General features: G+C 71.5%; 47 protein-coding genes, 2 tRNA genes and 1 riboswitch (1 of these 50 running past the window's edge). Of the genes, 29 read left to right on the top strand and 20 right to left on the bottom strand.

Annotated features, from left to right (window positions below):
• The 4 genes from ACIREE_RS17860 to ACIREE_RS17845 form a co-directional block, all read left to right on the top strand.
• A protein-coding gene (locus ACIREE_RS17860; protein WP_404152459.1) for a DEAD/DEAH box helicase crosses the window boundary here: on the top strand, positions 1 to 2,199 show its 3' portion. The gene continues 132 nt to the left of window position 1, outside the view; only the last 2,199 of its 2,331 coding nucleotides appear in the window; its start codon lies off the left edge, out of view; its stop codon occupies positions 2,197 to 2,199.
• Positions 2,200 to 2,408: 209 nt separating this feature from the next.
• Entirely contained in the window at positions 2,409 to 5,465 is a 3,057-nt protein-coding gene (locus ACIREE_RS17855; RefSeq protein ID WP_404152456.1) for an FG-GAP-like repeat-containing protein, read from the top strand.
• 47 nt (positions 5,466 to 5,512) lie between these two features.
• Positions 5,513 to 6,982 (top strand): amino acid permease, encoded by a 1,470-nt coding sequence (locus tag ACIREE_RS17850; RefSeq protein WP_404152453.1) that lies wholly within the window; start codon positions 5,513 to 5,515, stop codon positions 6,980 to 6,982.
• A 78-nt stretch (positions 6,983 to 7,060) separates the two neighbouring features.
• Positions 7,061 to 7,133, top strand: a tRNA-Lys gene (locus ACIREE_RS17845).
• Positions 7,134 to 7,199: 66 nt separating this feature from the next.
• Here ACIREE_RS17845 and ACIREE_RS17840 read toward each other — a convergent pair.
• On the bottom strand, positions 7,200 to 7,451 hold the full coding sequence (locus tag ACIREE_RS17840) for a chaplin (protein WP_404152451.1): 252 nt from the start codon (positions 7,449 to 7,451) through the stop codon (positions 7,200 to 7,202).
• 101 nt (positions 7,452 to 7,552) lie between these two features.
• Entirely contained in the window at positions 7,553 to 8,749 is a 1,197-nt protein-coding gene (locus ACIREE_RS17835) for an FAD-dependent monooxygenase (RefSeq protein ID WP_404152448.1), read from the bottom strand.
• Between the two features lie 163 nt (positions 8,750 to 8,912).
• Between ACIREE_RS17835 and ACIREE_RS17830 the strand changes: the two genes are divergently transcribed.
• Both ACIREE_RS17830 and ACIREE_RS17825 read left to right on the top strand, forming a co-directional pair.
• On the top strand, positions 8,913 to 9,263 hold the full coding sequence (locus ACIREE_RS17830) for a hypothetical protein (protein ID WP_404152446.1): 351 nt from the start codon (positions 8,913 to 8,915) through the stop codon (positions 9,261 to 9,263).
• A gap of 136 nt (positions 9,264 to 9,399) precedes the next feature.
• Entirely contained in the window at positions 9,400 to 9,702 is a 303-nt protein-coding gene (locus ACIREE_RS17825; protein WP_404152443.1) for a chaplin, read from the top strand.
• 73 nt (positions 9,703 to 9,775) lie between these two features.
• On the opposite strand, the gene ACIREE_RS17820 is transcribed toward ACIREE_RS17825, so the two are convergent.
• The 6 genes from ACIREE_RS17820 to ACIREE_RS17795 form a co-directional block, all read right to left on the bottom strand.
• Positions 9,776 to 10,645, bottom strand: a complete 870-nt coding sequence (locus ACIREE_RS17820) for a tyrosinase family protein (RefSeq protein ID WP_404152441.1) — start codon at positions 10,643 to 10,645, stop codon at positions 9,776 to 9,778.
• 6 nt (positions 10,646 to 10,651) lie between these two features.
• On the bottom strand, positions 10,652 to 11,086 hold the full coding sequence (locus ACIREE_RS17815) for a tyrosinase family oxidase copper chaperone (protein WP_404152438.1): 435 nt from the start codon (positions 11,084 to 11,086) through the stop codon (positions 10,652 to 10,654).
• 12 nt (positions 11,087 to 11,098) lie between these two features.
• Positions 11,099 to 11,671, bottom strand: a complete 573-nt coding sequence (locus ACIREE_RS17810) for a vitamin K epoxide reductase family protein (RefSeq protein WP_404153290.1) — start codon at positions 11,669 to 11,671, stop codon at positions 11,099 to 11,101.
• Positions 11,672 to 11,812: 141 nt separating this feature from the next.
• Positions 11,813 to 12,313 (bottom strand): DUF5949 family protein, encoded by a 501-nt coding sequence (locus tag ACIREE_RS17805; RefSeq protein ID WP_404152436.1) that lies wholly within the window; start codon positions 12,311 to 12,313, stop codon positions 11,813 to 11,815.
• 151 nt (positions 12,314 to 12,464) lie between these two features.
• Positions 12,465 to 12,758 carry a hypothetical protein gene (locus tag ACIREE_RS17800; RefSeq protein WP_404152434.1) on the bottom strand — a complete coding sequence of 98 codons (294 nt, stop codon included), beginning with the start codon at positions 12,756 to 12,758 and terminating at the stop codon, positions 12,465 to 12,467.
• 308 nt (positions 12,759 to 13,066) lie between these two features.
• Entirely contained in the window at positions 13,067 to 13,306 is a 240-nt protein-coding gene (locus ACIREE_RS17795; protein WP_404152431.1) for a chaplin, read from the bottom strand.
• Between the two features lie 331 nt (positions 13,307 to 13,637).
• Between ACIREE_RS17795 and ACIREE_RS17790 the strand changes: the two genes are divergently transcribed.
• From ACIREE_RS17790 to ACIREE_RS17750, 9 genes are all read left to right on the top strand, one after another.
• Positions 13,638 to 14,735 (top strand): DUF3344 domain-containing protein, encoded by a 1,098-nt coding sequence (locus ACIREE_RS17790; protein ID WP_404152428.1) that lies wholly within the window; start codon positions 13,638 to 13,640, stop codon positions 14,733 to 14,735.
• A gap of 44 nt (positions 14,736 to 14,779) precedes the next feature.
• Entirely contained in the window at positions 14,780 to 15,928 is a 1,149-nt protein-coding gene (locus ACIREE_RS17785) for a glycosyltransferase family 4 protein (protein ID WP_404152425.1), read from the top strand.
• Positions 15,925 to 17,397 carry a sugar transferase gene (locus tag ACIREE_RS17780; protein ID WP_404152423.1) on the top strand — a complete coding sequence of 491 codons (1,473 nt, stop codon included), beginning with the start codon at positions 15,925 to 15,927 and terminating at the stop codon, positions 17,395 to 17,397. The genes ACIREE_RS17785 and ACIREE_RS17780 overlap by 4 nt, the downstream gene beginning before the upstream one ends.
• A gap of 4 nt (positions 17,398 to 17,401) precedes the next feature.
• Positions 17,402 to 18,760 (top strand): O-antigen ligase family protein, encoded by a 1,359-nt coding sequence (locus tag ACIREE_RS17775; protein ID WP_404152420.1) that lies wholly within the window; start codon positions 17,402 to 17,404, stop codon positions 18,758 to 18,760.
• Positions 18,757 to 20,439, top strand: a complete 1,683-nt coding sequence (gene murJ, locus ACIREE_RS17770) for a murein biosynthesis integral membrane protein MurJ (protein ID WP_404152417.1) — start codon at positions 18,757 to 18,759, stop codon at positions 20,437 to 20,439. Before ACIREE_RS17775 ends, murJ begins: the two co-directional genes overlap by 4 nt.
• 70 nt (positions 20,440 to 20,509) lie before the next feature.
• Positions 20,510 to 21,211: a polysaccharide deacetylase family protein gene (locus ACIREE_RS17765; RefSeq protein WP_404153288.1), complete on the top strand. Its 702-nt coding sequence runs from the start codon at positions 20,510 to 20,512 to the stop codon at positions 21,209 to 21,211.
• Positions 21,208 to 22,347: a glycosyltransferase gene (locus ACIREE_RS17760; RefSeq protein WP_404152414.1), complete on the top strand. Its 1,140-nt coding sequence runs from the start codon at positions 21,208 to 21,210 to the stop codon at positions 22,345 to 22,347. The genes ACIREE_RS17765 and ACIREE_RS17760 overlap by 4 nt, the downstream gene beginning before the upstream one ends.
• Positions 22,344 to 23,009, top strand: coding sequence for a lipopolysaccharide biosynthesis protein (locus ACIREE_RS17755; RefSeq protein ID WP_404152411.1), 666 nt, complete (start codon positions 22,344 to 22,346; stop codon positions 23,007 to 23,009). Before ACIREE_RS17760 ends, ACIREE_RS17755 begins: the two co-directional genes overlap by 4 nt.
• Positions 23,009 to 24,142 (top strand): GNAT family N-acetyltransferase, encoded by a 1,134-nt coding sequence (locus ACIREE_RS17750; protein WP_404152409.1) that lies wholly within the window; start codon positions 23,009 to 23,011, stop codon positions 24,140 to 24,142. Before ACIREE_RS17755 ends, ACIREE_RS17750 begins: the two co-directional genes overlap by 1 nt.
• A gap of 37 nt (positions 24,143 to 24,179) precedes the next feature.
• Here the strand turns inward: ACIREE_RS17750 and ACIREE_RS17745 are convergent, their stop codons facing one another.
• The gene (locus tag ACIREE_RS17745; RefSeq protein ID WP_404152407.1) at positions 24,180 to 25,406 is read right to left on the bottom strand and encodes a glycoside hydrolase family 26 protein; all 1,227 of its coding nucleotides are present in this window, start codon (positions 25,404 to 25,406) and stop codon (positions 24,180 to 24,182) included.
• A 133-nt stretch (positions 25,407 to 25,539) separates the two neighbouring features.
• Between ACIREE_RS17745 and ACIREE_RS17740 the strand changes: the two genes are divergently transcribed.
• Complete coding sequence (locus ACIREE_RS17740; protein WP_404152405.1) at positions 25,540 to 26,841, top strand: ATP-grasp domain-containing protein; 1,302 nt, start codon at positions 25,540 to 25,542, stop codon at positions 26,839 to 26,841.
• Positions 26,841 to 28,112 (top strand): NAD(P)-binding domain-containing protein, encoded by a 1,272-nt coding sequence (locus tag ACIREE_RS17735; protein ID WP_404152401.1) that lies wholly within the window; start codon positions 26,841 to 26,843, stop codon positions 28,110 to 28,112. The genes ACIREE_RS17740 and ACIREE_RS17735 overlap by 1 nt, the downstream gene beginning before the upstream one ends.
• 237 nt (positions 28,113 to 28,349) lie before the next feature.
• Here ACIREE_RS17735 and ACIREE_RS17730 read toward each other — a convergent pair whose 3' ends face one another.
• The 3 genes from ACIREE_RS17730 to ACIREE_RS17720 form a co-directional block, all read right to left on the bottom strand.
• Positions 28,350 to 29,189, bottom strand: a complete 840-nt coding sequence (locus ACIREE_RS17730; RefSeq protein ID WP_404152398.1) for a chaplin — start codon at positions 29,187 to 29,189, stop codon at positions 28,350 to 28,352.
• Positions 29,190 to 29,279: 90 nt separating this feature from the next.
• Positions 29,280 to 29,471 carry a chaplin gene (locus ACIREE_RS17725; protein WP_404153285.1) on the bottom strand — a complete coding sequence of 64 codons (192 nt, stop codon included), beginning with the start codon at positions 29,469 to 29,471 and terminating at the stop codon, positions 29,280 to 29,282.
• Positions 29,472 to 29,614: 143 nt separating this feature from the next.
• Positions 29,615 to 30,025 carry a rodlin gene (locus ACIREE_RS17720; protein WP_404152395.1) on the bottom strand — a complete coding sequence of 137 codons (411 nt, stop codon included), beginning with the start codon at positions 30,023 to 30,025 and terminating at the stop codon, positions 29,615 to 29,617.
• Between the two features lie 206 nt (positions 30,026 to 30,231).
• Here ACIREE_RS17720 and ACIREE_RS17715 point away from each other — a divergent pair, with 206 nt between their 5' ends.
• Together ACIREE_RS17715 and ACIREE_RS17710 are read left to right on the top strand one after the other, a co-directional pair.
• Positions 30,232 to 30,642, top strand: a complete 411-nt coding sequence (locus tag ACIREE_RS17715) for a rodlin (protein WP_404152392.1) — start codon at positions 30,232 to 30,234, stop codon at positions 30,640 to 30,642.
• A 173-nt stretch (positions 30,643 to 30,815) separates the two neighbouring features.
• Positions 30,816 to 31,223: a rodlin gene (locus ACIREE_RS17710; RefSeq protein ID WP_404153282.1), complete on the top strand. Its 408-nt coding sequence runs from the start codon at positions 30,816 to 30,818 to the stop codon at positions 31,221 to 31,223.
• Between the two features lie 59 nt (positions 31,224 to 31,282).
• On the opposite strand, the gene ACIREE_RS17705 is transcribed toward ACIREE_RS17710, so the two are convergent.
• Positions 31,283 to 31,570 (bottom strand): hypothetical protein, encoded by a 288-nt coding sequence (locus ACIREE_RS17705; protein WP_404152389.1) that lies wholly within the window; start codon positions 31,568 to 31,570, stop codon positions 31,283 to 31,285.
• Positions 31,571 to 31,781: 211 nt separating this feature from the next.
• Here ACIREE_RS17705 and ACIREE_RS17700 point away from each other — a divergent pair, with 211 nt between their 5' ends.
• From ACIREE_RS17700 to ACIREE_RS17680, 5 genes are all read left to right on the top strand, one after another.
• The gene (locus tag ACIREE_RS17700; RefSeq protein WP_404152386.1) at positions 31,782 to 33,008 is read left to right on the top strand and encodes an alginate lyase family protein; all 1,227 of its coding nucleotides are present in this window, start codon (positions 31,782 to 31,784) and stop codon (positions 33,006 to 33,008) included.
• 71 nt (positions 33,009 to 33,079) lie between these two features.
• Positions 33,080 to 33,153, top strand: a tRNA-Met gene (locus tag ACIREE_RS17695).
• A 168-nt stretch (positions 33,154 to 33,321) separates the two neighbouring features.
• Positions 33,322 to 34,422, top strand: coding sequence for a PP2C family protein-serine/threonine phosphatase (locus tag ACIREE_RS17690; RefSeq protein ID WP_404152383.1), 1,101 nt, complete (start codon positions 33,322 to 33,324; stop codon positions 34,420 to 34,422).
• A gap of 244 nt (positions 34,423 to 34,666) precedes the next feature.
• A riboswitch (cyclic di-AMP (ydaO/yuaA leader) is annotated at positions 34,667 to 34,824 on the top strand.
• An 11-nt stretch (positions 34,825 to 34,835) separates the two neighbouring features.
• On the top strand, positions 34,836 to 35,876 hold the full coding sequence (locus ACIREE_RS17685) for a M23 family metallopeptidase (protein WP_404152381.1): 1,041 nt from the start codon (positions 34,836 to 34,838) through the stop codon (positions 35,874 to 35,876).
• 93 nt (positions 35,877 to 35,969) lie between these two features.
• Positions 35,970 to 36,926, top strand: coding sequence for an aldo/keto reductase (locus ACIREE_RS17680; RefSeq protein ID WP_404152379.1), 957 nt, complete (start codon positions 35,970 to 35,972; stop codon positions 36,924 to 36,926).
• A 15-nt stretch (positions 36,927 to 36,941) separates the two neighbouring features.
• Here ACIREE_RS17680 and ACIREE_RS17675 read toward each other — a convergent pair whose 3' ends face one another.
• The 4 genes from ACIREE_RS17675 to ACIREE_RS17660 form a co-directional block, all read right to left on the bottom strand.
• Positions 36,942 to 38,246 (bottom strand): PrsW family intramembrane metalloprotease, encoded by a 1,305-nt coding sequence (locus ACIREE_RS17675; protein WP_404152377.1) that lies wholly within the window; start codon positions 38,244 to 38,246, stop codon positions 36,942 to 36,944.
• Between the two features lie 56 nt (positions 38,247 to 38,302).
• Positions 38,303 to 39,076: a tRNA (guanosine(46)-N7)-methyltransferase TrmB gene (gene trmB / locus ACIREE_RS17670; RefSeq protein WP_404152375.1), complete on the bottom strand. Its 774-nt coding sequence runs from the start codon at positions 39,074 to 39,076 to the stop codon at positions 38,303 to 38,305.
• Between the two features lie 71 nt (positions 39,077 to 39,147).
• Positions 39,148 to 40,356 carry an L-2-hydroxyglutarate oxidase gene (gene lhgO / locus ACIREE_RS17665; RefSeq protein WP_404152372.1) on the bottom strand — a complete coding sequence of 403 codons (1,209 nt, stop codon included), beginning with the start codon at positions 40,354 to 40,356 and terminating at the stop codon, positions 39,148 to 39,150.
• Positions 40,357 to 40,473: 117 nt separating this feature from the next.
• Positions 40,474 to 41,895 carry an MFS transporter gene (locus ACIREE_RS17660; protein WP_404152369.1) on the bottom strand — a complete coding sequence of 474 codons (1,422 nt, stop codon included), beginning with the start codon at positions 41,893 to 41,895 and terminating at the stop codon, positions 40,474 to 40,476.
• Between the two features lie 607 nt (positions 41,896 to 42,502).
• Here ACIREE_RS17660 and ACIREE_RS17655 point away from each other — a divergent pair.
• Both ACIREE_RS17655 and ACIREE_RS17650 read left to right on the top strand, forming a co-directional pair.
• The gene (locus tag ACIREE_RS17655) at positions 42,503 to 44,599 is read left to right on the top strand and encodes an asparagine synthase-related protein (protein ID WP_404152367.1); all 2,097 of its coding nucleotides are present in this window, start codon (positions 42,503 to 42,505) and stop codon (positions 44,597 to 44,599) included.
• 609 nt (positions 44,600 to 45,208) lie between these two features.
• Complete coding sequence (locus ACIREE_RS17650) at positions 45,209 to 48,535, top strand: AfsR/SARP family transcriptional regulator (protein WP_404152365.1); 3,327 nt, start codon at positions 45,209 to 45,211, stop codon at positions 48,533 to 48,535.
• Between the two features lie 96 nt (positions 48,536 to 48,631).
• Here ACIREE_RS17650 and ACIREE_RS17645 read toward each other — a convergent pair whose 3' ends face one another.
• Both ACIREE_RS17645 and ACIREE_RS17640 read right to left on the bottom strand, forming a co-directional pair.
• Positions 48,632 to 50,590, bottom strand: a complete 1,959-nt coding sequence (locus ACIREE_RS17645; protein WP_404152362.1) for a sigma-70 family RNA polymerase sigma factor — start codon at positions 50,588 to 50,590, stop codon at positions 48,632 to 48,634.
• A gap of 236 nt (positions 50,591 to 50,826) precedes the next feature.
• Entirely contained in the window at positions 50,827 to 51,591 is a 765-nt protein-coding gene (locus tag ACIREE_RS17640; protein WP_404152359.1) for a TetR/AcrR family transcriptional regulator, read from the bottom strand.
• Between the two features lie 363 nt (positions 51,592 to 51,954).
• Here ACIREE_RS17640 and ACIREE_RS17635 point away from each other — a divergent pair, with 363 nt between their 5' ends.
• The gene (locus tag ACIREE_RS17635) at positions 51,955 to 53,349 is read left to right on the top strand and encodes an NAD(P)/FAD-dependent oxidoreductase (RefSeq protein ID WP_404152356.1); all 1,395 of its coding nucleotides are present in this window, start codon (positions 51,955 to 51,957) and stop codon (positions 53,347 to 53,349) included.
• Positions 53,350 to 53,535: 186 nt separating this feature from the next.
• Positions 53,536 to 55,248, top strand: coding sequence for a SpoIIE family protein phosphatase (locus ACIREE_RS17630; protein ID WP_404152353.1), 1,713 nt, complete (start codon positions 53,536 to 53,538; stop codon positions 55,246 to 55,248).
• Between the two features lie 16 nt (positions 55,249 to 55,264).
• Here ACIREE_RS17630 and ACIREE_RS17625 read toward each other — a convergent pair whose 3' ends face one another.
• Positions 55,265 to 56,536 (bottom strand): MFS transporter, encoded by a 1,272-nt coding sequence (locus ACIREE_RS17625; protein ID WP_404153279.1) that lies wholly within the window; start codon positions 56,534 to 56,536, stop codon positions 55,265 to 55,267.
• A gap of 118 nt (positions 56,537 to 56,654) precedes the next feature.
• Between ACIREE_RS17625 and ACIREE_RS17620 the strand changes: the two genes are divergently transcribed.
• Entirely contained in the window at positions 56,655 to 57,209 is a 555-nt protein-coding gene (locus ACIREE_RS17620) for a MarR family winged helix-turn-helix transcriptional regulator (RefSeq protein WP_404152351.1), read from the top strand.
• Positions 57,210 to 57,671: the final 462 nt, after the last annotated feature.

Below are 57,671 nucleotides of genomic sequence, written 5' to 3'. Positions count from 1 at the left end.
ACCGCTGACACAGCTGACACCGCTGACACCGCCGACGAGGCCACCGAGCCCGCCGAGCCCACCCTCACCTTCGCGGACCTCGGCCTGCCCGAGCCCGTCGTGCGCAAGCTCGCGCAGAACGGTGTGTCGACCCCCTTCCCGATCCAGGCCGCGACCATTCCGGACGCCCTGGCCGGCAAGGACATCCTCGGCCGTGGCCGCACCGGCTCCGGCAAGACCCTCTCGTTCGGTCTGCCGATGCTCTCCCGCCTGGCCGGCGGCCGCTCCGAGAAGCACAAGCCGCGCGCCATCATCCTCACGCCGACCCGTGAGCTCGCGATGCAGGTCGCGGACGCCCTGCAGCCCTACGGCGACCAGGTCGGCCTGAAGATGAAGGTCGTCTGCGGCGGTACGTCGATGAGCAACCAGATCTACGCCCTGGAGCGCGGCGTCGACATCCTCGTCGCCACCCCGGGCCGACTGCGCGACCTCATCAACCGTGGCGCCTGCAACCTCGGCAACATCGAGGTCGCCGTCCTCGACGAGGCCGACCAGATGTCCGACCTGGGCTTCCTGCCCGAGGTCACCGAGCTGCTCGACCAGGTCCCGGCCGGCGGCCAGCGGATGCTGTTCTCCGCCACGATGGAGAACGAGATCAAGACCCTCGTCTCCCGCTACCTGAACAACCCGGTCAGCCACGAGGTCGACAGCGCCCAGGGCAACGTCACGACGATGTCGCACCACATCCTCATCGTGAAGCCCAAGGACAAGGCGCCGGTCACCGCGGCCATCGCCTCCCGCAAGGGCCGCACGATCATCTTCGTCCGTACCCAGCTGGGTGCCGACCGCATCGCCGAGCAGCTGCGCGAGTCCGGCGTGAAGGCCGACGCGCTGCACGGCGGCATGACGCAGGGCGCGCGTACCCGCACCCTCGCCGACTTCAAGGATGGCTACGTCAACGCGCTCGTCGCGACCGACGTCGCCGCCCGAGGCATCCACGTCGACGGCATCGACCTGGTCCTGAACGTGGACCCGGCCGGCGACCACAAGGACTACCTGCACCGCGCGGGCCGCACGGCGCGAGCCGGCCGCACGGGTACGGTCGTCTCCCTCTCCCTGCCGCACCAGCGCCGCCAGATCTTCCGGCTGATGGAGGACGCGGGCGTCGACGCCGGGCGTCACATCATCCAGGGCGGTGCCGCCTTCGACCCCGAGGTCGCGGAGATCACCGGTGCCCGGTCCATGACCGAGGTGCAGGCCGAGTCCGCGGGCAGCGCGGCGCAGCAGGCCGAGCGTGAAGTCACGCAGCTGACCAAGCAGTTGGAGCGTGCGGGCCGCCGCGCGGCCGAGCTGCGCGAGGAGGCCGACCGCCTCACCGCCCGTGCCGCCCGTGAGCGCGGCGAGGACGAGGAGGGCGTGGCCGCGGCCGTCGCCGCCGCCGCGGAGGCCGCCGCCGAGCAGGTCGCCGAGGCCGTCGCCGCCGAGGTGCCGCAGCAGTCCCAGAACTCGTCGGGGTACGAGCAGTCGCGTCAGCGCCGTGACGACCGGGGCAACTTCGAGCGTCGTGACCGTCGTGACAACGACCGTGGCGGCAACCGTGGTGGCTTCGAGCGTCGCGACAACGGCGGTGACCGCGGTGGCTTCCGCCGGGACAACGACCGTGGTGGCCGTTCCTTCGAGCGTCGTGACGACAACCGCGGTGGCGGCTTCAACCGTGACGACCGTGGTGGCAGCCGCTCCGGTGGCTTCAACCGTGACGACCGTGGTGGCAACCGCTCCGGTGGCTTCAACCGTGACGACCGTGGTGGCAGCCGCTCGGGTGGCTTCAACCGCGATGACCGTGGTGGCAGCCGTGACAACCGTGGCGGCGGCTTCGAGCGTCGTGACGACAACCGCGGTGGCGGCTTCAACCGTGATGACCGTGGTGGCAACCGCTCGGGTGGTTTCAACCGCGACGACCGTGGTGGCAGCCGTGACAACCGTGGCGGCGGCTTCAACCGTGACGACCGTGGCGGCTTCCGCCGTGACGACCGCCCGTCCGGCGGTCACCGGGGCAGCGACCGCCCGTTCAACCGTGACCGTCAGGGCGACCGCCCGTCGGCCGGTGGCGGCCACCGTCCCCACAGCCGTCGTGACGACTACCGTGGCGCCGGCTCGGGCTCCGGCTCGTCGTCCTTCGGACGCCGTGACGAGAAGCCGCGCTGGAAGCGCAACGGCTGACACCGGTCTCCAGGCATCGAAGCGGGCCCATCCCCTTGCGGGGGTGGGCCCGCTTCGCTGTCACCCGCATCCCGGCCCCGCCCCGCCCCGCTGTTAGGCTCCGGGAGCCCTGTGTAGAGGGCATGAAGTTTCTGTGAGGGGCCCCACACCCTCCGATGCGTCCTGCGCGCGCCGCCGATCTGCCGCGCGCCGTTTCGGGGAGGGGACCCATGGGGGTCAAACACAGACGTTCCACCGTCGTCGCGGCGGGGGCCGTGCTCGCGCTGGCCGGCACACTGCTGCCCGCGGTTGTCCCGGCGAGCGCCGCGGACCAGCCGGCCGAGAGCGTGATCGCCGCGTCGAACCGGTTCCTGCCGCGCTCCGAGGCGCTGTCCACCGCGGGGGACTCGGGCTACCTGCATACGCAGGAGGGCACGAGCGGCCTCCGGTGGACCGACGCGGCCACCGGGGAGAGCCGGCCGCAGACGAAGGTCCTGAGCTTCCTCAACACCGGTCTCGGCACCACGGGCAACGGGACGGCCGGCGGCACGGTCACGGTGACGGACCTCGGGACGACCGCCGCCACCACGTTCACCCTCCCGGCCGGGCAGCGCTGGGCGCAGGCGTACAACGAGTCCGTCCTGGTCAGCGTCGAGGTGAGCGGCGACCGCGCTCTCGGCGCCCTGCACCTGCTCTCCGCCGACGGCACCGACCGGGCCGCGGGCGAGCTGCCCGCCGGGCTCAAGCTGCGGCGAATGATGGTTCAGGACCGCGACGGCGCCGTGTTCCAGTTCGCCGACGCGGAAGGACAGCTGCACCTGATCGCGCTGGACTACGCCACCGGCGCCGTCAGCGAGGTCTTCGCCGGTCTCGACCGCGCCGAACTGCCCACCTCCTTCGCCCTGTCGAAGGACAAGGTGCTCGGCTACCGGCCTTCCTCGGGCACCGCGTTCACCACCGGGCGCGGCCGCACGGACGCGCCCGTCACCCGCACCTCGGTGCCGGGCCCGAGCAACTCCACCACGACGCCCAACGCGCAGATGGCGCTCGCGGGCGACCGCATCCTCGTCGTCCACCGCGAGGCGATGCCCGCCTACTCGGCCGGCCAGAAGCTCTACTCCGTGGCGATCGGCGGCGGCACCACGGAGCTGCTCGCGCACGCCGATTACCGGCTGGCCACCGCCCCCGACGGCAGCGTCCTCGCGGTGGGCGGCGCCGACGCCGGTGACTGGGCGGTGCGCCGCTTCACGCCGGACGGCGGCCGGTCCGTGGTCCGCGCGGTGCCGCCGATGGCCGCGGCAGTCGACGGTCTGTCGATCGCGTCCGGCCGGGTCTCCACGGTGGCCCTCGGCGACGGATCCGACCTGCGGGGCCTGTACACGTACGACCTGGACGCGGCGGGCCGCCCCGGCGAGAAGACCCTTCGGTACCGGCTCGCCGACACGTACAAGAAGTGCACGACGGGCTCGTCGTGCGTGGAACTGTTCGGCACCGGCACCGGCCTCACCGGATACTCGTCGGGCAGCTCCGTGCACCTCCCGATCAGCAAGAACAGCCTGTACATACTCGGCTCCGGCGGCGTCTCCGACGTCCGGGTCCTCGACACGTCCGGCCGCTACGTGCTGTTCGAGTCGGCGTCCGCCGGAAAGCTCTACGTCGGCGACACCGAGGAGCACAGCGCGGACGACGTCATCCACACCCGCTCCCGCAGCGCCGCCGCGCTGTGGGGCACGAAGCTGTGGAAGCCCGCGACGACGACGGGCAGCGTCAACGCGTACGACCTGAAGACCAAGAAGACGTCCGCGGACGTGAAGCTCGGCTCGGGGTGCGTGCCCCAGGAACTGCAGACCCTGGGGCGCTGGCTCTACTGGAACTGCGGCCCGACCGGCAAGGCCGGCGTGTGGGACTCCACCGCCGGCAAGAACATCACCGTGCCCTCCGGCGGCGAGGCGCTGCTCGGCGACGGCTTCCTCGTGCGGCACGAGCGCGACGGCGCGGGCAAGCTCGTGCTCACGGACTTCCACGGCGGCGCGGGCACCTCCGTGACCACCGGCGACCTCGCCGAACTGCCCGCGGGGAACAAGCCGACGCAGCGCCACGTCACCTGGGACGTCGACCGGTACACGGGCACCGTCGTGTACGCGGACACCGCGCAGCGCATCCACATCAGACCGACCGGGGTGCCGCGCACCCGCGTCACGAACATCGACTCGACCGTCGACGACTACATCAACCTGGGCTGGATCAACGACGCCGAGCAGAACGTCTGGCACGGCTCCTTCCAGCTCAACCGCCCCGCCACCGCCTGGAAGCTGACCTTCAAGGACATCGCGGGCCGCGCCGTGCGCACCGTGACCACGGGCGACGTCCAGGGCGCGCGCCTGAGCCTGACCTGGGACGGGAAGCGGACCGACGGCAGCGTGGTGGACGGCGGCCGGTACACCTGGTCCCTGGACGCGGACGCCGGCGACGGCTTCCGCACGGTGAAGTCGGGCACCACGGACGTCGAGGGCGCGAAGACCACGCACCGCGACTACAACGGCAACGGCTTCGGGGAGCTCCTCGGCTTCAGCTCCAAGGGCACCCTGCACGCGGACGAGTTCCACGGTTCGGACGGCATGTGGTCCTCCAGCAGCTCCGGCTGGCCGACCGGCAACCGCTTCTTCCCGTTCGGCGACCTGACCGGCGACCGCTGCAACGACGTCCTGGTGCGCACCTCGTCCGGCACGCTCTACCGCTACGACGGGGACTGCTCCGGCGCGGTCGAGAAGACCAGCCCGCACGTGTCGCTCGGCACGGGCTGGTCCGCGTACAACTACCTGACCTGGGCCGGTGACCTGAACCGTGACGGCCGCCCCGACCTGATCGCCCGCAAGGCGTCCACCGGGGACATGTACGTCTTCGCCGGCACCTCCGCGGGGAAGCTGGCCGCGGGGAAGAAGATCCGCTCGGCCTGGAACACGTACACCCAGATCCTGGGAGCGGGCGACCTCACCGGCGACGGCATCGGCGACCTCGTCGTGCGCCGCAAGGACGGTGCGCTGTTCCGCTACGACGGGGCGGGGGACGGCACGTTCAAGGACCGCAAGGCGGTCTTCACGAACTGGGGGAACTCGTACCGCAAGGTCGTCGGCATCGGCGACCTGAACTACGACGGGAAGAACGACCTGCTGGCGTTCGACACGTCCGGCCGCATGTGGCGGTACCTGGGGAACGGCAAGGGGTCCTTCGCGGCCCGCACGCAGGTCTGGGAGGGCTACACGAACTACGCGGGCGGCCTCTCGTAGCTTGATCGAAAGCATGTCGAGCCCCCGGCGAGGGAATCGCTGGGGGCATGACAAATGAAGCGGAAGGCGCCGCTCGCTCGGACGAGGAGCGGCTCGCCGAACTCGGCTACACCCAGGTCCTCGCCCGCCGCATGTCGGCGTTCTCCAACTACGCCGTCTCCTTCACGATCATCTCGGTCCTCTCCGGCTGCCTGACGATGTACCTGTTCGGCATGAACACCGGCGGCCCGGTCCTCATCACCTGGGGCTGGGTCGCGGTGGGGCTCATGACCCTCTTCGTGGGCCTTGCCATGGCCGAGATCTGTTCGGCGTACCCGACGTCGGCGGGCCTGTACTTCTGGGCGCACCGCCTCGCGCCGGAGCGGTCGGCGGCGGCCTGGGCCTGGTTCACCGGCTGGTTCAACGTGCTCGGGCAGGTCGCCGTGACCGCCGGCATCGACTTCGGCGCGGCGTCCTTCCTCGGCGCGTACCTGAACCTCCAGTTCGACTTCGAGGTGACGCCCGGCCGCACGATCCTCCTCTTCGCCGGGATCCTGATCCTGCACGGCCTCCTCAACACCTTCGGCGTGCGCATCGTCGCCGTCCTCAACAGCGTCAGCGTGTGGTGGCACGTGCTCGGCGTCGCCGTCATCGTCGGCGCCCTGGCCTTCGTCCCCGACCACCACCAGTCGGCGTCCTTCGTCTTCACCGAGTTCGTGAACAACACGGGCTGGGGCAGCGGCGCGTACGTCGTCCTCATCGGCCTGCTCATGGCGCAGTACACCTTCACCGGCTACGACGCCTCGGCCCATATGACCGAGGAGACGCACGACGCCTCGACGGCGGGCCCCAAGGGCATCGTCCGCTCGATCTGGACGTCGTGGATCGCGGGCTTCGTCCTCCTCCTGGGCTTCACGTTCGCGATCCAGTCGTACGACGGCGCGCTCGACTCGGCGACGGGCGCGCCCCCGGCGCAGATCCTTCTGGACGCCCTGGGCGCGACCGCGGGCAAGCTGCTCCTGCTGGTCGTCATCGGCGCCCAGCTCTTCTGCGGCATGGCGTCCGTCACCGCCAACAGCCGCATGATCTACGCCTTTTCGCGCGACGGCGCCCTGCCGTTCTCCCGCGTGTGGCACACGGTCAGCCCGCGGACGCGGACACCCGTCGCGGCGGTCTGGCTGGCGGCCGCGGCCGCGCTGGTGCTCGGCCTGCCGTACCTGATCAACGTCACGGCGTACACGGCGGTGACCTCGATCGCGGTGATCGGCCTCTACATCGCGTACGTCATCCCGACGTTGCTGCGGCTGCGCAAGGGTGATTCCTTCGAGCGGGGCCCGTGGCACCTGGGCCGCTGGTCGAAGGCGGTGGGCGTGGTGGCGGTGGGCTGGGTGGCCGTGATCACGGTCCTCTTCATGCTGCCGCAGGTCTCCCCCGTCACCTGGGAAACCTTCAACTACGCCCCCGTCGCGGTGCTCGTCGTCCTCGGCTTCGCGGGGGTGTGGTGGCTGGCGTCGGCCCGCCGCTGGTTCCTGCGCTGACCCGGGATGCCGATACCCGATCGGCGTTCGCGCGTCGTCGGGCTATGCTCAGGGGTGCGTCGGCCGAGGTCGGCGTGTGGACCCTTAGCTCAATTGGCAGAGCAGTGGACTTTTAATCCATTGGTTGTGGGTTCGAGTCCCACAGGGTCTACCGAGCAAGAAGCGCCCCCACCTGCGGAGTCCGCGGGTGGGGGCGCTTCGTGTACCGACTACGCAATCAGTCGTTGGCGCACTGGTTGCCGAACGCCGGGTTGAGCAGACCGATCACGTCGATCGAGTTGCCGCAGACGTTGACCGGCACGTGGACCGGAACCTGGACGTTGTTCCCGGACAGCACGCCCGGGCTGTTCTGGGCGTTGCCGACGGCGGTGGCTCCGTCGGGGCCGTCGTCCGCCGAGGCCAGGCCGGCGGAGCCCACGATGACGGTGCCCGCAAGAACCGCGGCGGCTGCGAATGCGCGAATACGCATCGAATCTCCCTGAGAGATGGGGGAAGGGGATGACTCGACTATCACACCGCTGCGCAGGGCCTGGCTCGGCGAATTGGGCCATTGGAGGGCATGTTCTGCCGTCAGTTGTTCTGGAGGACGCGCGCGATACGAGGCCCGAGCCAGCGCTTCAGCGAGCGCAGCGACTGGTTCCGGCCGATCGCCCGGTCGACCCGGTAGTACAGCTGGGGCGGGATGTAGGGGAGCAGCGGCGAGTGGCGCTGGCCGAGCAGCGCGAACATCTGGTGGGGCTCCAGATCGACGTAGCGTGGCAGGTTCTCGTACCAGCCGGCACTGTGCCGCGCCGCGCTCTGCAGCGGGAGCAGCGCGCGCTTGCGTACGCGTTCGTACTCGTCGAGGGCTGTCCCCAGCGTGGCCGGGCTCCGCAGGGACGCGGCCAGGGCCATGGCGTCCTGCATCGCCAGGGTGGTGCCGGCGCCGATGGAGTAGTGCGTGGTGTGGGCGGCGTCGCCGATCAGGACCAGGTTGCCGTGGGACCAGACGCGGTTGGTGACGGTGGGGAATGTCTGCCACTGCGCGGGTCCGGCGACATCGGTCCGGCCGATCAGCGGGTGGCCCTCCAGCGGCTCGGCCAGCAGGCCCTCCAGCAGCCGCAGGGCGTCCGACCGCTCCATGGTGTCGAGGCCGAGCCCCGACCAGGTGCCCGGCGCGCACTCGACGATGCAGGTGCTGTGTTCGCCGTCGAAGCCGTAGGCGTAGCACCAGAGCCAGCCGTGGCCGGTCTCCACGAAGGCGAAGGTGAAGGACCGGAAGACCTTCGTGGTGCCGAGCCAGACGAACCGGTTGCGCCCCGCTGTCACCTGCGTACCGAAGTGCTCGGCGTGCTGGTCGCGCAGCACGCTGCGGGCCCCGTCGCCCGCCACGATCAGGTCGGCGTCCAGCACCGGGTCCTGAGCCGAGACCGCACGGCCGAAATGCGTGCGCACGCCCAGCGAGGCCGCGCGGTCGGCCAGGATCCGCAGCAACCGGTGGCGGCCGATGGCGAAGCCCTCGTCACCGTGGTGGACCGTGACCCGGTCGCGGACGTGGGCCACGCCGTCGCTCCAGCGCACCGAATGGTCCCTGATGCTCTGTGCGGACGGCTCGTCGTGGGCCATGAGGGTGTCGAGCATGTCGGGCCAGTAGGTGACGCCCCATCCGTACGTCGAGCCCGCGGCGTTCTTCTCGTAGACGCTGATGTCGTGAGAGCGGTCCCGCAATTTCAAGAGGATGGCCAGGTACAGGGTCGCGGGCCCTCCGCCCACGCAGAGCACCTTCATAGGGTTCCTCTCCCTTACGGCCCGTTCGGGTATTACTCGGAGAACGACGCGACGTTCCGGTGGTTCTTCAATGAGAGGCGTGCCAAGGATGTTCTCCACGCGATGCGGGGCCGCCCTGTTCGGTGCCGTGGTTGTTCTCGCCTGTTTTCCTTCCGTGCGGGCGATGGCCGATACGCGGGACCCGTCCGCGCTGTTGACCGTGCAGGAATGCCGGGCACAGGGCGGCACGCCCGAGTTCCGTATGTACGGAGGCGGTGACGCCTATCGGTGCGTCAAGGCGGCCCATGGCGCGGGACCCACCTCCGGCGGACCGGATCCGGGTTTCGCCTATGTGCGGCGCCCGCATTTCGCCCTGGACTATCTCGCGCCCGCCGAGTGCCAGGCGGGTGGCGGTGTCATGCGCTGGGAGGACGGCGCGGACGCGGGCGGCGGGACGCAGGTGTGCCAGGGCGGCGTCTACGACGGGAGGACGGTGGCTCCTGCTTTTCAGGAGCGGGCCGGCGGGCGGGGCTGAACCCGGAGGGGGCCGGATTACTAACGTTTTCAGGATGTATCCCCGTATCAGCCGTTACTGCCGGTGGGGCCGTGCCGTTGAACAGGCCGACGGCTGCGACCACGCGGCCGCACCTGCCAAGCAAAAGGAGAACGTGATGTCTCGCATCGCGAAGGCCGCCGCTGTCGCTGTCGGCACGGGTGCCGTGGTGCTCAGCGGAGCCGGTCTGGCCATGGCCGACGCGGGTGCCCAGGGCGCAGCCACCAACTCGCCGGGCGTCCTGTCGGGCAACCTGCTCCAGGTCCCCGTGCACATCCCGGTCAACGCCTGCGGCAACACCGTGGACGTCATCGGCCTGCTCAACCCGGCGTTCGGCAACCAGTGCGCCGGTGACGTGGACGGCGACCACGACCACGACCACGACGACAACGGCAACGGCGACGGCGGCTACGGCAGCTGACCCCCCGGGGCGCGAGCCCTCATGACGGCCCTCGGCACGGCGGTGCCGGGGGCTTTCGCGCGTGCGGGCGCGCTCACTCGTACCGGTAGAGGGACGTGTGATCGAGCATGTCGGCGATCGGGGTGTCCCACGGCGGCATGGTGTCGCCCGCGGCGAGGACGCGGTGGTGCCCCTCCTGCCCGCGTCCGGGCTGCTCGGCGGGGAGGTAGGGGGCCGCCTCGGGATGGCGTTGCCGCCACCGCGACCAGCACAGGTCGACGAAGGCGTGATGGAGCCAGAAGACGGGGTCGTTCACCGATCCGGCGCCCAGCATGTGCCCGCTGACCCAGCGGTGGACGCGGTTGTGGTTGTACCAGGTGCGATCGCCCCGGCGGCTGGGCCAGCCCTCGAGCTTGTTGCGGAACCCGGCGGGGGCCAGCGAGTTCCAGGGGTCCTCGTCGTAGGCGGACTCGTCCATCGCCGCGGCGAGTTCGGTCTTGCTCGGCAGCGCGATCGGGTCCTTCGGCCGGCCGAAGTCCCGCATGAGGAAGTCGCCGTCCGTCACGGCCTCCGTGATGATCCAGTCGCCGTGCGCCCGCGCGAACGGGCCGGTGGTCACCCGGTGGTCGGAGCGGCGCCCGTTTCCCCCCAGGAAGTCCTCGCCCCACAGAGAGGCGGCCGGAGTACGGGCCACGGTCCAGTCCCAGTACGGGACGGTGACCCCGGGATCGGTCTGTTGCAGAGCCTTCTCGAACTCCAGCAGGAACTTGCGGTGCCAGGGGAAGAACGACGGGGCCATGTGCGCCACGCGTAGGCCGCCGTCGCCGTCGCCCGTATAGAACTCGATGTGCGTCCGCACGAAATCGTCATAGCGGCCGGTGCGCTTGAGGGCGAGCACGGCAGTGACGAAGCGCCTCTTCTGCGCCTTGCTGAGCGTGCTCTGGTTCTGGCGGGTGTGGACCACCGGTCGTCACACCTTTCGGTCTCGGGTGGTCCCCGGCCGGTGCTCGGGGGACCGCGGTGCCTGGGCCCGCAGCTCCTGGCTGCCGAGCTCCGCCACGGCCCCCCGCGCCGCGGCCAGCGGGCCGGCGTACGACTCGTAGTGGTCGACCATGCTCAGGTACGAACCGTCGGCCCGGCGCATCAGGTGCAGCGGCCGCCCGTCGACGGTGACCTGCCATGAACCGGCCTCTCCTGTCTCCGGGTCGGGCAGTCGGACGCCGGAGATGCGCCGACCGAGGTACGTCTCGTCGAACGCCTCGGGTTCAGGCCCCGGTCCGGGCTCCGGCGCGTCGGCCGGGCGGATCTGCAGGACGGCCGTGGTGGTGGAGGCGGCGCCCAGCAGGATCAGGGCCGCGCTGCGACGGGTGAGGGCCGGTCCGCCGCGGAACACATCGGGGTGCACGTACGTCTTCTCTCAGCTCGTCCAGAAGTCCCACCAGCGGGTCAGGACCAGCATTCCCACAGCTCCGACGTGCAGTGCGGGCAGCACCCAGGGGAACTCGGTGAGGAACGAGCGGACCCCGGCAGGAGCCGGAAGGAACCCGCTGCGGGCGTTGAATGCGGTCAGGCACCAGAACATGACGATGGTCGCCGCCCAGGCCAGACAGCACCACAGGCACAGCGAGTTGATCCGGTACAGGGACTGGAACTGGAGCCAGGTCACGAACCCGACCCCGAACAGGCAGCCCGCGTCGAGGGTCAGCCAGTACCAGCGGGGAAACCGTGCGCCGGCCAGCAGACTCGCCCCGACGCAGAGCACGATCCCGTAGGCGACGAGCCCCAGCATGGGGTTGGGGAACCCGAAGACGGCGGCCTGCGCGCTCTTCATGATGTTGCCGCACGAGACCACCGGATTCAGGCTGCACCCGGGGTGGAAGTTCGGGTCTTCCAGCAACTTGAACTTGTCGAGGGTGATGACCCAGGACGCGAGCACGCCGGCGGCCCCGGTGATGACCAGGACGAGCGCGAGGGCCGGATTCCGGTCCACGTGCGGCGGTGCGCTGTCCTCGCCGCCGACAGGGCGGTCGGCGGGGTCGGCGCGGTCGGCCTGCGGTGGAACAGGTGTGAGAACCCGCTGATGATCCGTAGTACTCACTCGGCCTCCCTGGTAGGTAGGTGTGCGGGGCGGTCAGCTGCGGATCTTCCTGACGGGCAGAAGGCAGTGCGCAGCGGCCGTCAGGGTCTCCTCGTCACCCACGAAGCTCTGCAGGTCTTCCTCGGTGACAGGGCGGCCGGGGGTCGCGGTGGGCCAGGGACGCGTGGTGAAAAGGAAATAGGCGTTGCCCCGTGCCTCCGCGGCCGCGAGCCATTCGGGCGGCACCGGGCACTGCGCGTTCACCGGATGCATGGAAACGACGGCCTGGCCCGCCTCGACGAGCAGGGAAACCGGGAAACTCGGGTTCCGTACGCCGTCGTGGACGGCACCGACGGCGAGACCGTGATTGCGCAGAAGGGCCCGAATGGCCGCTTCTCCGGCCTCGGGGCCCGCGGGGGAATCCCCGAGGGAGTAGGCGAGAAGGAAAGGCATGTCGCCTTTCTCGCCCGGGTGGTCCCCACTCCAGGCGATGACGGCCAGAGTGCCCAGCTCGGCGGCCTTGAACGGGGTTTCAACGCTCGACGTAGAAGTCACCGAAGAAGCCTAGCGATTCATGGTCCGGGCTCGGCCGCGATGTCACTCGATCGGCCGAACCGGGGCCACTCGTTCGAGAAAGCAGTAAGACAAGTCAGACAAGGAAGCAGTCGGACAGGAATGCGGTCGGACGAGAATGCGGGGTGCGGGACTACTTGCCGAGCGGAAGTCCGCCGAGCATGCCGAGGGGAGCCGCGGCACCGCCGGGGTGGAGACCCTTCGCTGCCCCCGCGACCGTGCCGAGCAGACCCTTTTCGTGCTTCGGGTCGAGCAGGTTGGTGTCGATCGGCGAGGCGAGCGGCTGGTTGGTGACCTGGGTCAGGGCGTCGTTGACCCCGCCGTTCAGGCTCATGGGAGGGAGGTCCGATGAGGCAAAGGCGGGGGCGGCGGCACCGGCGATCGCCATGGAACCGGCCACCACAGCGGCGATCTTCAAAGCCTTCATCATATTTCCTTTCTTCGATGACTTTCCGTCACCGGCGCGGACATTCGCCATTCGTGGTGCTCAACGAGCGTCCTGGCCGACGGAAACCCCGGCGCGCCGCACGAATTTTGGGGTGGACATGAGGAGAACCCGTCGGTGGGTGCCGGGTGGCACGTTCCGACGGGTTCTCCGCGCCTGCTTCGCCACGGGCGCGTGCATCACCGTGAGACATCGCGTCATGTGCCGCAACCGAACGGCCCCGGTGCCGGAACAGGAAACAGCCGCCCCCCTGGAAGAGGGGCGGCTGCGGAAGAGCCGGACTGAGCTGGTCAGTCGTTGGCGCAGGTGTTGCCGAAGGCCGGGTTCAGCAGGCCGATGACGTCGACGGTGTTGCCGCAGACGTTGACCGGGATGTGGATCGGAACCTGGACGGCGTTGCCCGAGATGACGCCGGGCGAGCCGGTGGCCGCACCCTGCGCGCCGCTGTCGGCGGCAGCGATGCCGGCGCTGCCGGCCATGGCGGCGGCGGCCACAGCGGAGAAGACGACTGCCTTGGCGGTACGCGACATGAACATGCTCCTTGGGGGTCGATCCGTTCGGCCGGAACAGGTGCCCGGCTTGTGGTGCAACGGAGCGGCCTTCCTCCGGGTTGCGGCTCCGAACGGGTGAATAGCCGTTAGGGCATTGAAGTGCGTTACGGAGAGTCGCCGCGATGAGGGCGATAATTTCACAAGTCCGTCACACATCGTGTATCAAGTGAAACCCGCTTTCCGGTCGCTACTGTTGGCTGCTCCCGGTTCGGGGCGATATGCACCCAGGGAGTCGGCAGATAAGTGTGACTTTCTTATTTGTTGCTCTGCGCTGCAGAGAAACTGCTCATTCCTGAAAGGGAAGTCGGCCGTGCGAAATGTCAAAGGCTGTTTCCTGCGTCGCGTGACAGTGGGCCTGTTGTCCCTGGCGGCCGTGTCCCTGACCTGTCAGGCGACCGCGACCCCGGCGGCGCCGGTCGCCGAGAAACCCCGTATCCCGTTCGCCACGCGGTACGACTCCGTGCTCCACGGCGGGTTCGTCCGCGCGGCCAACGCGTCGATCACGTGCAGGGGCGCCGCCTCGACCAAGAAGGTGGGGTGCTCCGCGGCGCGTTCGGGCGCGACGGCGAGCAACGGCGATTTCGACATGTTCTACACGGACGTCGACCGCGATCCCAACACCTACAACTCGACCCGCGCCGAGGTCCGCCTGCCCGCCGGAGCGCGTCTCGCCTACGCCCGTCTGTACTGGGGCGGGAACCTCCGCGTCGGCGAGCAGAAGCCGCCGCGCGACAACGGCCGCGTCCTCGTGGCGGAGCCGGGCGGCGCGTACAAGCAGGTGCTGGCCGACAGCGCGGTCGGGCACCGGGTGGCAGGCGGCGCGGACGCGTTCCAGGCCTCGGCGGACGTCACCGACCTGGTGCGGGCCGGCGGCTCGGGCCTGTACACCGTGGCGCAGGTGAACGTCGCGATGGGGCGTACGGCCGCCGGTGCCTGGGGCGGCTGGACGCTCGTCGCCGCCTACGAGAAGAAGTCCGAGCCGTTGCGGCACCTGTTCCTTCAGGACGGGTTCGACATGTTCGGCAAGCAGCATGCGAGCCAGGCCTCCCACATCAAAACGGCGCCCGCCGTGGGCGCGAAGGGCTACGTGGGGCTGGTCGCCTACAACGGTGACCGCGGCCGCACCGGTGACTCCCTGACGGCCTGGACCGGCCGGAACAAGCCGGTGGCGCTCTCCGACCGGGCCAACCCCACCCGGGACGTCCTCAACTCGACCATCAGCGAACCCGGCACGCGGCCGTCGAAGCGCGTGCCCGCTCATGGCAACACCCTGGGTTACGACTCCGACGTGTTCCCGCTGGGCCGGGCCGTCGGCCGGGGAGACACGGCGCTGGATCTGCGGCTGGTCTCCCCCGGGAACGCGGCCTGGATCGGCGTGCTCTTCGGCGCCGTCGACATCCGCTCCTAGCCGATCCCCCCTTTCTCCAGCCAAGCAGCTCCAAGGAAAAGGCGATGCATGTGACGTCTGCACCCGTGCCGCCGCATGTCCTTCATGTGACGCAACCGGTCGACGGCGGAGTCGCGCGCGTGGTGGCCGACCTCGTGCGCAGGCAACTCGCCGCCGGGATGAGGGTCTCGGTGGCCTGTCCCGCCTCCGGCGCCCTGCCCCGTCTCCTGGCCTCCTCGGGATGTGACGTCCTGGAGTGGCAGGCGTCGCGATCCCCCGGAAAGGGCCTGATCCAGGAAGGACTGCGGCTGGCCGACGTGGTGGCCAGGACCAGGCCGGATCTCATCCACGCCCACAGCGCCAAGGCGGGCCTGATCACCCGGCTCGTCGTCCGGGGCCGCGTCCCCACCGTCTTCCAGCCGCACGCCTGGTCCTTCGAGGCCGTCCGCGGGGTCAACGCGCGGATGGCCCTGAGCTGGGAACGCCTCGGCGCGCGCTGGGCCTCCCGGCTCGTCTGCGTCAGCCGGGCCGAGCAGAGCACCGGCAGCAGCCAGGGGATCGACGCGGAGTGGCGGCTCGTCCCCAACGGCGTGGACCTGGAGCGCTTCCGTCCGGCGGAGCCCCGCGGCACGGCACGCGGCGGATCCGGCGACGGCCCGCTTGCCGTGTGCGTGGGCCGCCTGTGCCGGCAGAAGGGTCAGGACATCCTCGTAGAGGCGTGGAAGGACGTGCTCCGCGAACTGCCCCGGGCGCGCCTGGTGCTGGTGGGCGACGGGCCGGAGACGGCTCGGCTGCGGGCCGCCGCACCGCGCTCGGTCTCCTTCGTCGGGGCGGTCGATGATCCGATTCCCTGGTACCGGGCGGCGGACCTGGTCGTCATGCCCTCGCGGTGGGAGGGCATAGCGCTCGCTCCGCTGGAGGCCATGGCCTGCGGGAGCCCGGTCCTCGTCACCGACGTGGACGGGGCCCGCGAGAGTCTGCCGCCTCGCCTGGCGCCATCGTGTGTGGTCCCGCCGGAGGACGCCGCGGCTCTGGCCCGCGCCCTCATCGGCCTGCTGCGCGACACCGAAGCGCTTCGCTCCCTGGGCCGTGACGCCTACCGCCATGTGCACGCCCACCACGACGTACGGCACACTGCCGCGGCGGTCGCGGCGGTGTACGGCGAGCTTCTGGGTCCGGAGACCACCGAACACAGAGAGCCGATCACGACGTGACCCCGGAACGAACCGTCGCCCCCGCGGCCGGCCAGCCGCTCACCGTGGACGAGGCAGGCGCCTCCGCCACGGTCGTCGCCCAGCGGACCGCCGACGGCAACGAACTGACCCTGATCGGTGGCCCCGCCCGGGACCACTCCTCCCGCGCGCTCCTGCTCGCGGCGGACGGCACGGCGGCGCTGCTCGGCACCTTCGCCCTCACTCCGCCGCAGCGGCACCCGCTTCTGGTGGCCGGTTTCGTCGTCCTCGTGCTCGCCCTGCTGCGGTCCGCGGGGCTGTACCGGCGGATCGAGTCGCGCCACATCCTCGATGACTGCCCTGCCGTCGTCGGACGCCTGATGCTCGCGTGGTGCGTGCTGACAGCGGCCTCGGTGACCCTGCCGCTCCTGACGCGGATTCCGCCGGAGGCCCTGCTCACGGGGTGCGCCGCGCACGGCGTGCTCACCGTGGCGGCCCGTGCCCTTGTCTACTGGCGGCGCCGGGCGGCCCTGATCCGCAGGCCCCGCGCGACCCTCCTGGTCGGGCCGGAACCGGTGGCGGCACGGGTCGCCGCGGCCCTCCAGCGCGGCCGCCCGAGCGGGATCCGCCTCGTGGGCATCGTCAGTGGCGAGACGCAGGACCCGCGAGGGGAGGGCGAGGAAGCGCCGCTGCCGGTGCTGACGAGCCTGGACGACGTGCGGCGCGCGGTGATCCAGAACGGGGTGCGGCGCGCGATCCTCCTCGGCGGCGCGGGCGACCCGGAACACCGGCCCTGGCTGCGTAGCCTCGCCGAACTCCGCTGTGAGTTCTGGGAGTTGGACCCAAACCCGGCGTTGTACGTGCCCGATCAGCGGGAGGCGGACGGCTATCTGGCCGGGTTCCGCTACCGCCCGCTGAGCGGCGCCGCACACCGGGTGCACCTCGGCAAACGCGCCCTGGACCTGGCCGTCTCCTCGGTCCTGCTGATGCTGGCCGCTCCGGTGCTCCTGGTGTGCGCGCTCTGGCTGCGGATCGGTGAGGGGCCCGGCGTGGTGTTCCGGCAGGAGCGCGTCGGCAAGGACGGCCGCCCGTTCACGCTGCTGAAGTTCCGCACCCACCGCCCGGCGGACCCGATGGAGTCCGCGACGCGCTGGAGCGTCGCCAACGAGCACCACATGCCGTGGTTCTGCCGGTTCCTGCGCCGGACCTCGCTGGACGAGCTGCTGCAGCTGTGGAACGTCTTCCGCGGCGACATGAGCCTGGTCGGCCCGCGCCCGGAACGCCCGTACTTCGTCATGAAGTTCGGCGAGACCTACCCCGGCTACAGCGAGCGGCACCGCATGCCGACCGGCATCACCGGCCTCGCCCAGATCAACGGGCTGCGCGGCGACACCTCCATCGAGGACCGCTGCCGGTTCGACAACGCCTACATCGACAGCTGGTCGCTGTGGCGGGACGTCTGCATCCTGATCCGCACGGCGACCGAATTCTTCCGCCCCACGGGAAGTTGACGAAGTGACAGCCGTCCCCGCCTACACCGATGTACGCGCCAGTCCCGCGGCCGCATGGTTACGGACCGTGCGCCGCGCGGGGCCCGTGCTCCCCGTCCTGCTCCTGATCAGCCTGCTGGCGCTGCCGCTGGGGGCGGGGGGCCGCGAGGGCAGCGGGCAGACCCCGGCCGACGCGGTCTCCGGACTCGTGGTGCTCTTCTGCGTCGTCCGCGCCGTGCGCGGTGGGCTGCGCCCGCTGACCCGTACGGCCTACGTCGTCCTCGGCCTGCCCGTGATCGCTGTCGCGGTGGCCGCCCTCGGTGCGGGATCGGTGGCCAACTCCCTTGAAGGGCTGGTGCGTTACTACCAGATCTTCGTGCTCGTGCCCGCCGCCGTGCTGCTGCTCGTACGCGACCGCGGCGACTTCCGGCTCGTCGGCTGGGCGCTGGTCGCGCTGGGCCTGTGGCAGGGGTCGATCGGCGTCTACCAGTACCTGAGCGGCACGGGCGCCTCGTACGCGGGGGAGGACATCCGGGCCGTCGGCACGTTCGGCGCCTCGGATGTGATGGGCATGTCCACCGTGGTCGCGTACGGGCTGATCTGCGCCGTGGGTCTCGCGCTCGGCGGCGGCACCCCGCGCGTGCGGCTCACCGCCCTGGCCTGCGCGCTGGGGCTCCTGGTGCCGCTGGCGCTCTCCTTCAGCCGTGGCGCGTGGATCGCGACGGCCGTGGTCTGTGTCCTGCAGATCGTGCTCGCCGGAGTGCGGCGTGCGGCCCGGCTCGTCCTCGTGGGAGCCGCCGCGGCGGTCGTCCTCGTCGGCGGGTTCGGTGTGGGGACGTCGATGCTCCAGCAACGCCTGAGCAGCATCACGCAGGTCGCGGCCACCCCTGACCAGTCCGTGACGGACCGGTACACCATGTGGGCGGCGGCGATCGACATGTGGGAGGAGCACCCCGCGACCGGGGTCGGGCTCAAGAACTTCCCCGCCTACCGCGACAGCCACGCGTCGATCGCGCTGTCCGCCGGCAGTGACGTGGCCGGCGCGGGGGCCGCCTTCCACCGGCAGCCCCTGCTGTCGCCGCACAACATGTACCTGCTGGTCCTCAGCGAGCAGGGCCTGTTGGGGCTGTGCGCCATCGTGGGGAGCTGGGCCGCGCTGCTGGTGTGCGGCGCCCGGCGGCTCGTCACGGCCCACCGCCGGGCCCGCGGCCTGGACTGCGCGCTCATCGCCTGCGGGCTGCTCGGCTGGCAGCTGATCGACTTCGCGTACGCGGACATCGGCGGGCCGTCCACGGTGCTCACCGCGGTGGTGTTCGGGGTGGTCGCCTGGTGGGCGCTGGCGCCGGCCGCCCTCGCCGGGTCCGGGACGGGGGCCGGGCGATGAAACCGACCCTTCCGCTCGACGGAGAAGAGACCGTGCGGTCCTCCGCCATGCCGTCGCAGGCGACAGCCGAGCCGCCCGCGCCACCCGTCGCCGGGAAGCGCCCCGACGTACCTGGCACGTCGGGCACCTTCCTGGCGCGGGCCGCGCTGCTGACGGCCGTGCTCTCCGCCGCCGGGTCGCTGCTCGGCCTGGTCCGGGACCAGACGCTGGCCCATATCTTCGGAGCGGGCAGCGCGACGGACGCCTTCCTGGTGGCGTGGACCGTGCCCGAGGTGGCGACGACCCTGCTGATCGAGGACGGGCTCGCGTTCATGCTCGTCCCCGCGTTCAGCGCCGCGATCGCCGCGCGGGCCACCTCGCTGCCGACGGAGCAGGACCCCGTACGGGCCCTGGTGGCGGGCTCGCTGCCCCGGCTCGCCCTGGCCTTCCTGGCCTCCGCCGTGCTCCTGATGATCGGGGCACCGCAACTCGTCGAGCTGCTCGCGCCGGGGCTGCCCGATCCCCAACTGGCCGTGGACTGTACGAGGTTGACCGCGACCTGTCTCTTCACCTTCGGGCTCACCGGGTACTGCAGCGCCGCCCTGCGGGCCCACAGCAGTTACCTCGCCCCGGCCGCCATCTACGTCGCGTACAACACAGGCATCATCATCACGCTGCTCGTGCTGGCCGACCGCTGGGGTGTCCGTGCCGCCGCCGCGGGCGTGGCGGTGGGCGGCTGTCTGATGGTGCTCGTCCAGGCGCCGGTGCTGTGCCGACGGCTGCGGAGTGCGGCCCGTGGGGCGGCAGGCCGGGCCGTGGACACGAAGGCGTCGAAGAAACAGGCCATGGATCTGGCGCTGATCGCGACCGTCCTGCTCTTCGCGCTGTGCCGCCAGTCGCAGGTCTTCATCGAGCGCTTCCTCGCATCCTCCCTGCCGTCCGGCGCCATCTCGCACCTCAACTACGCGCAGAAAGTCGCGCAGTTGCCGATGGTGCTCTCCCTGATGCTGTGCACCGTCACCTTCCCCGTCGTGGCCAACGCCCTGGCCCGGGGCGACATCGAACGGGCCAGGGACCGGGTGGAGCGCGACATCGCGCTGGCCGCCTGCATCGTCCTGTCCGGCGCGGCCGTGGTGTTCGCCTGCGCGCCCGAGATCATCCAACTCCTGTTCCAGCGCGGCGCGTTCACCGGAAGAGACACCGCCGCCACGGCGTCCATCATGCGCGTCTACTCGCTCGGCCTGCTCGGACACTGCCTCGTCGGCGCGCTGGTCCGCTCCTACTTCTCCGCCGGGCGGCCCACCTGGTACCCGGTGGCCGCGATGGCCGCGGGCATGACGCTCACGGCCGGAGCGGGCACCTTCGCGGTCGCCTACTGGGGCGTCGGGGGCATCGCCGCCGCCAACGCGCTGGGCATCACCTTCACGGCGGTACTGCTGCTCACCGCGATGGACAGCCGCAGCGTTCCCGTACGGCTTCCCGTGGTGCTGCTCGAACTCGGCAAGACCCTGCTCGCGGCCGTCGCCGCCACCGGCGCCGGGCTGCTGTGCACGTCCCGGATCGAGCAGCCGCTCGCGGCTCTCGCCGTCGCCTGCCTGGCCATCGGGGCCGTCTTCGCCTTCCTGCTGTGGGCCCTCAACGTCCAGGCCTTCCTGCCTGCCGTCCGCATCGCGACCAGAAAGCTTCGGAATGTCCGTTGAAACTGCGCTCCAGGAACGACCCGGCTCCAGAACGCGGGACCTTCTGCCCGGACGGTCCCCCTGGGTGGCGATGTACCACTCGGTGGACGACTGCGCCGACGACCCCTACAACGTCACCGTCACCCCCGACCGGCTGCGCCAGCAACTGCACTGGCTGCGCTCGCGCGGCCTGCACGGCGTCAGCGTGGCCCAGCTCCTCGACGCCCGCTGCCGGGGAGCCGGCCGCGGCCTGGTCGCCCTCACCTTCGACGACGGCTACGGCGACTTCCTCGAGAACGCCCTGCCGCTCCTACGGCACTACGAATGCAGCGCCACCGTCTTCGTCCTCCCGGGCCGGATCGGCGGCGAGAACGGCTGGGACGCCGAGGGCCCGCGCAAGCCGCTGCTGACCGCGCAGGGCATCAGGGCGGCCGCCGCCGCGGGCATGGAGATCGGCTCGCACGGGCTGACGCACATCGACCTCACCCTCGCCGACGACGAGCAGCGCCGGGCCGAGCTCCAGCGGAGCAAGCTGCAGATCGAGGAGCTCACCGGGCGCGAGGTGTTCGGCTTCTGCTACCCGTACGGGTCCGTCGACGCGCGGACGGTCGAGGGCGTCCGCCGGGCCGGATACCGGTACGGCTGCGCCATCTCCCCGGGGCCGCTCACCAGCGTGTACGCCATGCCCCGGGTCTTCGTCGGCCAGGCGGACACGCCGTGGCGCCTGGAGCTCAAGCGCCGGGTCCACCGCATTCGAAGACGCCCCTGGCAGGTCGGGGAGGACGCGCGGTGAAGGTCCTGCACGTCATCACCGGCCTGGGCGCGGGCGGCGCGGAACAGCAACTGCGGCTCCTGCTCAAAGAGTTGCCGAAGTCGCACGACGTCGTGACCCTGACCAACCCGGGGCAGGTCGCCGAGGGACTGATCCGTGACGGCGTGCGCGTCGCCCATCTCGGCATGGCCGGAAACCGGGACGGACGCGCCCTGCCCCGCCTGGTGCGGCTCATCCGGGGCGGCCGGTACGACGTGGTCCACACCCACCTCTACCGGGCCTGCCTGTACGGCCGGACGGCGGCGCGGCTCGCCGGTGTGCGGGCCGTGGTCGCCACGGAACACTCGCTGGGCGACGCGCAGATCGAAGGGCGCCCGCTGACCAGAGGCGTGCGCGCCCTCTACCTGGCGGGGGAGCGGCTCGGCCGGGCGACCATCGCGGTCTCCCCGGCGGTGGCCGACCGGCTGCACGGCTGGGGAGTCGCCCCGCACCGCGTGCACGTCGTCCCGAACGGCGTCGACGTCGCCCGCTTCACCTACGACCAGGCGGCCAGGGCCAGGACCCGCCGCGCCCTCGGGCTGCCCGCCGACACCTTCGTCATCGGCGGGGTGGGACGCCTGGTGCCGGGCAAACGGTTCGACGTACTCGTCGCCGCGCTGCGCGAACTCCCGGCGGACGTACGGCTCCTCCTGGTCGGCACAGGACCCGAGGAGGAGGGTCTGCGGCAGGCCGCGGACCGTGCCCAGGTCCTGGACCGGGTCGTCTTCGCCGGGGAGCGGCCGCACACCGCGGCGGAGTCCGGCTCCGTCGATCTGCCCGCGCTGTTGTCGGCGATGGACGTGCTCGCCTCCCCGTCGGTCGACGAGGCGTTCGGGCTCGCCGTGGTGGAGGCGCTGGCCTGCGGCCTTCCCGTCCTCTACGTCACCTGCCCGGCGGTCGACGATCTGCCCGCGGGCACGGCCCCCCGTGCGGTCCGTGTCCCATGCCTGCCCGCCTCGTTCGCCGTTGAGGTGCGAAGACTCCGTGCCGGACCGGCCGATGACAGGCCGCCGTCGGAGGCCGCCCTCCACTACAGCATCGCCCGGAGCGCCACGCAGCACCTAGAGGTGTACGCGGCGGCCCTGGGCGCCTCGACCCCAGGAGTGAGTACGCGATGACCGAAGCCGCCCAGGAGAGGGCCGCCTCCCGCCCGCTGTCCGCCCGCATCGGCGCCCGCACCAGGAAGGCGCCGCGCTGGTGGCCCCTGCCGGCGGGCATCCTGCTCGGAGCGCTGGCCGGTGGCGTGTACGGCGTGGCCAGTACGCCGGAGTACACGGCGACCAGTTACGTGATCGCCGTACCGACGAAGGGCTCCGACGCGATGTCCGCGACGGGCTTCGCGCAGGCCTACAGCAGGGTGGCCACGCAGGTCGCGGTGTTGAGCGACGCCCAGGTCGCGGCGGGCGTCCCGGTGGAGACGCTCCGCTCGAGCGTGCGCGCGGAGACCTCGCCGGACGCGCCCATGGTCGCCATCTCCGCCGCATCGGACGAACCCGCCGAGGCGATGGCGATGGCCAACGCCGTCGCCCGCGCGCTGACGGCCAACGCCAGTCACACCAAGGACTCCACCCACGTCGAACTCCTGCGGTTCACGCGGGCCGTGCGGCCGACCGAGGCGTCCTCGCCCTCGGCCGGACTGACGACCCTCGTCGGCACCTGCGCCGGAGGGCTGCTCGGCGGCCTGGCGCTGCTGCTCCGCCCGCGCCGGGAGCCCGACGGCCGCGCGACGCCCACCGTGCCGGCCCCCGCCGCCGCGGACGCGATGCGGGGCGGCGCCTGATGCCGACGGGCGCACCCGCGCCGTCCGCCCCGGTCGTCACGGTGTGCACCGACGCGGCCGAGTTCGGGGCGCTGCGTGAGGAGTGGAACCGCCTGCACCGCTCCTGCGGGACCGCGACACCGTTCCAGAGCCACGCCTGGCTCCACTCGTGGTGGCTCTCCTACGGCCGCCCCGGCCGACTGCGCGTCGTACTCGTACGCCTCGAAGGACGGCTCGTGGCAGCGGCGCCGCTCATGCTGCGGCTGCGCCCCTTCCCCTCGCTGACACCGCTCGGTACGGCCATCTCCGATTTCAGCGATGTCCTCGTCGAGGACGGGCCGCCCGGATCCGTTGGCCCTGCCGTCGACGCCCTCAGTGCCGGGCTGTGGCGACTGGCCCGTACCGTGGTGATCGACTTCCGTGAGGTGCGGCCGGGCAGCACCGTGGAGACCCTCCACGCCGGCTGGCCGGGGCCGCGCCGCCGGCTCGACGACTCGCCGTGCCTGGAGCTGCCCGCGCTGCCGATGGACGACCTGGTGGGGCGGCTGCCCCGGCCCAGGGCGCAGCGGGCCCGCGCCAAGCTGCGCAAGCTGGACGCGATGGGGATCGAGCGCCGCGTCGTCCCCACCGCCGAGGTGGGCACCTCGGTACGGCGTCTCCTGGAGCTGCATCAACTGCAGTGGCAGGAACGGAAGGTGACCACCGAGCACGTCAGGCCGCGGTTCGCCGAGCACCTGACCCGCTCGGTCACGCTGATGGCGCAGACGGGCGACGCCGTCGTCACGGAGTTCACCCTGGACGGCTCGGTCGTGGCCGCCGACCTGACCTTCCTCTCGCCCCGCCTGGCCGGCGGCTACCTCTACGGCGCGCACCCGCAACTGAGGGAGCGCAAGGTCGACGTGGCCACCATGCTGCTGCGCTCGTGCGCCCAGCACCTGCAGAGCGGCCCCGGCGACGGCGTGCTGAGCCTGCTGCGGGGCACCGAGCCGTACAAGCTGCACTGGCGGCCCGAGCAACGGGTCAACCAGCGCTTCCTGCTGGCCCGCCGCGGCTCGGCCCCGCTGCTGGCCGCGCTCCTCGCCGACGTCAGCGCCCGGACCTGGGCCAAGCGGGCACGGCGTGCCTGGAGGGAGCGCGGTGGCGACCCGGCGTAGAGCCCGGCCCGCCACCACGTCCTACGGTCGTGCCGGGTCAGGAACGCCGCCCCCACCAGTCGAACCGCAGGCACAGCTTGCCGCCGAGCCAGTGCTCGACCCAGTCGCCCAGGTCGACCCGGGAACACTGCGGGGTGACCGGGACGGTCGGTTGCGTCGGTTGCGTCGGTTGGGTCGGCTGCGTGGGCGTGGTGCCCGGCTTGTCGCGGCCGGTCAGCGCCGTCCGGTAGACCGCAGACGCCTTCGGGTTGGCGCCGCACTGCCACACACCGTGCGGGCAGTAGTCCGTGAGCGTGTTGTAGAGCGGCTTGTGCGCGTCCATCCAGGCGAGCATGCGCCGCATGTACTCGGCGTTGTCGCCGTTGCGGAAGAGCCCCCACTCCGGGTACGAGATCGGCTTGCCGTGCTGCTTCGCGAAGTCGACCTGCGCCTGCAGCCCGTACGGCTCGGACACCTGCTCGTCGAAGGCCTTGCCCTCCGGCTGGTCGTACGAGTCCATGCCGATGATGTCCACCGTGTCGTCGCCGGGGTAGCAGTCGGTCCAGGGCACCGCGTCCCGGCCCCTGCTGGGCGTGAAGTCGAACCGGAACTTCTGCCCCGGCACGCTCCGCATCACCGTGACGATCCGGTTCCAGTACTTCTTCCACGCGACGGGGTCGGGCCCGCAGCGGTGCGTGTAGGTGGTGCCGTTCATCTCCCAGCCAAGCACGACGACGGTGTCCGGTACGTGGAGGGAGACCAGGCGCTCGGCCAGGACGCGGAAGTGCTGGTCGAAGTCGCCCGCCGCGCCCTGCCCGAGCAGCGCCCGCACCTCCGGGTCCGGTACGCGCGCCTCGTTGCGCTCCAGCATGGGGACGTTCAGTACGAAGAGCCGGTCATCGCGCTCGCGGCGCCACTTGGCCCAACTGTCGAGGAACGTCGGGGAGCCCTCGATGTTGCTCCACCGGTCACCGGGAAGATAGGTGTGCCCCACGCGCAGGTCGGCGCCGCCGAGCCACTGCGACAGCTTCGTCATCCGCGTCACACCGCTCGGCCCGTAATCCAGGTAGGCACCGAAGGCCGGGAACCTGTCCGCTCCCGCCGCCGGGGCCGGATCAGGGGACGTCGTGGCCGACGGTGTCTGTGACGGTGCCGGTCGGCTGCGCGGGCTCGCGCCCGCCGGCTCGATGGACACGGATCCCGACGCGACCACGGCCGAGATCAGGATTCCCGCCGCGATCAGTGGCAGGCGTCTGCGTTTCGTCCAGCGGCGTTTTGTGACCATGTCTGCTCCTTCGTCCCGCGCTCGCTCCATTTCTGACACTCAGTCATATGAACGTGTATGGCGCCAATCGTGGAACGGCCGACGGCCGCCCTCCCTCACCCTCACGGGTGAGTTCCTGGAAAGGAATCGACACATGCTCGACCCCTGTGTGCCGGTCGTGCTGCTGCGGATCGACCCCAACCCCTTCCACCACGGAACGCTGGGGGCGGCCCGCTCCCTGGGCCGCTGCGGTGTGGAGGTCCACGTGGCGGCCGCGGGGGCAGGCAGCCCGGTGGCCCGATCGCGCTACGTCACACAGATGCACCCCGCGCCCCGGCCGGGCGCTTCGCCGGCCGAGGTCGTCGGGATTCTGCGGCGAACGGCGGCACGGATCGCCCGGCCCGCGGTGCTGATCCCGATGGATGACGCGGGAGCCATCGCGGTGAGCCAGCTGCGCGAGACGCTGACCGAGATGTTCCTCCTGCCGGAACAGCCCGAACACCTCGCCGAGTACGTCGCGGACAAGGCCCGGCTGCCCGAGCTCTGCCGCGCCGTCGGCATCGAGCACCCCGCCACGCTGCTGCCGCGGGACGAGCACGAGGCGTACAGCGGAGCCGAGGAGCTCGGCCTGCCCGTCGTGGCGAAATGGAGCCACCCGTGGCTGCTCCCCCCGGGTTCCGGCCTGCGCAGCACATGCCTGGTCAGAACCGCGCAGGAGGCGAGAAGCCTGTACCTGAAGGGCCTGGGCACCGGCAGCGAACTGCTGCTGCAGAGGTACCTGGCCGCGGGGCGGGGCAACGACTGGTTCTTCCACGGATACGTCGACCGGCACGGGAAGCTGCACGGCGGGGGAGCCGGCGCCAAGCAGCACGCCTGGCCGCGTGGCGCTGGGCTGACCGCGGTCGGCCGCTGGGCCCCCGTACCGGAGCTGCAGGCCACGGTCGAGCACCTCGTCGAGGCGCTGGAGTACCGGGGCATCTTCGACATCGACTTCCGGGTCGACACCGAGACGGGCAAATACTGCCTGCTGGACTTCAACCCCCGCCCCGGAGCGCAGTTCAGGGTGTTCGCCGACGGCAACGGCCTGGACGTCGTACGCGCCCAGTACCTCGACCTGACCCACCAGCCGCTGCCCGACGGGCACGCCCTGCCGGGGCGCACGTTCATCGTGGAGAACTACGCGCCGCTGTCCGCGCTCCGGGCCCTGATGACGTCCACGCTGCCCGCCCGCCGCTCCGCCGTGACCGGGGAGTTCGCCTGGCACGCCGCCGACGACGTCGCGCCCGCCCGGGCCATGGCCGCCGCATGGTCCCAGCACGCGGCACGCCGGCTGCTGCGCCGCCCGCGCCCGACGGTCGACGACCTGCCCGAGGCGCTCTACGAGGGGCCGAGCGGCCCGACCGAACCCGCTGCCGCCGTCCGGACCGCGACGGCTGAACGAAAGGCGAGCTGCTGATGCACGACCTGTTGGTGGTGGGCGCAGGCCCCTACGGCCTGTCCATTGCCGCCCACGCCCAAGCGCGCGGCCTCGACACCCGGGTCCTCGGGCGCCCGATGGACTCGTGGCGCCACCACATGCCCCGGGGCATGTTCCTCAAGTCGGAGCCGTGGGCCTCCAACCTCTCCGCGCCGGGCGGCCGATTCACCCTCGACCAGTACTGCGCGGACGAAGGCACCGTCGCCCGGCACGGCCTCCCGACCCCCGTGGAGACCTTCACGTCCTACGGCCTGTGGTTCGCGCGGCAGGCGGTGTCGCAGCTGGACGAGCGGCTGGTCGAGCGCATCGACACGGCGCCCGACGGATTCACCGTGCGGACCGAGGACGGGCAGCTCCTGCGCAGCAGGGCCCTGGCCCTGGCCAACGGCCTGCTGCCGTACATGCACATCCCGGAAGCCCTGCGGGGCCTCTCGGGCGAGTACGTGTCGCACAGCAGCCGGCACAACGACCTCGGCCGGTTCAGGGGCTCGGACGTCACGGTCGTCGGAGCGGGGCAGGCCGCGCTCGAGATCGCGGCGCTCCTCGCCGAACAGCAGACCCGGGTGCGGATCGTCGCGCGCGCGGCGCAGCTGGACTGGAACGACGTCCCGCCACCTTGGGTGCGCCCCTGGCACAAGAGCCTGCGTGCCCCGCACAGCGGACTCGGCTGCGGCTGGCGCAACTGGTTCTACGCCGAGCGGCCGGGGGCGTTCAGCAAGCTGCCGGAACGCACCCGGGCCGCCATCGCCACGACCGCGCTCGGGCCCGCGGGCGCCTGGTGGGTCCGGGACCGGGTGCGGGCCGCCGCCATCGACATCCGGATGGGGCGGACGCTGGTGGACGCGAGGCCGTCATCGGGGCGGATCCACCTGCGCGCGGTGGGCTCCCCGCACGGCATGGAGGACTTCGAGACCGATCACGTCATCGCGGCCACGGGATTCCAGGCGACCTGCGCGCGGATGACGCTGCTCGCACCCCGGGTGAGGGACATGCTGGCCCGCCCCGAGGAGACACCACGGGTGGCCCGGGGCTTCGCGTCCGCCTGCCCGGGTCTCTTTCTCGCAGGACTCGTGACGACGCCCGACTTCGGCCCGGCGATGCGCTTCGTCCACGGAGCGACCTACACCGCGCCCACCCTGGTCGACGGGGTCGAGCGGTACCTGAGGCGGCAGCCCTGGCGGGGCGGTTCCGCGGTGCCGCCCGGCCGGAAGGCCGCGCCGGCCCCCGTGGCGGTCGCATCCGACAGCTGACGCGACAGGCGGCGGGCTCTACGGGGCTCGATGGGGCTCGATGGGGTGACACGGCGGGCAAACGGGTGAACCGGTTCTTCAGAGCCCGCGGCCCGGTGGTCCACTGTCGCCTGTCATGAGGACGGCCGCGCTGTCTTCCTCCAGCCGTCGGCTGCACGCCGATGGAAGGCAGCTCGTATCCGCGGTGTCCTCTGTGGGCCGGGAAGAGCGTTGGCGTAGCTCTTCCCGGCCCGACACTCAGCGACGTGCCGTGCGGGCCCTGCGATACAGGATTCCGCCGCCGACCAGGAGTCCGGCGCCGGCGGCCGCGGCCCCCAGGACGTTCTGGTCGACTCCCGTGTCGGCGAGCCGCTCCTGCGCCACCGGCGCCCGGAGGACGGCCGTCGCCCCCGTCATCGGTACTGCCCGACGGCTGACCGCGTCGACCTCGCCGGCGTCGTGCGCACCGGGAAGGGCTCGGTCGGCGGGCGGCGAAGACGGCCCCTCGTGTCCCTCGTGCCCCTCGTGCGGAGCCGGCGGCACCTCGTCCTCCGAAGACCCCGGTGTCGTAGTCGTGTGCCCCCCGTTGGCACAGGAGTTGCCCATGGCGGGGTTGAGCGCGCCCACCACATCGACGGTGTCGCCGCACAGATTCAGGCCGACGTTCACAGGGGCCTGCACGGAGTTGCCCGCCAGGACACCTCCGGACTGCGTCGAGCTCCCGGTAGCGGTGGCGGCAGGCGTGTCGGTGTGGGGCGCGCGCGTGCGTGCCCTGGCCGGAGCGTGTTCGGTCGTGTCGTCGCCGTACCCGCCCGCCCGCGGGTGGCTGACCGAGGAAGCGACGGCGTGGGAGTGCCCGTCGTTCTTGCATGTGTTGCCGAACGCCGGATTCCCTACGCCCACCGCGTCGACGGAGTTGCCACAGAGATTGACCGGGACCGCCACGGGGGCCGCGACCGAATTGCCCGACAGCACGCCGGGAGAACCGCCCGACTGCCCCGTACTGCCGGTCCCGGCGATCGCGCTGCCCCCGGTCATGGACAGAATGCCGGTCGCCGCCGCAGCCGCCACCGCCCCGATTCTCAGTGCCTGCTTCAATGCGTTTTCCTTTCCTGCTCGAAATTCGAAGCCGACCCTGGCGCTCGGAGGCATCCAGGGTCGGCCGGGGGACGAACTGCGGTTCCCGCGTCAGTCGTTGGCGCAGGGGTTGCCGAAGGCGGGGTTCAGCAGGCCGATGACGTCGACGGTGTTGCCGCAGAGGTTCACCGGGATGTGCACGGGAACCTGCACGAGGTTGCCCGAGAGGACGCCAGGGGAGCCCACGGCCGCACCCTGCGCGCCGGAGTCGGCGAACGCCGGGGCCGCCATACCGAGGGCCATGACCGCACCGGCCACGATGGCGGCGCTCTTCTTGACAGACATGTCTTTCTCCTTTTTGCCGAGGAAGTGACTCGCGATAAAAAGGCCCGAACCGCCCGCAGTTGAAGGATGCGGACGGCCCGGGCCGGGTGCGCAGTGGCTGATCAGCCGTTCTGCGTACCGTTGCCGGAGAGGACCGGGATGTCGTCCAGGATGTGCGACAGCGGCTCGTCGCCCTTGGCCTGCGTCGAGTTCTCGACACACTGCTGGTTCTGCGGGGCCGACAGGATCGGGATGTCCTGGACGCCGACGTTGACCAGACCCACGATGTTCTGGATGTTCGCCTTGACCGGCAGGCCGACACAGGGCTTGTTCAGCGAACCCTGGACCAGGCTGAGCTGCGGGCTCATGTCGCCGTCGGTCGAGGAGTTACCGAAAGCCTGCGACGCGCCGTTGCCGCTGGCGGAGGTGGTGCCGCCGTCGTTACCGATCGCGAGCGCCGTGGGCGCGGCCGCGGCGGAGATACCGACGACGGAGACGGCGACTGCTGCTGCAGTCATAGCCTTCTTGAGCATTTTTCTGTTCCTTTTCTGACAGGCACCGGTTACTGCGAAAGGAACAACTCCCCGGGAACGCGATGGTTCCGCAGGTTCACCCGTTGCGCCGAGAGTCTGATTATCCGCACGGCGCGCGATTCCCCGTCCGAGTGAATTCGGGCAACCAAATCAGCCCGCGCGCAGTTGATACGGATGCTCTCGGAAACAACTGAAGGGAATCCCTCATGATGAAGAAGGCTGTGGCGGCTGCCGCTGTCACCGCGTCTCTCGTCGGCATCTCCGCGGCGGCGGCGCCCCAGGCGCTGGCGATCGGGGACGACAGTCCGACGACCTCGTTCAGCGGCAACCACGCGTCGCAGTCGTACGGCAACTCGTCCACGTACGGCAACATGAGCCCGCAGATGGCGCTCATCCAGGGTTCCCTGAACAAGCCCTGCATCGGTCTGCCCGCCAAGGCGAACCTTCAGAACATCGTGGGTCTGGTCAACGTCGGCGTCCAGGACATCCCGATCCTGTCGGCCCCGCAGAACCAGCAGTGTGTCGAGAACTCGACGCAGGCCAAGGGTGACGAGCCGCTGTCGCACATCCTGGACGACATCCCGGTCCTTTCCGGCAACGGAACCGGTAACCACTGATCCGTATGCCGTACGCGTTGGGCCGCCGGGACCGGCGGCCCAACTTTGTTTTTCGAGTGCTCGCGTAGTTCGCAGGTATTACGCCGAATGGGTCAGGGTTCGCAACTGTCGCAATCCTGGCCAGTTGTCTATGCGTAGCTCCGTAACGGAGTTCGCTCATGAAGGGAATTCGCATGAAGAAGCTGTGGGCAACCGCAACGATTGCCGCTTCCGTCGCCGGCCTGTCGGCGGTGGCTGCTCCCCAGGCTCTGGCCATCGGTGACGACGGGGCCACCACGTCGGCCAGCGGCAACGGCGCCCAGCAGGCGTACGGCAACTCCTCTGCCAAGGGGGACCAGAGCCCGCAGCTCACCCTGGTCCAGGGCACGCTGAACAAGCTCTGTGTCGGCCTGCCGGTCAAGGCGAACGTCCAGAACATCGTGGGTCTGGTCAACGTCGGCGTCCAGGACATCCCGGTCCTGTCGGCCCCGCAGAACCAGCAGTGCTCGGAGAACGCGACGCAGGCCAAGGAAGACGAGCCGCTGTCGCACATCCTGGACGACATCCCGGTCCTCGCGGGCAACGGCGTGCAGAACCACTGACACACCTGAGGGGCAGCTGCTGAGCGCAGCTGCCCCTCACGCGTGTCCGGATGCCCTGGTCAGCTGCCGAGCAGGTTGGTGACCGGCGCCACCAGGTCCGTGACCTGGTGCAGCTCGCTCAGCTTGTTCAACTGGTTGAGGCCTTGGAGCTGCTCGGCCGTACGGGGCACCTCGTCGCGGTGCGCGGCGGGCACGGCCATGGTGGAGACCGCGTCCAGCGTCGCGGTGGGGGAGATCATGTTGCTGGACGGGTCGGGCAGCGTGGCGGCCCCCGCGGCCGGTGCGGCGATCGCGGTGGAGCCGACTGCGAGCAGAACCGCGGTGATAACTCGTCGAGTTGAGGTCATGTCTCCATAACTGCACGCAGGACATGGCGGACACGGGACAAGGAAGCCCCCCACTCGACAGGTCTAAACGCCGGTCGGCCGTGCGACAGGACCGTGCGACGGCCGGGTGGCCGGGCTCCCGACCGGCGCAACAGATCCTGCGCCGCCGGCCCGCACGGGTCACGCTGCCAGTGACCGAACCGGAGGTACCGGAGGCATGGCGAGGTATGGCATGGCAGCGGGCAGGCGGGCGCGCAACGTATCGCTGGGGTTCCTCGTCCCGGCTCTGATGGGCGCCGTCGCGGCGTGCGGCTCGTCGGCCGGCACCGCCGCGGACGTCGCGGCACACCCCGACACCCGCCCCGCCGGCCACGCCTTCGCGCACCCCGGCGTGCTGGTCGGCACGGCGCAGCTGACGGCCGTCCGCGACCACGTCGCCCGTAAGGAAGAGCCGTGGCTGTCGGCGTACAAGGAGATGAGCACGAGCAAGTACGCCGCCCTCGACTACAAGGCGAAGCCGTACGCCGTCGTTCGGTGCCCGCCCGACACCCGGCCGGGCCAGGGCTGCGTGGAGGAGCGCGAGGACGCCATCGCCGCCTACACCCAGGCGCTGCTCTGGAACATCACCCGTGACAAGGCCCACGCCGTCAAGGCCGTGCAGATCCTGGACGCCTGGGCGGGCACGGTGAAGCGGCACACCGAGGGCAACGCCGGGCTGCAGACCGCCTGGGCCGCCACGTCGTGGGCGAAGGCCGCCGAGCTGATGCAGTACACGTACGACGGCTGGCCCGACGGCCAGGAGCTGAAGTTCCAGCGGATGCTGCGCGACGCCTACCTGCCCGGGGTGCGCGGCGGTTCCGCCGACTTCAACGGCAACTGGGACCTGGTCATGGCCGACGCCACCATGAGCGTGGCGGTCCACTTGAACGACCGGGCCGCCTTCGACCAGGCCGTGCAGCACTTCAGGACCCGCGTCCCCGCGTACTTCTACCTCTCCTCCGACGGGCCGCTGCCGGTGCGGCCCGCGGGCAGTGACATCGACACCCCGCAGAAGCTACAGACGTACTGGTTCGGGCAGAAGACGTTCAAGGACGGGCTCGCCCAGGAAACCTGCCGCAACTTCAAGCACGCCAGTTACTCGCTCGCCGCGACCTCCCACATCGCCGAGACCGCCTGGCACCAGGGCCTCGACCTGTACGGAGAGGTGAAGGACCGGCTCGCGGCGGCGCTGGAGTTCCACTCCAAGTACCAGCTCGGCGCCACCGCCCCGGCCTGGCTGTGCGGTGGCAAGGTGCAGCGGGACATGGGGCCCGACACCGAAGTGGCGCTCAGCCATCTCCGGGGACGCCTCGGGATGGAGCTTCCGGAGACCGAGAAACTCACCCGGCAGCAGCGGCCCGAGGGCACGGACGATTTGTTCGTGGCATGGGAAACGCTCACGCACGCGCAGGCCGCATAGCGGCCGCCGCCGTGGCCGCGGGGAGCGATTGGCTTTCACCGTCCCGGATGGCGTAGTGTTGCATTCATCGCCGCGGGGTGGAGCAGCTCGGTAGCTCGCTGGGCTCATAACCCAGAGGTCGCAGGTTCAAATCCTGTCCCCGCTACTGAAGGCAGAGGCCGGAATCTTTCGAGATTCCGGCCTCTGCCTGTTTGCGGGCCTCGGTGGCTTTACGGGATTGACCCGGACGGAGCAGTAATGCTCGCCCCCGGCCCGCCTTCCGGGAACCCTTGGTGAGACGCCGGGTATCGGCCGCGGACGTGGCGGGAGACAAGTGGTGGGGCAGCGAGGAGGGCGGCACGGACTCGGGGCGGATTCCGTCGCCACGCGTGCCTTTCTCCGCGTGCTGCCCCTGCTGCTGATCGTCGGCGGTGCGGTCTACGAGTACTGCACGCCGTCCGGGTTCGCAGGGTCTCCCCTGTTCAGCGCGGCGCCCCTGGTCGTCGCCCCGTTCTTCTCGCTGGGCAGCACGATCATGGCCGGGGCCGTCTCGATCGGCGCCATCGTCGCCGTACACCTCAGATACTCGTTCCACTCCGACGTCTACACCGAGATGGCCACCGTGGCCACGGTGTGCGTCCTGGCCTGCTTCATCAACCGGATCGTGCGCCGCGGCGACGAGCAACTCGCCTCGGCGTGGCAGATCGCGGAGGCGGCCCAGCTCGCGGTGTTGCCGGAGCCGGCCGGGCGGATCGGCGGCCTGGCCATCGCGGCCCGGTACGAGGCGGCGCAGGCCGACGCGTTCATCGGCGGCGACCTGTACGCGGTGCAGGACACTCCGCACGGCGTGCGGCTCGTGGTCGGGGACGTACGCGGGAAGGGCATGGGTGCGGTCGCCGCCGTGGCCGTCGTCATCGGCGCGTTCCGTGAGGCCGCCGAGCAGGAGGGCAGCCTGGAGGCGGTCGCCCAGCGCCTGGAGCGGGCGCTGGCCCGGGAGGGCGGCCGGCGCCGCGGCATCGACGACTTCGAGGGCTTCACCACCGCGGTGCTCGCCGAGATCCCGCACGGCGGCGACGTCCTGCGCATCCTGAACCGCGGGCATCCCGAGCCGATCGTGGTGCTCGGCGACGGCACGGTCCAGGTGATCGAGCCCGCCGAGGCGGCGCTGCCGCTCGGCCTGGGCGAGCTCGGCTCCTGGCCGGACCGGGCCACCGAGGCCGGCTTCCCGCCCGCGGCGACGCTGCTGCTCTTCACCGACGGGCTCTCCGAGGCGCGGAACGCGAGGGGCGTCTTCTACGACCCCGCGGCCCGGCTCGCCGGCCGCGTCTTCCCTGGGCCGGGGGAGCTTCTCGCGACGCTGGCCGAAGAGGTACGCCTGCACACCGGGGGCGGCGCCAGTGACGACATGGCGCTGCTCGCCGTACGGCGTCCTTGATCGATGTCACGAGGGGTGACCGCACGACACCACTGCGCATAACAATTGACACTACGTCAGAAACTGACGGGTTTGGGATGCGCCGGAACCGGCGGTCAACTCGCCCGATTGCGCCCGCTCGTGCCCCGTTAAGTCCAGGCCGTGAACGTGAACGATCAATGGGAACGGCTTGGAATTACTGTCGGCTGTCTATTAACGTTCGATAACGCAGCGCGGTCGTCCCAGCCGTCACTAGCGACGGCTCCGTGCGCACACGCTTAATCCCGAAAGGGAGCCGGGGAACCACCAACTTGGGGTGAATCAGGCATCGTTCCGTCGCTTTTCGGGCGCCGGACGTGCTCGTAGGAGACCTTCCTGCTCCGAACCCGTCAGCTAACCCGGTAGGCGAGAAGGAAGGAAAGGAGAGCGCCCCCGTGGCGTCGAACCGCCCTGCCCCCGAGTTCTCCGGATTCTCCGCCGACCCCGCCGATGGCGGGTTCGGTGTCGAGCAGGAGACCTGGGAGGAGTGGAATCCCACCGAGGAGTCCGTCCGTCCCGTCCGCGGCAAACACCGCGTAGCCCGGCAGCGCGGCGGCCTCGCGCGCAGCTCCACGGTCCTCGGTGTCGGCGTGATCGCCGCCGTCGGCGCGGGCGGCATCGCCAGCGCGCAGGGCGGCAAGCCCGCCGTCCACATCTCCATGCCCGACCTCTCGGCGGTCAAGGACTCGCTGCCCGAGGCGAAGTCGCTGCCCGGCGTGGGTGCGCTCATATCCGACGGCTCCGACTCCTCGTCCGGCGCCGCCTCGGCCACCCCGCTCACCACGGTGGGCAACGGGCAGTCGGACGCGGGCGAGACGCTGCGCGCCCGCATCATGCAGCAGGCCGAGACCCAGCAGAACGCCGCCGACGCCACGGCGCAGGCCGCGGTTCAGAAGGCCGCCGCCGAGCAGGCCGCCGAGGAAGCGTCGGCGAAGCAGGAGAAGGCCGAGGCCAAGGCCGCCGCCGACAAGAAGAAGGCGGCGGAGGAGGCCAAGAAGAAGGCCGAGGCCGAGCGCCTCGCCAAGCTGGCCAAGAGCTTCAAGCTCCCCGTCGCCTCGTACACCATCACCGGCACCTTCGGGCAGCCCGGATCCATGTGGTCCTCCGGCTACCACACGGGCCTCGACTTCGCGGCTTCCACGGGTACGCCGATCTACGCCGTCCACAGCGGCACCGTCACCGAGGCCGGCTGGGCGGGCGCGTACGGCTACCGCACGATCATCACCCTCGACGACGGCACCGAGCTGTGGTTCTGCCACCAGTCCTCGCTCAACGTCAGCGCCGGACAGAAGGTCTCCACCGGCGACGTCATCGGCCGCGTCGGCGCCACCGGCAATGTCACCGGGCCCCACCTCCACCTGGAGGTCCACCCCGGCGGGGACGCCACCGGCATCGACCCGGCGGTGTGGCTGCGCGGCAAGGGCCTCACTCCCTGAGCCCTGTCCGCCCCTGCGGAACACGGGTACGGAACACGGGTACGGAACACCGTGTCCGGAATACCAGGTTCCGTAGGGGCGTTGAAGTCGGGCATGACTTCTTCTCCCGCACTGCGCAAGCTCGGCTCCTCCGACCTGGAGGTCTTCCCGCTCTCCCTCGGCGGGAACGTGTTCGGCTGGACCGCCGACGAGGCCGCCTCCTTCGCGGTGCTCGACGCCTACACCGCCGGGGGCGGCAACTTCATCGACACGGCGGACTCGTACTCGGCCTGGATCGAGGGGAACAAGGGCGGTGAGTCGGAGACCGTCATCGGCAAGTGGGTCAAGGCCCGCGGCAACCGCGACGACGTCGTCATCGCCACCAAGGTCGCCCGCCACCCCGACTTCAAGGGCCTGCGCGGCGCCAACATCAAGGCCGCAGCCGACGCCTCCCTCACGCGCCTGGGCACCGATTACATCGACCTGTACTACACGCACTTCGACGACGACGAGACGATCCCCGTCGAGGAGATCATCGGCGCGCTCGACGAGCTCGTGAAGGCGGGCAAGGTGCGCAACATCGCCGCGTCGAACATCTCGCCCGAGCGCCTCCAGGAGTCCCTCGACTTCTCCGACCGCGAGGGCCTCGCCCGGTACGTCGCGATCCAGCCCCACTACAACCTCGTCTCACGCGACACGTACGAGGGCGCCCGGCAGGACATCGCCTCCCGCGCCGGGCTCGCCGCCGTCCCGTACTACGCGCTGGCCGCCGGCTTCCTGACCGGCAAGTACCGGCCCGGCGTCACGGTCGACAGCGCGCGGGCCGGAGGCGCGGCCAAGCACCTGGAGACCGAGCGCGGCCGACAGGTGCTGACCGCCCTCGACGAGATCGCGGGGGCCCGCGGCGCCGAGATCGCCACGGTCGCCCTGGCCTGGCTCGCCGCGCAGCCCACCGTGGCGGCGCCGATCGCGTCCGCGCGCACGGTCGAGCAGCTGCCCGCGCTGCTCGCGGTCGCGGACCTGGAGCTCACGGACGCGGAGCTCGGCCGCCTCACGACGGCCTCCGCCTGACGTCTTGGAAGGGCCTCAGTAGCGGTACGGGTTGTACGCGGGTCCCTGCGGCATCGGTCCCGCGTACACCGGCGGCCGCCACATCGGGGCCGCGACCTGGGAGGCGTAGGCGAGCGCGGACCGCGCGTAGCCGCGCCGCTCCCACAGCGCGTCGAGCAACTCCCGCTCCCGTACGACGAAATCGGCGCCGGCCCGGCCCTTGTGGCCGCGGCGCCTGAGCAGCGCGAGCGACGTCGCGTACCGCTCGTACTCGGCGACCGCCGTCTCCGCCTCCTTGCCTCCGTAGTACGCGGCGTACTCCCGGGCCAGGCGGCGGGCCTTGAGCGAGCCGAGGGCGAACGGCTCGGGCGGCGCGAGCCAGCCCGCGGCGACATAGGCGGGCAGTTCATCTCTCACTGTGCGCAGCTCGCGGTGGCGTACGTACACCGCGAGCCAGGTGACGAGGCCGAACACCGGCACCATGAACGCCGCGTACACCGCGAAGAACCCGTACTCGCCGAAGGACGACGAGCCGTTCCAGAACGCGTGCATGCCCATCGCGGCGAGCAGCCCGGCGAGCGGCAGGAGCACGCGGCGGACCCGGCCGCGGTCGGGCGCCATGACCGCGGCGATCCCGAAACCGATGCCGGTGAGCACCGTGAACAGCGGGTGCGCGAACGGCGACATCACGATGCGCACGAAGAACGTCGCCGCCGTCACCGAGGTCAGGCCGGGGCCCGTGCCGGTCAGCTGGTCGGTGCCGAACGCGTTGCCCAGATACAGGATGTTCTCGGTGAACGCGAAGCCGGTCGCGGTGACCCCGGCGATCACCACGCCGTCGACGATGCCGGTGAAGTCCCGTCTGCGGAACAGGAAGACGAGCAGCACGGCCGCGGCCTTCGCGGACTCCTCCACGACGGGGGCTATGACGGTGGCGCCGAGAGTGTCGGCGCCGGTCGGGTCGGCGGTGGCGGTCTCGATCCAGCGGGTCGCGAAACTGTTCGCGACGATCGCTATCAGGGCCGCCGCGCAGGCGCCCCAGGCGAAGGCGAAGAGCAGGTTCCGCCAGGGCCCGGGCCGCACCCGGTCCAGCCAGCGGAACGCGGATATCAGCAGCGGCACGGGCAGCACGGCCAGGCCGAGCCCGACCAGGAAACCCTCCGTGCCGGTCTGCTCCCGCACCAGCGCCGCGATGACCGCGCCGGACAGCGCGAGCAGCGTGGCGAGACCAGCGGCCCGCACACCTTTCCGTTCCCACCAGCGGGGATGCGGAACCGCGCCGGCCGGCCGGGTGCCGGGGGCGGGGTCCTGGTGAGGCGGGCAGCCGGGATACGAAGCCACTCGTTGACCCTAACGAGGGATGCGGCGGGCCGCGACGGGGCCCAGGTCCCTTCTCGCTACCGGCGGCGGAACAGCAGGTCGTGCACCACGTGCCCCTTGTCCAGACCCTGGCCCTCGAAGCGGGTCAGCGGGCGGAACGCGGGACGTGGCGCGAAGCCCCCGTCGGGCCGGGTGTTCTCGTAGTCGGGGTGGGCGGTGAGCACCTCGAGCATCTGCTCCGCGTACTCCTCCCAGTCCGTCGCGCAGTGCACCAGCGCTCCGGGCCTGAGCGGCCCGGCCACCTGGTCCAGGAACTCCGGCTGGATCAGCCGGCGCTTGTGGTGCCGCGCCTTCGGCCACGGGTCGGGGAAGTAGACGCGCAGCCCGTCGAGGCTGTCGTCGGGCAGCATCGCGCGCAGCAGGATGATCGCGTCGCCGTTGGCCACCCGTACGTTCGTCATGCCGCCGCGCTCGGCCAGGTTCAGCAGATTGCCCTGGCCCGGTGTGTGGACGTCGACCGCGAGGATGCCCGTCGACGGGTCATCGGCCGCCATCTGCGCCGTGGCCTCGCCCATGCCGAAGCCGATCTCCAGGACGACCCGGTCGAGGCCGGGGAAGAGCTCGGCGAGATCGAGGACGCGCTGCCCGTCGATGTCCAGGCCCCACCGGGACCACAGCCGCTGCAACGCGTCGGCCTGCGTGAGGCTGACCCTGCTGCGGCGCGGCTGGAAGCTGCGGATACGCCGCTCGAAGTGCGATCCGGCCGGGTCGGGCCGCGGCCCGTCGGGGAAGCGCGGCTCGTTCGGGCGCACGGGCGGGGCGGGGGGCTTGGGCGATTCGGACTCAGACACAGTGGGGGCGATTTTACGGGTTCGCGGCACGGCCGGGGTGCGGGGCGCCGCGCCGGGGGCTCGGACAGGTCCTAGACCGGGCCGAGCGCGTCGAGAGCCCGGCGGGCCACCTCCCTGCCGATGGGCAGGGCGGCCGTCGCCGCGGGGGACGGCGCGTTCAGCACATGGACCGTGCGGGCGCCCTCCCGGATCAGGAAGTCGTCGACCAGCGTCCCGTCCCGCAGCACCGCCTGCGCCCGCACCCCTGCGGGCGCCGCGATCAGGTCGTCCGGCGTGACCGCGGGCACCAGCCGGCGCACCGCGTCGGTGAACGCGCGCTTCGACGCGGAACGCAGCAGCTCCCCGGCCCCGTACCGCCAATGGCGCCGCGCGACCTGCCACGAGCCGGGCCAGGCCAGCGTCCCCGCCAGCTCCCGGGGCCGCACGACGCCCCAGTCGTACCCCTCCCTGGCGAGCGCGGGCACCGCGTTCGGCCCGACGTGGACGCTGCCTTCGATGCCGCGCGTCAGATGCACGCCGAGGAAGGGGAACGCCGGATCCGGCACCGGGTACACGAGCCCGCGCACCAGCTCGGGTCTGGCCAGGTCGAAGTACTCGCCGCGGAACGGCACGATGCGCATCCCCGGGCCGTCCCCGGCGAGCCGGGCGACCTGGTCGCAGCGCAGCCCCGCGCAGTTGACGAGGACCTTGCCGCGGACGACGTCCCCGGCGGCGGTCCGGGCGGCGACCCCCAGCGCGGGCCGCCGGTCGATCTGTACGACGTCCGCCCCGTACCGGATGTCGGCGCCGGACGCCTCCGCGAGGTGCTCGGCGACCGCGCGGTAGTCGGCGATGCCGGTGCTCGCCACGTGGATGGCGGCCAGGCCCCGCACCTCGGGCTCGTACTCCTGGATCTGCGCGGGACCGAGCTCACGCACCGCGATCCCGTTCTCCCTGCCGCGCTGGGCGAGCGCGTGCAGGCGGGGCAGCTCGTCCCGGTCCGTGGCGACGATCAGCTTTCCGGTGACCGCGTGCGCGATCCCGTACTCCACGCAGAACTTGACCATCTCGGCGGCGCCGCGCGCCGCGAACCGCGCCTTGAGCGAGCCGGGCCGGTAATAGACCCCGCTGTGGATCACCCCGCTGTTGCGCCCCGTCTGGTGCCTGGCCGGGCCCGATTCCTTCTCCAGGACGACGACGCGCGTGCCCGGTGCGGCGCGCGAGACGGCATACGCGGTGGCGAGCCCGACGATCCCGCCGCCGACCACCAGCACATCCCCGTCGTACGCAGCCGTCCTCACCGGACCTCACCTCCTGCCCTGCATCTTGCCCGACGCCACTGACAATCCATGCGGGACAAGGGGCACGGCCCGAGGTCGGCCCTCCGGATCAGGCCGGTGCCGTCCGTGTCGTCCGGATCAGGCCGGTGCCATCAGGAGCGGCCGGGCCCGCTCCCGCAACTCGACCACCTGCGGCTCGTCGCCGTACGGCTCCAGGCGGTGCAGCAGGTCCTTCACGTACTCCGTGGTCCGCGCGGACGAGATGCGTCCCGCGACCTCCAGGGCGCGGGTCCCCTGCTCGCACGCGGCGTCCAGGTTCCCCGACTCCAGCTCGGCCACCGCCGACACCACGAGGCGTAAGCCGTGCGAGCGCTGGAACTCCTCGGTGGGCCGCGACAGCGCCTGCTCCGTGAACCTGCGCACCTGCCGGGGCGCCTTCAGGTCCCGGTAGCACTCGGCGGCGTCCGCGGCGAACCGGTCGTAGGAGTAGAAGCCCAGCCAAGAAGGATCGCTGTCGCCGTCCCGGGACCGCTCCAGCCAGCCCTCGGCGGCCCGCAGCGCGGCTCCCGCCGCCTGCGCGTCACCGGCGCGCGCGTGGGCGCGTGCCTCGACGAGCCGGAAGAAGCTCATGGTGCGCGCGGTCGCGAGGCCCCGATTGCGCTCCACGGCGGCCTGCGCGAGGTCGACGCCCTCGTCCCCGAACCCGCGGTAGGTGGCCTGCAGCGACATGGAGGCGAGTACGTAACCGCCCAGCGGCACGTCCGCGGCCGCCCGTGCAAGGCGCAGCGCCTGGATGTAGTACCGCTGCGCCGCCTCCTGCTGCCCGGTGTCGAACGCCATCCACCCGGCGAGCCGTGTCAGTTCGGCCGAGGCGCCGAACAAGGAACGCCCCACATCGTCCGAGTACGCGCCGAGCAGCAGCGGTGCCGCCTCGACCCGCAGGCACTCGGGCACCATCGACGAACGCCAGTCGCCGCCCCCGTACTTGGAGTCCCAGCGCCTCGCGTCCTCCGCGGCCTCCCGCAGTTTCAGTACGTCGCTGTGGCCGACCTTCTGGGGTGAGCCCTCCTCGGTGGTGTGCGCCTCGCGGGCGACCGAAGAGTCGGCCGGTGTTATCAGCCACCGCGAGGCGGGCGTCGCGTACGCGCTCACCGCGAAAGAACCGGCCAGGGACTGCCAGATACCGCCACTGCCCGCCCGGCGCCCGGCGAGGTCGAGCCGGTACAGCTCCGTCGCGGCTTTCACCGCCGCCCGTACGTCGCGCGGAAAGGCGAGGCCCACCTCGGGCGCGGGGTCCGCGTCGGCCAGACCGATCTCGTGCAGCGGCACGGGCCTGCCGAGTTTCTGCCCGATGGCGGCCGCGATGAGGTGCGGGGCGGCGCCCTGCGGCACCATGCCCTTCGACACCCACCGCGCCACCGATGTCTTGTCGTAGCGAAGGGTCAACCCGCGCTGCGCGCCAAGGTCGTTGACACGACGCGCCAGCCCCGCGTTACTGATTCCCGCGAGGGCGAGGACGGCGCCGAGTTTCTCGTTCGGTCCGCGTAGCTCCCTGGACATGCGCCACCCCTCGACCACAGACGGCTGCCGCGCCGGCACCTCGCAGGCCATGGCGGCCTGGCATAACCGCGCGGCATTCGTACACCCAGCGTAGTTCGCCGGATCCCAAGCGTTAAGTGGCGTAGTTCCGGATGGCGAGATTGTTGTCCGCGTGGAAATACGGCGCAGGCCACGCCCTGTGACCGTGTGCTCCTGGTGTGGTGCCGTGCGCCCGTGCGTGCGCTCTTACTCGGGCATGGGGGTGGCGCTTGCATGGAACCTGCGTGGGTCGGCCCGCTGTACTGGATCCAGTGGGCTGGGGGACACCGCCGCCTACATCCCCGCGGGCGGCGGACCGGTCCGGGAGGCGAAGTGCGCCTCCCGGACTGTGCGTTGCGCGCTGTGGCCGAAGCGGGGTGTTCAGCTCCGGCCAACAGCAGCCGATTTGGCCGAATCCCGACCCTGTCGTCCTACGTTGCCGTGGTGGTGCCACGGTTCAACTACGGCTCGAAAGGGGCGCATTAAGGGGAGCGTACGACGAGTTCCGCTCCCCACTTGGCCCCTCTTCGGCGCCTCCTTCGTGGCAGCATGGGGAACCCTTGGTTGTCCACAGCTTGTGGAGGCGGCGATGCGGTGGTTGGTGGGATGGAGCAGTACCACCGCCGGACCTGTTTCCTTCGAGTCCGCGGGCGCCATGGGAGCGAACGGCGAAACGGTACATCCGGTCGGCTCCCACCTCCTGTGGGGTGATCCCGACCCGCTCTGGGCGGTCGGCGACTGGCGTCCCGACGAGGTGCGCATCGTCAAGGTCGACGACCACACGCGGATCGCGGTCCTCGGCGTGTGCGGCGCCTCCGACGAACAACTGCGCGTCGGACTCTTCGCCGCGCGCGGCGGCGCCCTGCGCCACCTCACCAACTGGCCGGGCAGCTACACGGCCGTCGTTCAGGTGGGCCGCCGCGTCATGGTGATCGGTGACCTGGCCGGCGCCCGCCCGGTCTTCTACACCCCCTGGGCGGGCGGCACGGCCTACGCCACCGCCGCCCTCCCCCTCGCGGACCTCATCGAGGCCGGCCTCGACGTGGGCCATCTCGCCGCGCTGCTCGCCACCCCCGACGTCCCGGAGGCGCTGCACGACTCGACGCCGTACCAGGGCGTCCGGCGCATCCCGCCAGGACACGCGCTGATCCTGCGGGCCGGCGCCCGCGAGATCGCCGGGTACGAGGCCGTGGCGTCCCTCGCGGTGGGTGCGGGCCCCGTCGACCCCGTCAGCGCCGTGGACGGCGTACGGGACGCCCTCGTGGACGCCGTACGGACCCGGCTCGCCGCGCCCCGGCACATGCCAGGCACCGACCTGGACCCCGGACCCGTGCCCGGCATGGGCCCCGCCGAGCGGCGCGCCGCCCGCGGCATGCCCGTGCCCGGCATCGGCGCGGACCTCTCGGGCGGCCCCGCGTCCGGCACCCTCGCCCTCCTCGCGGCCGGCCTGCCCGGCCTGCCCGGCACGGTCCTGGGCCACGGCACGGGAGCGGGCGAGCGCCTGCTGGCGGTGACCTTCAACGACATCTCCACGACAACGACCAACCACGAAGCGGAACTCGAACGGGCGGGGGCGATCGCGGCGAACCCACGCCTGCACCACGTCGTAGTAGCGGCAGGTGAAGAAGCGCTGCCCTACGCCGACTTGGACGGCCCGCTCACCGACGAGCCGAGCCCCACCCTCGTCACGGCGGCGCGGCACCGCGCACGCCTCACCTCCGGAAGCGCCGACCACTTCACGGGCTACGGGGCACGCCAGGTCCTGGACGCACACCCGGCCCGGCTCACCGACCTCCTGATGGACCGCCGTCGCCGCCACATGGTGCGCCCGGTAGCGGCGCTCACGAAGGCGGACGGTTCGTTCACGGTGCCCGCGCGCGTGTACGGCGCGGCCCGCAAGCTGGCGCGTACGCCCTACAAGGCGGGCATGGAGACGTTGGCGGACCGGCTCCTGCAGCGCAGCTTCGACGAGCCGGGCGGCGCCGTCGGAGCGTCCCTCGCCGCGCTCACGTGGGCGAGACCGGGCCCGGCCGCGCGTTGGCTGACCGGCGAGGCCCTCCGAGAAGTATCGGTTCGCCTTCAACTGGGAACGACCCGCCCGGGTCCGGGCCCCGGCCAACGGCCCGGTGAATTCAGAGCCCGCGCCGCCCTGGCCCGGCACGCGGCGGACCTCCGCATCCTCGAACAGGCCGCGGAGATCCGCTTCCAGCGCCTGCACGCCCCGTTCCTCGACAACCAGGTGGTCCGCGCCTGCCGCGCCCTTCCCGAGACCCTGCGCGTCCAGCCGGGTGCCCGCGCGACGATCCTGCGTACGGTCCTGGAGGGCGCGGGCGTCGCCGACCTGCCGCCCGGCTGGGGGGCCACCTCCCACGCGTCCTCGGCCGCGGCGGCCCGCACCGGTCTGCGAGTGGCGGCGGACAATCTGATCGCCCTCTTCGATACGCCGCTGCTCGCGCAGACGGGCCTGGTCGAGGCCCGCGTCGTCCGCAAGGCGCTGCGCGCGGCGGCCGACGGTGAGCCCCTGCCCCTGGACGGCCTCGCGGACCTGGTCGCCCTGGAACTGTGGCTGCGCCGCCTGCTGTCGCGCCGCGGCACCTGCTGGACGGGCACGCCCGCCCGCGCGCGTGCGGTCCCCACGGGCAGCGTGGTCCCAGAAAGAGCCCTCGGAGCGGGTCCGCTCCGCTAGGTCGCCGATTTTTGCGCGGGCCTGCTTTCGGGGTGCGCCGGGGCGGGGTGCCGTATCGGTGTTTTCGCGGGGGCGCGCTTACGTGGTGCCCCGGCGCTGGGACCATCGTCTCGGCGTTTCCGGGAGGGCCTCTTTGCATGGCGTACCCGGGGCTGGGGTGCCGCCTTGCCCACCCTGCCGCCCTGGGGGTCCCCCCGGACGGAGTCTGGGGGAGGCAGATTGCCCAAGGCGGGCGGGGCGGCGCGGTAGCGGCGGCAGCCGGCGGGCAGCAGGGCCGCCCGACGGCGGCGCACCCGGGTCGTCGCTGGGGCGACAGCCGACGGCGCCGCACCCGAAATGCCAGACGTTCCACCGGTCGGCACTCGAAATGCCAGACGTTCCACCGGTCGGCACACGCATCGCGACGGGAGGGGACGTGTCGGGGTGCCCCCGCAGGACGCCGCGGGAACTCAGCGCCGGATGACCGCCCATGGCGCAAACACGCGTGGAGACCAATCCGGCCGAGGAGGTACCCCGACACGGCCCCGCCCCACCCACGTACAGAATGCGCAACGGCGCCCGGCGGGAAAATCCACCCCCGCCCCCCACCGAACCGGCGACAATGCCCAGGTGCAGTACACAATTCTGGGCACCACACAGGCCCACGACGACGAGGGCAACGCCGTACCCGTGGGCGGCCCCCGCCTCCGCGCCCTGCTCACGTCCCTGGCCCTGCACACCCCGCACACGGCCCCCGTGAACGCCCTCATCGGCGACGTCTGGGCGGACGACCCACCCGCCGACGCCCCAGCCGCACTCCAGGCCCTGGTAGGCCGCCTGCGCAGAGCACTCGGCAAGGGAGCGATCACCTCGGAAGCAGGCGGCTACCGTCTCGCCGCGACCCGCGCCGACATCGACCTGTACGTATTCGAGAGCCTGGTCCGCGAGGGCACCACGGCCCTGGCCATGAACGACCCGGTCCCGGCGGCCCGCATCCTGCGCGAGGCCCTGGCCCTGTGGCGCGGCCCCGCCTTGGCGGACCTGCCCGATCACACGGCGGCCACCCGCCCCGAGGCACAGCGCCTGGAGGCGACCCGCGCGCGTGTGAGCGCGGACCTGAGCCTGGGCCGCGCCCTCGAACTCGTACCGGAACTGAGGGAACTCACCGCGGAGCACCCGTACGACGAGCCCTTGCACGCGCTCCTGATCCGAGCTCTGCGGGCGGCAGGCAGAGGCGCGGACGCGCTGGCGGCGTACGAGGAGACCCGCCGCACGCTGGCGGACGGCCTCGGGGCGGACCCGGGCCCGGAACTGGCAGGGCTGCACGCGGAGTTGCTGTCAGAGGCCCCCACGACGACCACCCCCACCCCCACCCCCACCACGACCACCCGCACCCCCACCACCCGCACCCCCACCACCCGCACCCCCACCCCCACCCCACCCCGAACAGGCAACCTCCGCCCCCGCCTGAACTCCTTCGTAGGCCGGGAACCCGAACTGACCGCCATCCGTTCAGACCTACAAGGCGCACGCCTGGTCACGCTCACAGGCCCGGGCGGCACCGGCAAGACCCGCCTGGCAGAGGAGTCCGCCGCCCCGACCCCCCAGGCCTGGCTGGTCGAGCTGGCACCGCTGGACGACCCGCGCGCGGTCCCGAGCGCAGTGGTCAGCGCACTGGGCCTGCGCGAGACGGTCCTGATGACGAACGAGTTGTCGGGCCCGCACGACGACCCGACCGCGCTCCTCCTGGAGTACTGCGCCCACCGCAGCCTGCTCCTGATCCTCGACAACTGTGAGCATGTCATCGACGCGGCGGCGGAGCTCGCCGAGACTCTCCTCACCCGCTGCCCGGACCTCACGATCCTCGCCACGAGCCGCGAACCCCTCGGCGTCCCGGGCGAGTCGGTGCGCCCGGTCGAGCCGCTGCCCCCGGACCCGGCCCACCGCTTGTTCACGGAGCGCGCGCAGGCGGTGAGCCCTGGTTTTGACCCGGCGAGGGACCCGGCGGCCGTCGCCGAGATCTGCCGCAGACTCGACGGGCTGCCGCTCGCCATCGAGCTGGCGGCGGCCCGCCTCAGACTGCTCACGCCGCGCCAGATCGCGGACCGTCTCGATGACCGCTTCCGTCTCCTGACCGGCGGAAGCCGTACGGTCCTGCCGCGCCAGCAGACGCTGCGCGCGGTCGTCGACTGGTCCTGGGACCTGCTCGACGACCGGGAGCGCGCGGCGCTGCGCGAGTTGTCGGTGTTCGCCGGCGGCTGGGACCTGGAGGCGGCAGAGGCGGTGTGCGCGGGCGACGCGGGCGCGGTGGCCGACATCATCGGCGCGCTGGTGGACAAGTCCCTCCTGATCGCGACACCGCACCAGGGCCGGCACGTCCCTCCGGAGAGGAGGGGCATGCGGTACCGAATGCTGGAGACGATCCACGAGTACGCCACGGAGCGCGCCGAAGAGACCGCCGGGCTGCTCCTGGAGGCCCAGCGCCGCCACATCGCGTACGTACGCGCGCTGGTGGCGCAGGCCGATCCGAAGCTGCGCTCGGCGGAGCAACTCCCGTGGATCGAGCGCGTGGAGACGGAGCTGGACAACATCCGGGCGGCGCTGACGCGTGCCACGAGCGGACCCGGGACGGCACCCGGGACGGCACCCGAGACAGCACCCGGCACGGCCGACGAGGAGAGCGCGGTCGCTCTGGCGCTGCACATGGGCTGGTTCTGGTGGCTGCGCAACTACCGCCCCGAGGGCTCGTCCTGGATCGAGGCGATCGAGCGGATCATGCCGGACCGCTCGGCCCCGGAGGACCCGGCGGACCCGATGTACTGGCCGCGGATGAATCTGCGGCTGCTGTCCCTCTTCCTGATGGCCGAGTCCCGTCCCCACGAGGCTGTCGGCAGCGAGGAGGACCGGGCGTACGTGGAGCGTGTGCGGACGGTCTTCGAGCCGCCCAGTCCGCAGGGCGCCCGCTTTCCCGGGATCATCTGGCCGTTCTCGCTGTTCCTCGTCAAGAGCGCCCGATGGCAGGACGTGCGCCCCGCCCTCGAAGCGGCCGTCGCCAACTGCCGTCGCTACGGCGGCGACTGGGAGGTCGGCGTCACCCTGATGTTCCGTACGCACGCGGCTGTCGACATGCCGGGCAACATGGACGGCGTGGACACCGACCTCGTGGAGCTGCGGGACATCAGCCGCCGGGTGGGCGACCGCTGGATGCGCGCCCAGGTGTGCAGCGCCGCGGGGGAGGCCGCGATAGGGCGCGGCCGCCTGGACGAGGCGAAGGGCGAGTTCGAGGAGGCGCTGCGCCTCGCCTACGAAGTGGGGGCGTACGCGGAGACGCCGTTCCTGATGGCGCGCCTCGCCGAGATCGCCTACCGGGAGGGTGATCGCGTCACCGCGGACAAGGCTCTCGACGTGGCGAGCGAGGAGGCGGAGCAGCACGGGACGGTGGACACCACGGCCTTCGTCGCGTTGCTGCGGGCGCATCTCGCGCTGTCCGACGGGGAGGTGGCCCGCGCGCGTGAGCTGTGCGACCGTGCCGCCGCGGTGTCGTTGGGCGGCACGCCGCCGCCGCAGTTCATCGCGGCGCTCGGGGTGGCCGACACTCGCATCATGGCCGCGGAGTCGGGCCCCGCGGCCGGCCTGACGCGTCTCGTCGGGGTGTTGCGCGACGCGGTGATGGAGCGCTGTGCCGAGTCGGTCACCGCGGGCCTGATCGATGTCGGTGCCGAACTGCTGGCCCGCGGCGGCGACCTGACGCGCGCGGTGCGCCTGTTCGCGGCGTCGGACAGGCTGCGCGACGGCCAGCCCAGGCCGATGCCGGAGCGGGCCGAGCACGCGGCGGTGGCGTCCCGCGCGCGGGACGAGCTGGGGGACGCCCGGTACGAGGCCGAGGAGGCGGTGGGCAGGACCCTCGCCCAGCAGCAGATCCTGGCCGAACTGTCCACCGGCGCCGACGTGGGCTGACCGGGGGGCGTCTGTCTGCAAGCCCCAACTACACCCTCAACGACACCCTCAACGACACCCTCAACGACACCCTCAACGACACCCGCAACTACATCCTCAGCTACAGGTGAACCGGGATTCGGCCCAGTCGGCGACCGCCACCGAGCCGAACGGGGTGTGCGGTTCGACCACGAGCCGGATCGTCTTGTGCCCGGCCAGACCGACGTGGACCGGCACGGCCGGGTCGTTGCCCCGGACGACCTGGGAGCTCCAGGCCCGGGCGCCGTCGACGTAGACGGAGAATCGGACGGCTCCGAGCCCCAGCGTCATGTCGTCGACCCCGGCGAACGCGTCGTACGCCGTGCACGTGCGGTTCAGGTCGATGGTGACGGAGGACCCGGAGTGCACCGAGACCCCGTTCGCGTAACTCTTGCCGCCGATCGACATGCCGTACCGCTGCCACACCCAGCTGCTCTCGCCGAGCCGCATCTCGGGCTCGGCGCCGTCGCCGAGGGCGCCGTACGCCAGCCGGTTCCACTGGTAGACGGCGGGGGCAGGCGGCGGTGTCGGCTTCGGCTTCGGTTTCGGGGGAGTCGGCGTCGGCGTCGGGGCAGGTGTGGGCTTGGCCGGTGTCGGCTCGGGCGGCGTGGGCTTCGGAGTCGGCTTCGGCGTGGGAGTGGGTGTGGGCGTCGGCTTCACGGGCGCAGGCTTCGGCGCCGGGGGTTCGGGCGTGGGCGTCGGCGGCTCGGGTGAGGGTTTCGGCGGCGGGACCGGCTGCGACACCGGCGGCTTCGCGGCCTTCGCTTCCGGCTCGGGCTTCGGATCGCCGGCGAGCGCGATGGCCACTGCGACGGCGACTCCGGCCGCCACCACTCCGGCCGCGATACCGGCCTTCGCGGGCGCGCCGAGCCCTTCGGACGCCGCTCCGCCGGCCGCGCCCGATCCGGACGAGCTGCCGCCCGCCGCTGCTGCCGCGCCGGCCCCGGCACCCGCCGCACTCGCGGCGCCGCCGCCGACGAGCGCGGCCACCTTCGCGTATCCGGCGGCGCCGAACCAGCCGATGACGGCGATCGGCACGACGCCCGGGATCCCGCTGGCGACTTCCTTGATCTGCCCCGCGGCCAGCCGGCACTTGGCGCACTCGTCCATGTGCTTGCGCAGGCCCCGCTCGGCCCGCGTCCGCAGGCTGCCGCGCGCGTACGCGCCGAGCCGGTCCGCGTAGCGGGAGCACTCCTCGGACTCGGTGAGCGTCGTGGAGACGTGTGCCTGGAGGTAGGCCTCCTTCAGCCCTTCGCGCGCCCGCTTGGCGAGCACCCGCGTGCCGTTGGCGTCGAGCCCGAAGAGCGTGGCCACGTCGCTGGGCGACTCGTCCTCGACCTCCGTGTGCCAGAGCACGGCCTGCCAGCGCTCGGGCAGCGAGCGGAAGGCCTGCATGGCCATCGACTGCTCGGCCACGTGCATGGCGCGGACGTCGGCGCCGAGGTCGAGAGTGTCGTCGTCCGATACGTCGTTCGAGCGGGCGGCCTGCGTGGCGAACACGGCGAAGTCTTCGACCAGGTGCTCTTTTTTGGCCGTTTTCGTCCAGGTCGCGGCAGTGTGGCGCACTGAGGTCAACAGGTAGGCGCGCACCGCGTGCTCGGGCCCCTTGCCGCCGCGGACGGCGCCCAGCATGCGGGCGAACACCTCGGCCGTCAGGTCGTCCGCGGTGTGTGCGTCGCGACAGCAGGTGCGGGCGTAGCGGCGGACGGCGCCGGCGTGCCGGCGGTACAGCGCCTCGTACGCGCTGTCGTCCCCCGCGCGCATCCGCTCGATCAAATCGGCGTCGGAGGGCGGCAGTTGAGTACTGGACCCGGTACCTGACGCGTCACTCGACTCGATGCCCGACGCGTCCGGGGCGGCGAAGACGCCGCTCTCACGCTGAGCCGGTACGGAGGCGTCGGCGTCCGGCGCCGTGCTCCGCGGCTCGCCGGACGTCCTTCCGGGCCCGCCCTGGCTCGGCACCTGCTGAGGGGGGAGACTCCCGTCGCCCGTCCCCCCACCGTCGGGCCGCTGCTCGTCCCGCCCGTCAACGCTCATCGCGGAAAGCCCCCGACCGCACACTCTGACCCGAACACCGGGAAAGAGTGTCACACCGGGACCCCACAGAGCTGGTCCGTGCACAGCAACCACTCATCCGTGGAGATTCCCCGCACCTGAGCACTACCGTTCACTCATCCGGGGAAGCAGCAACAGATGTGCTCTGCACGTGAGTTGACCGCGGCCGGCACATGTCGGCCGCCCGCGGTCAACGCACCCGCCCGTCCACCTGCTCACTAGGGCCGCGAACGCAGCCCTTCCAGAAGGATGTCGAGCAGCCGGGCCGATGCCGCCGCCTGCTGTGCGGCGTCCGGCAGCGAGGGCGCCGCCGTCGCGATGACCAGCAGAACGTCCGACACCGTCACGTCGCCGCGCAGCTCACCGGCCGCACGCGCCCGGTCCACGAGCCGCCCCACGACCTCGAGCAGCGTCGCCGCACCCGTGTCGTCGCCGATCATGCTCTCGTCGAGCATGGTCGGCCGCTGCTCCACCAGCCGCAGCTCGGGCGCTCCGACGCGCTGCTCCGGGACACGCCTCTCGTCCCGGGCACCGTCGGACCGCTCGTCGGCCACGCCCACCCGCAGTACCTGCGGGGGAAGCAGCCGTCCGGCGCCCGAGGCCACCGACGTCCGTAGGAAGCGCGAGAGCGCCGACCACGGTTCGTCCTCCTGGCCGAGCGCCGTACGCGCCTGGTCGGTCAGCCGGGACGTCTCTTCCTCCGCTATTCGTCGCACCAGTACGTCCTTGCTGGGGAAACGCCGGTACACCGTGCCCACACCGACGCGGGCGCGCCGCGCCACGTCCTCCATGGGCGCCCCGTACCCCAGCTCGCCGAAAACCTCCCGGGCCGCGCGCAACACATGCTCAAGATTGCGCTGGGCGTCCACCCGCAGCGGCGTCGAGCGCGAACTGTCGCCCGTACCCCGCCCGTTGGCCCCTCCCGAAACGCCCGTGGGCGCGACGGCAGACGCTGAGGTCCATTGACTTTCCTGAATGTGCATATGTGTTCCCCCGGTAATGACGTCTCCCCCCGGAGACACTCCCCGTCATTGTCAGCCGAAGCGTGAGGAACAGACAGCGATTTCTCGGGCCCGCCCTGCGGGCCCGGCAGTGCATCCCCCGACACCCCGACAGCACACGAACATAGTTGAGCTGGAGTCAATTCAGAAGGGGCAGGTTCCGCACAGTGCGCCCCCCGAACGGAGTACGCGCCGATTCCGCCCCGATTGCCCCTCTGCCGTGCGCCCCCGCCCTCCCCGCTGACCTGCACAGCTGTCCCGTACGCAGGGGTAACGCCCGGCCGGAATCGGGGCCTTCGCCGCGTCACACAAATTGCCGGGGCTGTGGACAAACGCGTGGGGCCGATGCGTCATGGGAGGGTGAGGGAACCTGCGCGCATTCTTGTTGTCGGTGGCGGCTACGTCGGGATGTACACCGCCCTGCGCCTACAGAAGAAGCTCAAACCGGAGCTCAGAAGCGGCGCTGTGGAGATCGTCGTCGTCACCCCCGACCCGTACATGACGTACCAGCCGTTCCTGCCCGAGGCGGCCGCCGGTTCCATCTCCCCGCGCCACGTCGTCGTCTCGCTGCGCAGCGTCCTGGAGCACTGCCACGTGATCGTCGGCGAGGTCGTCGCCGTCGACCACGCCAAGCGCACGGCCACCTACTCCACGCTCGCCAGCAAGGACGAGGGCACAGGACCGGCCCCTCTCCCGTACGACGAACTGGTCCTGGCACCGGGATCGGTCTCCCGTACGCTCCCCGTCCCGGGCCTCGCCGAGTTCGGCATCGGGTTCAAGACGGTCGAAGAGGCCGTCGGCCTGCGCAACCACGTCATCGAGCAGCTGGACATCGCCTCCTCCACGCGCGACCCGGCGATCCGCGACGCGGCCCTCACCTTCGTCTTCGTGGGCGGCGGCTACGCGGGCGTCGAGGCGCTCGGTGAGCTGGAGGACATGGCCCGTTACGCGGCGAAGTACTACCACAACGTCAAAGCCGAGGACCTGAAGTGGATCCTGGTGGAAGCGAGCGACCGGATCCTGCCGGAAGTAGGCCCGGAAATGGGCCGGTACACGATCCGTGAACTACGCGGCCGCAACGTCGACGTACGCCTCGAGACCCGCCTCGAATCCTGCGAGAACCGGACCGCGGTGCTCAGCGACGGCTCCCGCTTTCCCACGCGTACGGTCGTGTGGACGGCCGGCGTCAAACCGAGTCCCCTGCTCGCCGCCACCGATCTGCCGCTGACCGGACGCGGCCGCCTCAAGTGCACGGCCGCCCTCGCGGTCGACGGCGCCCCGCACGCCTGGGGCGCGGGCGACGCGGCCGCGGTCCCCGACGTCACCGCCGAGGAGCAGGGCAAGGAATGCGCGCCCAACGCCCAGCACGCGGTGCGCCAGGCCAGGACGCTCGCCGACAACATCACGGCGTCTCTGCGCGGCCAGGCCCTCGCCGACTACGAGCACGCGTACGTGGGCTCCGTGGCGTCTCTGGGTCTCCACAAAGGCGTCGCACACGTCTATGGACGCAAGCTGAAGGGCTACCCTGCCTGGTTCATGCACCGCGTCTACCACCTCAGCCGGGTGCCCACCGTCAACCGGAAGGCCCGCGTCCTGACCGAATGGACCCTCTCCGGCCTGTTCAAGCGGGAGATCGTCTCACTGGGCTCGTTGGAGCAGCCGCGCGCCGAGTTCGAACTCGCGGCCGGGGCCGTTCCTCCCGAGGACCCTCCTCCTCCGTCCGGGAACCCGAACGGGTAACCCCGACCGCCCTGTTGCCGCCCCTGCGACGACCCGACGACCGAAGTCCTGACCGCCGTTCGGCCTGAGCGCGGAACCCCGCTCCCGGACCGGCGTCGGACGTTTGTCAGTACGGTCGGCCAGACTGGTCCACGACCCTGGGCGGGCCCCATCGCCCGCCCTCGACCCCACGAGGCTTGTCCCACAGTGAACTTCACGCGCTGGAGCGCCCGTCTCCCCGGAACACAGCGCCGCGCCGCAGCGCGGGCCGACCACGGCCTACCCCAGCGAGGCGAGAGCGCCGTGCCCGCGGCCCGCGCCGAGCACCTGCCCGACGAACCCGAGAAGGGCGGCGGCGGTGGTGGCGACGACGACGGCGGTCACAGCTGTCACAGCCATCAAGGCCATCAAGGCCATCAAGGAGGTGCCGTCGACGAGTTGCCCCTGCGCGACGTCCTCGACCGCATCCCCGCCCTGGTCGCCCTGGTGCACGGCCCCGAGCACCGCGTCGCGTACGTCAACGACGCGTACGTCGCGGCCTTCGGCGACCGCCCCGCGGGCGAGCCCGCCAGGATCGCCCTGCCCGAACTCGACGAGCTGAGCCTGCTTCCCCTCCTCGACCAGGTGCTGCGCAGCGCGAAGCCCCGCACGGTCAAGTCCCGCAAAGCCGCGGGCGGTCGCTCGTACACGGTCACCTGCACGCCGCTGGAGACGGCCGAGGGCCCCGGCGTACTGGTCTTCGCGGCCGACGTCACCGACCACGCGGAAGCGGCCGAGCGGCTGCGCACGAGCGAGCGCGAGCAGCGCGAGACGGCCGTCACCCTCCAAAGATCCCTCCTGCCCCAGGAGTTGGAGGAGCCCGACGACCTGCGCATCGCGGCCACGTACCAGCCCGGCGGCACCGAGGCCGCGGTCGGCGGCGACTGGTACGACGTCATCACCCTCGGCGGCGGCCGCACGGCCCTGGTCATCGGCGACGTGATGGGCCGGGGCGTGCGCGCCGCCGCCGTGATGGGCCAGCTCCGCACGGCCGTACGCGCCTACGCCCGCCTCGACCTGCCGCCGCACGAGGTGCTGCAACTGCTCGACGGACTGGCCATCGAGATCGACCCGCAGCAGATCGCCACCTGCGTCTACGCGGTCCACGACCCGAACGAGGGCCGCCTCGTCTACGCGTCGGCCGGCCACCTCCCCATCCTCGTACGCGACGAGAACGGCACGATCCACCGCGCCGAGGAGCCCACGGGCCCGCCGCTCGGTACCGGCGGCTGGCTGCACACCTCCGGCTCCGTGCCGCTGGGTCCCGGTTCGACGGCGGTCATGTACACCGACGGCCTGGTGGAGCGCAGGGACGAGGACATCGACGAGGGCGTGGCGGCGCTCGAGCACGCGCTGTCGGGCGCGACCGGCACCCCCCAGGTGATCTGCGACCGCCTGATCCGGGCGGCGGGCGTCACGGCCGACCACGACGACGACGTGGCCGTACTGGTCCTGCAGCACCCGGCGCGCAAGGGCCCCGACGGCGAGCGCTTCCGCAACGCCGCACTGGAGCTGCTCGGCGGTGTCGAGGCGGCGCCGCGCGCCCGCGCCTTCGCCTCCGGCGTCCTGACCAGCTGGCGCTTCGCGCCCGAGTTGCACGACCTGGGCGTCCTGGCCGCGAGCGAACTCGTCGCCAACTCTCTTCAGCACGGCACCCCGCCCATGCGGCTGCGCCTGCGCCGCACGGACCGCCGCCTGATCATCGAGGTGACCGACGGCGACGACCACCTGCCGCGCCGCCGCCGCGCGGAACCCGGCGACGAGACGGGCCGCGGCATCGCCATCGTCGCCACCATCGCCTCGAACTGGGGCTCGCGGCGCACACCGGGCGGCGGCAAGGCGGTGTGGTGCGAGTTCGTCCTGCCGCGCGGGACGGGGTGAGCCCGGCGCCCCGCGCTCACGCCTCGGCGGGGGCGGGCTCCCTGGAGCTCTGCATGACGACCCGGCTTCCGGCCAGCGACGGCTGGTCCTGCACCGGGGTGAGCCGCTTTCCGAGCCGCAGCGCCAGGACCGTGATGCCCAGCGAGAACAGCAGGAACGTCACGATGTACGGCCCGTGCAGCGCGGCCCCCATCGGCCCGCCCACCGCGGGCCCGACCGCGAGCGCGAGCTGCTTCACCAGCGCGAACGCCGAGTTGTACGAGCCGACCAGCCCGGCCGGCGCGAGGTCGGCGACCAGCGGCGCCACGGTCGGCGACAGCATCGCCTCACCGAGCCCGAAGAGCGCGTACGTGGAGATGAACGCGGCGGTGGCCATGGCCTGGCTGCCGTGCCCGAGGCCCGCGTACCCGGCGGCGATCCACGCGACGGCCCAGATGAGCCCCACGGCGGCGATGACCCGCGACCGCTTCCGGCGCTCGACGAACTTCAGCACGGCGAACTGCGCGACCACGATCATGGCGGTGTTGGCGGCCAGCGCGATCCCGAGCGTCGACGCCGAGATACCGGCGGCCTCGACCCCGTAGGCGCTCAGCCCCGACTCGAACTGCCCGTAGCAGGCGAAGAAGAGCACGAACCCGAGCCCGCACAGCTGCACCATCGCCCGGTTCCCGAGGAGCGCCCGCAGTCCGCCCGTGGACTCGCCCTTCGGTATCGCCTCGCCGAACGACGGCACGTGCGGCATCCGCACGCTCAGCACGACCGCGCCGAGGACCAGGAACATGACGGCCTCGATGCCGAAGAGCAGCAGGAAGCTGTCCGGGCGGCTCTCGTCCACGATCTGGCCGCCGATGAGGCCGCCGATGCCGAGCCCCAGGTTCTGCAGGAAGAACTGCATCGCGAAGGAGCGCGTCCGCGTCTCGGGTGACGAGCACCAGACGATCATCGTCGCGAGGGCGGGCTGCAGCACCGCGGTCCCGGCGCCGAGCACGGCGGCCGCACCGATGGCGGCCGGCTCACTGGTCGCGAGCCCGAGGCCGATCGCGCCGACGGACGCCACGACCGACGCCACCAGCAGGACGGGCAGCGGACCGCGCCGGTCGATGGCGCGGCCGGTGAAGGGCAGGACGACCAGGGCGGCCATGGCGAACGCGGCCAGCACGATGCCGGCCGCACCGGCACCAAGATCCCGAACCTCGGCCACATACACATAGAGGAACGGAACCGTGAAGCCGACACCGAACGCGCTCAGCGCGCTCCCCACCTGAACCCGGCGCATCGCGGCGCCCATCGCCCTGGTCACTTTCACCTGCCCTTTCGCAGTCAAGACTTCGAAGCTAAAGTTAGAAGCTAAACAATACACAGAGAAGGACTTCAACGCCAACCACTTGCGTGCCATACTGCGCGGCATGGCCGACACCACGGGCGGACCGACAGCCGAGCCGACCCTCGACGAGCAGATCGCCGGGTACCAGCGCGAGTTCCAGGACCTCGACCCCCAGGTCGAGCAGATCGTCTCGGCGCTCGGCAGACTCAACCGCCGGATGAACGTGGCGTACGGGCGCCAGACCTCGGAGATCGGCATCAGCAACGCCGACTGGGAGGTACTCAAGGCCCTCGTCCTCTCCGGCTCCCCTTATCGGATGGGGCCCGGCGATCTGGCCAAGCGTCTGGGTCTGACGCCCGCCGCCATGACCCATCGCATCGACCGCATGGTCCAGGAGGGCCTGGTCACCCGGGATCGCGACGAGAACAACCGCGTCCGGGTGATCGTGGAGCTGACCCCGCAGGGCCGCGAGAAGTGGCTGTCGGCGATGCGCCTCGCGTCCGTCTTCGAGGAGGAGCTCCTCCAGGATCTGACGCCCGTCGAGCGCGGCCTCCTGGGCGAGGTCCTCACGCGCCTCCTGCGCAGGGTCGAGGACGCCCAGCCGGACGCCGGCGGCCGCCTCACCGACCTCGACTGAGGCCCCTGACCGGGGAGGTTGACACTGCCCCACCGGATCCGTAAAGTTCTTCGGGTTGCCACAGAGCCGTAACGGTTCTTCGGCAACCTCCCGCCGCTCAAGCGGCATCCAAACACCAGCACGATCTCCCAGAACCGGGATTGTTTTCGGCGTGCCCGAATTCAATATCGAAACTGGGTTGCGGACGGCCTGATCGACTCGATTAGGAACGACCGCGAGGATCCGCTAACGTTTGGGACGTCGGAACGGCCCAACGGCCGGGAAGACAAACCCGGTTGACAGGGAATCAGGCCCGAAAGGATCTGATAGAGTCGACAACGCAAGAAGGCCGAAAGGCCGGAAAGCGAAAAGTAAGACCAGCAAGACGCCGAGGAAATCGGATCGGAAAGATCTGATAGAGTCGGAAACGCAAGACAGCAAGACCGAAGGGAAGCGCCCGGAGGAAAGCCCGCGAGGGTGAGT

Source organism: Streptomyces sp. NPDC102467 (genome assembly GCF_044765445.1).
GTDB lineage: Bacteria > Actinomycetota > Actinomycetes > Streptomycetales > Streptomycetaceae > Streptomyces.
The sequence above is the reverse complement of the archived record's forward strand: the minus strand, read 5'-3'. Positions and strand labels throughout refer to the sequence as shown.

Bases quoted from the DNA above. Each gene is read 5' to 3' on its own strand.
- ACIREE_RS17635 (WP_404152356.1), top strand. From the start codon at position 51,955: ATGCGTCATGGGAGGGTGAGGGAACCTGCGCGCATTCTTGTTGTCGGT.
- ACIREE_RS17645 (WP_404152362.1), bottom strand. From the start codon at position 50,590: ATGAGCGTTGACGGGCGGGACGAGCAGCGGCCCGACGGTGGGGGGACG.
- ACIREE_RS17620 (WP_404152351.1), top strand. From the start codon at position 56,655: ATGGCCGACACCACGGGCGGACCGACAGCCGAGCCGACCCTCGACGAG.
- ACIREE_RS17725 (WP_404153285.1), bottom strand. From the start codon at position 29,471: ATGGCCCTCGGTATGGCGGCCCCGGCGTTCGCCGACTCCGGCGCGCAG.
- ACIREE_RS17720 (WP_404152395.1), bottom strand. From the start codon at position 30,025: ATGCTCAAGAAGGCTATGACTGCAGCAGCAGTCGCCGTCTCCGTCGTC.
- ACIREE_RS17625 (WP_404153279.1), bottom strand. From the start codon at position 56,536: ATGGGCGCCGCGATGCGCCGGGTTCAGGTGGGGAGCGCGCTGAGCGCG.
- ACIREE_RS17795 (WP_404152431.1), bottom strand. From the start codon at position 13,306: ATGTCGCGTACCGCCAAGGCAGTCGTCTTCTCCGCTGTGGCCGCCGCC.
- ACIREE_RS17750 (WP_404152409.1), top strand. From the start codon at position 23,009: ATGCCGACGGGCGCACCCGCGCCGTCCGCCCCGGTCGTCACGGTGTGC.
- ACIREE_RS17710 (WP_404153282.1), top strand. From the start codon at position 30,816: ATGAAGAAGCTGTGGGCAACCGCAACGATTGCCGCTTCCGTCGCCGGC.
- ACIREE_RS17765 (WP_404153288.1), top strand. From the start codon at position 20,510: ATGTACCACTCGGTGGACGACTGCGCCGACGACCCCTACAACGTCACC.
- ACIREE_RS17785 (WP_404152425.1), top strand. From the start codon at position 14,780: ATGCATGTGACGTCTGCACCCGTGCCGCCGCATGTCCTTCATGTGACG.
- ACIREE_RS17640 (WP_404152359.1), bottom strand. From the start codon at position 51,591: ATGCACATTCAGGAAAGTCAATGGACCTCAGCGTCTGCCGTCGCGCCC.
- ACIREE_RS17715 (WP_404152392.1), top strand. From the start codon at position 30,232: ATGATGAAGAAGGCTGTGGCGGCTGCCGCTGTCACCGCGTCTCTCGTC.
- ACIREE_RS17855 (WP_404152456.1), top strand. From the start codon at position 2,409: ATGGGGGTCAAACACAGACGTTCCACCGTCGTCGCGGCGGGGGCCGTG.
- ACIREE_RS17660 (WP_404152369.1), bottom strand. From the start codon at position 41,895: ATGTCCAGGGAGCTACGCGGACCGAACGAGAAACTCGGCGCCGTCCTC.
- ACIREE_RS17705 (WP_404152389.1), bottom strand. From the start codon at position 31,570: ATGACCTCAACTCGACGAGTTATCACCGCGGTTCTGCTCGCAGTCGGC.
- ACIREE_RS17700 (WP_404152386.1), top strand. From the start codon at position 31,782: ATGGCAGCGGGCAGGCGGGCGCGCAACGTATCGCTGGGGTTCCTCGTC.
- ACIREE_RS17745 (WP_404152407.1), bottom strand. From the start codon at position 25,406: ATGGTCACAAAACGCCGCTGGACGAAACGCAGACGCCTGCCACTGATC.
- ACIREE_RS17655 (WP_404152367.1), top strand. From the start codon at position 42,503: ATGCGGTGGTTGGTGGGATGGAGCAGTACCACCGCCGGACCTGTTTCC.
- murJ (WP_404152417.1), top strand. From the start codon at position 18,757: ATGAAACCGACCCTTCCGCTCGACGGAGAAGAGACCGTGCGGTCCTCC.
- ACIREE_RS17740 (WP_404152405.1), top strand. From the start codon at position 25,540: ATGCTCGACCCCTGTGTGCCGGTCGTGCTGCTGCGGATCGACCCCAAC.
- ACIREE_RS17830 (WP_404152446.1), top strand. From the start codon at position 8,913: ATGGCCGATACGCGGGACCCGTCCGCGCTGTTGACCGTGCAGGAATGC.
- ACIREE_RS17680 (WP_404152379.1), top strand. From the start codon at position 35,970: ATGACTTCTTCTCCCGCACTGCGCAAGCTCGGCTCCTCCGACCTGGAG.
- ACIREE_RS17800 (WP_404152434.1), bottom strand. From the start codon at position 12,758: ATGAAGGCTTTGAAGATCGCCGCTGTGGTGGCCGGTTCCATGGCGATC.
- ACIREE_RS17850 (WP_404152453.1), top strand. From the start codon at position 5,513: ATGACAAATGAAGCGGAAGGCGCCGCTCGCTCGGACGAGGAGCGGCTC.
- ACIREE_RS17755 (WP_404152411.1), top strand. From the start codon at position 22,344: ATGACCGAAGCCGCCCAGGAGAGGGCCGCCTCCCGCCCGCTGTCCGCC.
- ACIREE_RS17735 (WP_404152401.1), top strand. From the start codon at position 26,841: ATGCACGACCTGTTGGTGGTGGGCGCAGGCCCCTACGGCCTGTCCATT.
- ACIREE_RS17835 (WP_404152448.1), bottom strand. From the start codon at position 8,749: ATGAAGGTGCTCTGCGTGGGCGGAGGGCCCGCGACCCTGTACCTGGCC.
- ACIREE_RS17840 (WP_404152451.1), bottom strand. From the start codon at position 7,451: ATGCGTATTCGCGCATTCGCAGCCGCCGCGGTTCTTGCGGGCACCGTC.
- ACIREE_RS17825 (WP_404152443.1), top strand. From the start codon at position 9,400: ATGTCTCGCATCGCGAAGGCCGCCGCTGTCGCTGTCGGCACGGGTGCC.